Origin of the sequence: Actinoplanes sp. NPDC051470, from assembly GCF_040682035.1 — a bacterium.
Taxonomy (GTDB): Bacteria; Actinomycetota; Actinomycetes; order Mycobacteriales; family Micromonosporaceae; genus Actinoplanes.
In genome coordinates this window covers 114830-169156 of sequence record NZ_JBFBAA010000007.1, presented here as the reverse complement: position 1 = coordinate 169156, position 54327 = coordinate 114830, and the positions used below count along the sequence as shown (strand labels likewise).

At 70.9% G+C, this 54327-nt stretch carries 60 protein-coding genes, 1 tRNA gene and 1 other RNA gene (2 of these 62 only partly in view); 34 read left to right on the top strand and 28 right to left on the bottom strand.

Annotated elements, in window-relative coordinates:
- A protein-coding gene (locus tag AB0M54_RS15355; RefSeq protein ID WP_364320987.1) for a carbonic anhydrase crosses the window boundary here: on the top strand, positions 1-370 show its 3' portion. The gene continues 260 nt to the left of window position 1, outside the view; 370 of the gene's 630 nt are visible here — the last part of the coding sequence; the start codon falls outside the window, past its left edge; its stop codon occupies positions 368-370.
- Between the two features lie 92 nt (positions 371-462).
- Here the strand turns inward: AB0M54_RS15355 and AB0M54_RS15350 are convergent, their stop codons facing one another.
- Positions 463-789: a hypothetical protein gene (locus tag AB0M54_RS15350; RefSeq protein WP_364320989.1), complete on the bottom strand. Its 327-nt coding sequence runs from the start codon at positions 787-789 to the stop codon at positions 463-465.
- A gap of 241 nt (positions 790-1030) precedes the next feature.
- On the opposite strand from AB0M54_RS15350, the gene AB0M54_RS15345 reads away from it, so the two are divergent.
- Positions 1031-1522 (top strand): DUF3145 domain-containing protein, encoded by a 492-nt coding sequence (locus AB0M54_RS15345; RefSeq protein WP_364320992.1) that lies wholly within the window; start codon positions 1031-1033, stop codon positions 1520-1522.
- Between the two features lie 7 nt (positions 1523-1529).
- On the opposite strand, the gene AB0M54_RS15340 is transcribed toward AB0M54_RS15345, so the two are convergent.
- The 6 genes from AB0M54_RS15340 to AB0M54_RS15315 form a co-directional block, all read right to left on the bottom strand.
- Positions 1530-2939: a carboxyl transferase domain-containing protein gene (locus tag AB0M54_RS15340; RefSeq protein WP_364471576.1), complete on the bottom strand. Its 1410-nt coding sequence runs from the start codon at positions 2937-2939 to the stop codon at positions 1530-1532.
- 19 nt (positions 2940-2958) lie between these two features.
- A complete protein-coding gene (fabF, locus tag AB0M54_RS15335) occupies positions 2959-4185 on the bottom strand; it encodes a beta-ketoacyl-ACP synthase II (protein WP_364320998.1) in 1227 nt (408 codons plus the stop codon).
- Between the two features lies 1 nt (position 4186).
- On the bottom strand, positions 4187-4429 hold the full coding sequence (locus AB0M54_RS15330; RefSeq protein WP_023359558.1) for an acyl carrier protein: 243 nt from the start codon (positions 4427-4429) through the stop codon (positions 4187-4189).
- Between the two features lie 34 nt (positions 4430-4463).
- Entirely contained in the window at positions 4464-5414 is a 951-nt protein-coding gene (locus AB0M54_RS15325) for a beta-ketoacyl-ACP synthase III (RefSeq protein WP_364321002.1), read from the bottom strand.
- A 31-nt stretch (positions 5415-5445) separates the two neighbouring features.
- Entirely contained in the window at positions 5446-6606 is a 1161-nt protein-coding gene (locus tag AB0M54_RS15320) for an acyltransferase domain-containing protein (protein ID WP_364471573.1), read from the bottom strand.
- Between the two features lie 164 nt (positions 6607-6770).
- Entirely contained in the window at positions 6771-7943 is a 1173-nt protein-coding gene (locus AB0M54_RS15315; RefSeq protein ID WP_364321008.1) for a helix-turn-helix domain-containing protein, read from the bottom strand.
- A 62-nt stretch (positions 7944-8005) separates the two neighbouring features.
- On the opposite strand from AB0M54_RS15315, the gene AB0M54_RS15310 reads away from it, so the two are divergent.
- From AB0M54_RS15310 to AB0M54_RS15290, 5 genes are all read left to right on the top strand, one after another.
- A complete protein-coding gene (locus tag AB0M54_RS15310) occupies positions 8006-8770 on the top strand; it encodes a phosphatase PAP2 family protein (RefSeq protein ID WP_364321011.1) in 765 nt (254 codons plus the stop codon).
- 518 nt (positions 8771-9288) lie between these two features.
- Positions 9289-9525 carry a hypothetical protein gene (locus AB0M54_RS15305; RefSeq protein ID WP_364321014.1) on the top strand — a complete coding sequence of 79 codons (237 nt, stop codon included), beginning with the start codon at positions 9289-9291 and terminating at the stop codon, positions 9523-9525.
- Between the two features lie 90 nt (positions 9526-9615).
- Entirely contained in the window at positions 9616-10158 is a 543-nt protein-coding gene (locus AB0M54_RS15300; protein WP_364321017.1) for a TetR/AcrR family transcriptional regulator, read from the top strand.
- A gap of 74 nt (positions 10159-10232) precedes the next feature.
- Positions 10233-10715, top strand: coding sequence for a sigma factor-like helix-turn-helix DNA-binding protein (locus AB0M54_RS15295; protein ID WP_364321020.1), 483 nt, complete (start codon positions 10233-10235; stop codon positions 10713-10715).
- A 236-nt stretch (positions 10716-10951) separates the two neighbouring features.
- Entirely contained in the window at positions 10952-12103 is a 1152-nt protein-coding gene (locus tag AB0M54_RS15290; protein WP_364471570.1) for a hypothetical protein, read from the top strand.
- Here the strand turns inward: AB0M54_RS15290 and AB0M54_RS15285 are convergent.
- Entirely contained in the window at positions 12100-12744 is a 645-nt protein-coding gene (locus tag AB0M54_RS15285; RefSeq protein WP_364471567.1) for a hypothetical protein, read from the bottom strand. The genes AB0M54_RS15290 and AB0M54_RS15285 overlap by 4 nt on opposite strands.
- A gap of 278 nt (positions 12745-13022) precedes the next feature.
- Positions 13023-14429, bottom strand: a complete 1407-nt coding sequence (gltX, locus tag AB0M54_RS15280) for a glutamate--tRNA ligase (protein ID WP_364471564.1) — start codon at positions 14427-14429, stop codon at positions 13023-13025.
- A gap of 132 nt (positions 14430-14561) precedes the next feature.
- Here gltX and AB0M54_RS15275 point away from each other — a divergent pair, with 132 nt between their 5' ends.
- Complete coding sequence (locus AB0M54_RS15275) at positions 14562-15932, top strand: glycosyl hydrolase family 18 protein (RefSeq protein ID WP_364321031.1); 1371 nt, start codon at positions 14562-14564, stop codon at positions 15930-15932.
- Positions 15933-15962: 30 nt separating this feature from the next.
- Here AB0M54_RS15275 and AB0M54_RS15270 read toward each other — a convergent pair whose 3' ends face one another.
- Complete coding sequence (locus AB0M54_RS15270) at positions 15963-17192, bottom strand: MFS transporter (RefSeq protein ID WP_364471561.1); 1230 nt, start codon at positions 17190-17192, stop codon at positions 15963-15965.
- A gap of 148 nt (positions 17193-17340) precedes the next feature.
- Here AB0M54_RS15270 and AB0M54_RS15265 point away from each other — a divergent pair, with 148 nt between their 5' ends.
- Complete coding sequence (locus AB0M54_RS15265; protein WP_364471559.1) at positions 17341-17874, top strand: dihydrofolate reductase family protein; 534 nt, start codon at positions 17341-17343, stop codon at positions 17872-17874.
- An 11-nt stretch (positions 17875-17885) separates the two neighbouring features.
- Positions 17886-18242: a metalloregulator ArsR/SmtB family transcription factor gene (locus AB0M54_RS15260; protein ID WP_364471556.1), complete on the top strand. Its 357-nt coding sequence runs from the start codon at positions 17886-17888 to the stop codon at positions 18240-18242.
- Here AB0M54_RS15260 and AB0M54_RS15255 read toward each other — a convergent pair.
- From AB0M54_RS15255 to AB0M54_RS15230, 6 genes are all read right to left on the bottom strand, one after another.
- Positions 18210-20327 (bottom strand): methyl-accepting chemotaxis protein, encoded by a 2118-nt coding sequence (locus tag AB0M54_RS15255; protein WP_364471553.1) that lies wholly within the window; start codon positions 20325-20327, stop codon positions 18210-18212. The genes AB0M54_RS15260 and AB0M54_RS15255 overlap by 33 nt on opposite strands.
- Positions 20328-20406: 79 nt before the next feature.
- Positions 20407-23145 (bottom strand): pyruvate dehydrogenase (acetyl-transferring), homodimeric type, encoded by a 2739-nt coding sequence (aceE, locus tag AB0M54_RS15250; protein WP_364321045.1) that lies wholly within the window; start codon positions 23143-23145, stop codon positions 20407-20409.
- 118 nt (positions 23146-23263) lie between these two features.
- Positions 23264-23668, bottom strand: coding sequence for a YjbQ family protein (locus AB0M54_RS15245; RefSeq protein WP_364321048.1), 405 nt, complete (start codon positions 23666-23668; stop codon positions 23264-23266).
- A gap of 128 nt (positions 23669-23796) precedes the next feature.
- On the bottom strand, positions 23797-24576 hold the full coding sequence (locus tag AB0M54_RS15240) for an ABC transporter permease subunit (RefSeq protein ID WP_364321051.1): 780 nt from the start codon (positions 24574-24576) through the stop codon (positions 23797-23799).
- Positions 24563-25462, bottom strand: coding sequence for an ABC transporter ATP-binding protein (locus AB0M54_RS15235; RefSeq protein ID WP_364321054.1), 900 nt, complete (start codon positions 25460-25462; stop codon positions 24563-24565). Before AB0M54_RS15235 ends, AB0M54_RS15240 begins: the two co-directional genes overlap by 14 nt.
- Positions 25459-25911: a MarR family transcriptional regulator gene (locus AB0M54_RS15230; RefSeq protein ID WP_364471822.1), complete on the bottom strand. Its 453-nt coding sequence runs from the start codon at positions 25909-25911 to the stop codon at positions 25459-25461. Before AB0M54_RS15230 ends, AB0M54_RS15235 begins: the two co-directional genes overlap by 4 nt.
- A 166-nt stretch (positions 25912-26077) precedes the next feature.
- On the opposite strand from AB0M54_RS15230, the gene AB0M54_RS15225 reads away from it, so the two are divergent.
- From AB0M54_RS15225 to AB0M54_RS15205, 5 genes are all read left to right on the top strand, one after another.
- Positions 26078-28270: a thiamine pyrophosphate-dependent enzyme gene (locus AB0M54_RS15225; RefSeq protein WP_364321301.1), complete on the top strand. Its 2193-nt coding sequence runs from the start codon at positions 26078-26080 to the stop codon at positions 28268-28270.
- A 94-nt stretch (positions 28271-28364) separates the two neighbouring features.
- Positions 28365-28796 (top strand): DUF3052 domain-containing protein, encoded by a 432-nt coding sequence (locus tag AB0M54_RS15220; RefSeq protein WP_364321057.1) that lies wholly within the window; start codon positions 28365-28367, stop codon positions 28794-28796.
- The gene (locus tag AB0M54_RS15215) at positions 28797-29255 is read left to right on the top strand and encodes a peroxiredoxin (RefSeq protein ID WP_364321060.1); all 459 of its coding nucleotides are present in this window, start codon (positions 28797-28799) and stop codon (positions 29253-29255) included.
- Positions 29256-29315: 60 nt separating this feature from the next.
- A tRNA-Val gene (locus tag AB0M54_RS15210) sits at positions 29316-29387 on the top strand.
- 608 nt (positions 29388-29995) lie between these two features.
- The gene (locus tag AB0M54_RS15205; RefSeq protein ID WP_364321063.1) at positions 29996-30466 is read left to right on the top strand and encodes a hypothetical protein; all 471 of its coding nucleotides are present in this window, start codon (positions 29996-29998) and stop codon (positions 30464-30466) included.
- 45 nt (positions 30467-30511) lie between these two features.
- On the opposite strand, the gene AB0M54_RS15200 is transcribed toward AB0M54_RS15205, so the two are convergent.
- Genes AB0M54_RS15200 through AB0M54_RS15190 form a run of 3 tightly spaced genes read right to left on the bottom strand, consistent with a single transcriptional unit; the run spans position 30512 to position 32919 of the window.
- Positions 30512-30853, bottom strand: a complete 342-nt coding sequence (locus tag AB0M54_RS15200) for a hypothetical protein (RefSeq protein WP_364471550.1) — start codon at positions 30851-30853, stop codon at positions 30512-30514.
- 48 nt (positions 30854-30901) lie between these two features.
- Positions 30902-31696, bottom strand: a complete 795-nt coding sequence (locus AB0M54_RS15195) for a TIGR02569 family protein (protein WP_364471547.1) — start codon at positions 31694-31696, stop codon at positions 30902-30904.
- Positions 31693-32919 carry an MFS transporter gene (locus AB0M54_RS15190; protein ID WP_364471544.1) on the bottom strand — a complete coding sequence of 409 codons (1227 nt, stop codon included), beginning with the start codon at positions 32917-32919 and terminating at the stop codon, positions 31693-31695. The genes AB0M54_RS15195 and AB0M54_RS15190 overlap by 4 nt, the downstream gene beginning before the upstream one ends.
- A 112-nt stretch (positions 32920-33031) precedes the next feature.
- Here AB0M54_RS15190 and AB0M54_RS15185 point away from each other — a divergent pair, with 112 nt between their 5' ends.
- Positions 33032-33505: a hypothetical protein gene (locus AB0M54_RS15185; protein WP_364321074.1), complete on the top strand. Its 474-nt coding sequence runs from the start codon at positions 33032-33034 to the stop codon at positions 33503-33505.
- Between the two features lie 207 nt (positions 33506-33712).
- Here the strand turns inward: AB0M54_RS15185 and AB0M54_RS15180 are convergent, their stop codons facing one another.
- Positions 33713-34603: an NAD(P)/FAD-dependent oxidoreductase gene (locus AB0M54_RS15180; protein WP_364471541.1), complete on the bottom strand. Its 891-nt coding sequence runs from the start codon at positions 34601-34603 to the stop codon at positions 33713-33715.
- Between the two features lie 47 nt (positions 34604-34650).
- Here AB0M54_RS15180 and AB0M54_RS15175 point away from each other — a divergent pair, with 47 nt between their 5' ends.
- Positions 34651-35235 carry an XRE family transcriptional regulator gene (locus AB0M54_RS15175; protein ID WP_364321080.1) on the top strand — a complete coding sequence of 195 codons (585 nt, stop codon included), beginning with the start codon at positions 34651-34653 and terminating at the stop codon, positions 35233-35235.
- A 442-nt stretch (positions 35236-35677) separates the two neighbouring features.
- Here the strand turns inward: AB0M54_RS15175 and AB0M54_RS15170 are convergent, their stop codons facing one another.
- Positions 35678-36226, bottom strand: coding sequence for a DNA primase (locus AB0M54_RS15170; RefSeq protein ID WP_364321083.1), 549 nt, complete (start codon positions 36224-36226; stop codon positions 35678-35680).
- A gap of 244 nt (positions 36227-36470) precedes the next feature.
- On the opposite strand from AB0M54_RS15170, the gene AB0M54_RS15165 reads away from it, so the two are divergent.
- The 8 genes from AB0M54_RS15165 (at position 36471) to mctP (ending at position 44424) form a co-directional block, all read left to right on the top strand.
- Positions 36471-37709 (top strand): helix-turn-helix domain-containing protein, encoded by a 1239-nt coding sequence (locus AB0M54_RS15165; RefSeq protein WP_364471538.1) that lies wholly within the window; start codon positions 36471-36473, stop codon positions 37707-37709.
- 13 nt (positions 37710-37722) lie between these two features.
- Complete coding sequence (locus AB0M54_RS15160) at positions 37723-38289, top strand: flavoprotein (RefSeq protein ID WP_364321089.1); 567 nt, start codon at positions 37723-37725, stop codon at positions 38287-38289.
- A gap of 8 nt (positions 38290-38297) precedes the next feature.
- Positions 38298-39134 (top strand): Nif3-like dinuclear metal center hexameric protein, encoded by an 837-nt coding sequence (locus AB0M54_RS15155; RefSeq protein ID WP_364471536.1) that lies wholly within the window; start codon positions 38298-38300, stop codon positions 39132-39134.
- Positions 39131-39865 (top strand): C4-type zinc ribbon domain-containing protein, encoded by a 735-nt coding sequence (locus AB0M54_RS15150; RefSeq protein WP_364321095.1) that lies wholly within the window; start codon positions 39131-39133, stop codon positions 39863-39865. The genes AB0M54_RS15155 and AB0M54_RS15150 overlap by 4 nt, the downstream gene beginning before the upstream one ends.
- Positions 39866-39941: 76 nt before the next feature.
- Positions 39942-41078, top strand: coding sequence for a bifunctional RNase H/acid phosphatase (locus tag AB0M54_RS15145; RefSeq protein ID WP_364471820.1), 1137 nt, complete (start codon positions 39942-39944; stop codon positions 41076-41078).
- A gap of 74 nt (positions 41079-41152) precedes the next feature.
- Positions 41153-42427, top strand: a complete 1275-nt coding sequence (locus tag AB0M54_RS15140) for a glycoside hydrolase family 18 protein (RefSeq protein ID WP_364321098.1) — start codon at positions 41153-41155, stop codon at positions 42425-42427.
- 127 nt (positions 42428-42554) lie between these two features.
- Positions 42555-42770 carry a DUF3311 domain-containing protein gene (locus AB0M54_RS15135; RefSeq protein WP_364321101.1) on the top strand — a complete coding sequence of 72 codons (216 nt, stop codon included), beginning with the start codon at positions 42555-42557 and terminating at the stop codon, positions 42768-42770.
- 4 nt (positions 42771-42774) lie between these two features.
- Positions 42775-44424 (top strand): monocarboxylate uptake permease MctP, encoded by a 1650-nt coding sequence (mctP, locus tag AB0M54_RS15130; RefSeq protein WP_364471533.1) that lies wholly within the window; start codon positions 42775-42777, stop codon positions 44422-44424.
- 35 nt (positions 44425-44459) lie between these two features.
- Here mctP and AB0M54_RS15125 read toward each other — a convergent pair whose 3' ends face one another.
- On the bottom strand, positions 44460-44915 hold the full coding sequence (locus AB0M54_RS15125; protein ID WP_364321107.1) for a MarR family transcriptional regulator: 456 nt from the start codon (positions 44913-44915) through the stop codon (positions 44460-44462).
- A gap of 116 nt (positions 44916-45031) precedes the next feature.
- Here AB0M54_RS15125 and AB0M54_RS15120 point away from each other — a divergent pair, with 116 nt between their 5' ends.
- From AB0M54_RS15120 to AB0M54_RS15110, 3 genes are all read left to right on the top strand, one after another.
- Positions 45032-45409, top strand: coding sequence for a VOC family protein (locus tag AB0M54_RS15120; protein WP_364321111.1), 378 nt, complete (start codon positions 45032-45034; stop codon positions 45407-45409).
- A gap of 47 nt (positions 45410-45456) precedes the next feature.
- Complete coding sequence (locus AB0M54_RS15115) at positions 45457-45861, top strand: ester cyclase (protein ID WP_364321113.1); 405 nt, start codon at positions 45457-45459, stop codon at positions 45859-45861.
- 80 nt (positions 45862-45941) lie between these two features.
- Positions 45942-46517: a histidine phosphatase family protein gene (locus AB0M54_RS15110; protein WP_364321116.1), complete on the top strand. Its 576-nt coding sequence runs from the start codon at positions 45942-45944 to the stop codon at positions 46515-46517.
- On the opposite strand, the gene AB0M54_RS15105 is transcribed toward AB0M54_RS15110, so the two are convergent.
- The 3 genes from AB0M54_RS15105 to AB0M54_RS15095 all read right to left on the bottom strand — a co-directional run bounded on the left by AB0M54_RS15105 (position 46509) and on the right by AB0M54_RS15095 (position 49034).
- Entirely contained in the window at positions 46509-46985 is a 477-nt protein-coding gene (locus AB0M54_RS15105) for a hypothetical protein (RefSeq protein WP_364321119.1), read from the bottom strand. The genes AB0M54_RS15110 and AB0M54_RS15105 overlap by 9 nt on opposite strands.
- Positions 46982-48154: a hypothetical protein gene (locus AB0M54_RS15100; protein ID WP_364471530.1), complete on the bottom strand. Its 1173-nt coding sequence runs from the start codon at positions 48152-48154 to the stop codon at positions 46982-46984. Before AB0M54_RS15100 ends, AB0M54_RS15105 begins: the two co-directional genes overlap by 4 nt.
- A gap of 115 nt (positions 48155-48269) precedes the next feature.
- On the bottom strand, positions 48270-49034 hold the full coding sequence (locus AB0M54_RS15095) for a sulfite exporter TauE/SafE family protein (protein ID WP_364321125.1): 765 nt from the start codon (positions 49032-49034) through the stop codon (positions 48270-48272).
- A gap of 46 nt (positions 49035-49080) precedes the next feature.
- On the opposite strand from AB0M54_RS15095, the gene rnpB reads away from it, so the two are divergent.
- An RNA gene (gene rnpB / locus AB0M54_RS15090) (RNase P RNA component class A) lies at positions 49081-49494 on the top strand.
- Positions 49495-49660: 166 nt separating this feature from the next.
- The gene (locus AB0M54_RS15085) at positions 49661-50050 is read left to right on the top strand and encodes a hypothetical protein (RefSeq protein ID WP_364471527.1); all 390 of its coding nucleotides are present in this window, start codon (positions 49661-49663) and stop codon (positions 50048-50050) included.
- On the opposite strand, the gene AB0M54_RS15080 is transcribed toward AB0M54_RS15085, so the two are convergent.
- Together AB0M54_RS15080 and AB0M54_RS15075 are read right to left on the bottom strand one after the other, a co-directional pair.
- Entirely contained in the window at positions 50011-50694 is a 684-nt protein-coding gene (locus AB0M54_RS15080) for a nucleotidyltransferase domain-containing protein (RefSeq protein WP_364471524.1), read from the bottom strand. The genes AB0M54_RS15085 and AB0M54_RS15080 overlap by 40 nt on opposite strands.
- Positions 50687-50989, bottom strand: coding sequence for a DUF1905 domain-containing protein (locus AB0M54_RS15075; protein ID WP_364321313.1), 303 nt, complete (start codon positions 50987-50989; stop codon positions 50687-50689). Before AB0M54_RS15075 ends, AB0M54_RS15080 begins: the two co-directional genes overlap by 8 nt.
- A gap of 130 nt (positions 50990-51119) precedes the next feature.
- On the opposite strand from AB0M54_RS15075, the gene AB0M54_RS15070 reads away from it, so the two are divergent.
- The 3 genes from AB0M54_RS15070 to AB0M54_RS15060 all read left to right on the top strand — a co-directional run bounded on the left by AB0M54_RS15070 (position 51120) and on the right by AB0M54_RS15060 (position 53355).
- Positions 51120-51308 (top strand): hypothetical protein, encoded by a 189-nt coding sequence (locus tag AB0M54_RS15070; RefSeq protein ID WP_364321137.1) that lies wholly within the window; start codon positions 51120-51122, stop codon positions 51306-51308.
- A 70-nt stretch (positions 51309-51378) separates the two neighbouring features.
- Positions 51379-52422, top strand: a complete 1044-nt coding sequence (locus AB0M54_RS15065; protein ID WP_364471522.1) for an SGNH/GDSL hydrolase family protein — start codon at positions 51379-51381, stop codon at positions 52420-52422.
- 78 nt (positions 52423-52500) lie between these two features.
- Positions 52501-53355: a UbiA family prenyltransferase gene (locus tag AB0M54_RS15060; RefSeq protein WP_364321143.1), complete on the top strand. Its 855-nt coding sequence runs from the start codon at positions 52501-52503 to the stop codon at positions 53353-53355.
- Between the two features lie 6 nt (positions 53356-53361).
- On the opposite strand, the gene AB0M54_RS15055 is transcribed toward AB0M54_RS15060, so the two are convergent.
- A complete protein-coding gene (locus tag AB0M54_RS15055; RefSeq protein WP_364471519.1) occupies positions 53362-54168 on the bottom strand; it encodes a cyclase family protein in 807 nt (268 codons plus the stop codon).
- Between the two features lie 105 nt (positions 54169-54273).
- Here AB0M54_RS15055 and AB0M54_RS15050 point away from each other — a divergent pair, with 105 nt between their 5' ends.
- On the top strand, positions 54274-54327 hold the start of the coding sequence (locus tag AB0M54_RS15050; RefSeq protein ID WP_364471516.1) for a M14 family zinc carboxypeptidase. It continues 2424 nt past the right edge of the window; 54 of the gene's 2478 nt are visible here — the first part of the coding sequence; it begins with the start codon at positions 54274-54276; its stop codon lies off the right edge, out of view.

Below are 54327 nucleotides of genomic sequence, written 5' to 3'. Positions count from 1 at the left end.
CGGTCACGTGGTCGACCGGGCGGTGGCCGGCTCGGTGAGCTTCGCGGTGAGCGCCCTGGGCGTGCCCCTGATCGTGGTGCTCGGCCATGTGCGGTGCGGCGCGGTCACCGCGACGGTGGAGGCCCTGCGGGCGGGCGAGCGTCCCGGCGGCGACATCGGCTACCTGGTCGACGAGATCGCGCCGGCGGTCGAGGCGGTCGGCGCCGACGATCCCGACGCCCCCGACAAGGCGATGCGCGCCCACGTGACCCGCACCGCCCGCCGCATGCGCGACCTGTCGGGCGTCACCGAGGCGATCGCGGCCGGCCGTGTCGACGTCGTCGGCGCCATCTACGACCTCGACACGGGCTGGGTCGAGCTCCTCGACTGAGGCCGTTGGTCTTGATCTTCAGGAAATGCGAAAACGCCCATCCGTCCCGCCGGGGGAGGATGGGCGTTCGCGGTGGAGCGGCGGGGCCGGGATCAGCCCTCGAAGACGCCGGCGTCGACCAGGCGCTTCTCGGTGTCGGCCCAGCCGTGCGCCGGGTGGGCGGCGTCGAGGGCGCTGAGCTCGGTGCGGACCTTCGCGCCGTGACCGGCCGCGACCAGGCCGCGGATCTCTTCGACGAAGGCGTCGGAGTCGGTGCGGAGGTGGTTGGTGCGGCCGTTGGTCAGGTTACGCACGTAGGCGAAACGGCCTTCGGCCAGCGGGATCAGGTACTTGTACTCACCAAGAACGCTGAGCGCTCCGCCAGAACCCTGACCGGCGCGGACTGAGGCGCGGGCGGTCTTTGAGGTGTTGCTCGCCACGGCGGTACTCCTAAGGGAAAAGCATGTGCAGAAAAAGGCCGCAGTAATCGTACACGAGGGCGGTCATGCCGTGCCGTCGGAGCAGGTCCGGGCGTTAGGCCGGGTGTGCCCCTGTGGCCGGTCCCATAGTCGATATTGCGGTTTCTCTGGCGCACCATCCGTGGCAACCGGCATCATGGGACACGATCAACCGCGGTCGAGGTCGTAGGGGAAGACGCATCTCGGTCCTCGGGAGGTCACCGTGCAAACGTGTGGCGTCGTATACGTCCACTCGACCCCACTCGCCGTGTGCCAGCACGTCGAGTGGGCGATCGCGCGCGTCCTCACCGCGCCGGTCACCCTGCACTGGACGGCGCAGCCGGTTGATCCCGCCATGCGCCGGGCGCAGTGTTCCTGGTCGGGACGACAGGGGACTGGCGCCGAGCTGGCTGCTGCCCTCAGGCAGTGGCCCATGATCCGTTTCGAGGTCACCGAGGAGCCCAGCCCGGGCGTCGACGGTGAGCGCTTCATGCACGTGCCCGGCCGTGGCCTGTTCCACGGCACGATGGGCGCGTCCGGCGACATCCAGATCGGCGAAGATCGGCTGCGCTCGATCATGGCGTCGGCCCCCGCGCCCGAGGCCCTCTCGCACGCGCTGGAGAAGGCGCTGGGCACGGCCTGGGACGCCGAGCTGGAGCCCTATCGCTACGCGGGCGACGGTGCCCCGGTGACGTTGCTCACCCGGGTCGGCTGATCGTCGCTCAGAGCGGGATGTTGCCGTGCGCCCCGCGTGCGGCCGGGGCCGCGGCCAGGGCCTCGGCGATGCGGCGGCGGGTGTCCTCGGGCTTGATCGTGTCGTCCACGACGCCGATCTCCAGGGCCCGGCCGACCCCACCGGCGACCCGGATCTGCTCGGCGACCAGTTCCTCGCGCAGCGCCTCACGCCGCTCGTGCGGGACGGCCGCCAGCTTCCGGCGGTGCAGGATGTTCACCGCGGCGCTCGCGCCCATCACCGCGATCTCGGCGTCCGGCCAGGCGAAGACGGCGGTCGCGCCGAGCGCGCGGGAGTTCATGGCGATGTACGCGCCCCCGTACGCCTTCCGGGTGACGAGGGTGACCCGCGGGACGACCGCCTCGGCGAAGGCGTGCAGCAACTTGGCGCCGCGGCGCACCACGCCGTCCCACTCCTGGCTGAGGCCGGGCAGGTAGCCGGGCACGTCCACCAGCACGATCAGCGGCACGCCGAGCGCGTCGCACATCCGCACGAAGCGCGCGGCCTTCTCGGCGCTGGTGGCGTCCAGGCAGCCGCCGAGCCGCAGCGGGTTGTTGGCGATGACGCCGACCGTGCGCCCGGCGAACCGTCCCAGCGTGGTCACGACGTTCGGGGCCCACTTGGCGTGCAGTTCCACCCCGGGCTCGTCGAGCAGGGCCCGGACCAGGGGCTTCACGTCGTACGCCCGGTTGGTCTGCGCCGGGAGAAGCGCACCCAGGTCGTGGTCCGTGGCGTCCACCGGGGTGAGCCGGCCCTGGTGACCGAGCAGGGTGGTGAGCCGGCGGGCCTCGGCCAGCGCGGTCGCGTCGTCCTTGGTGGTGATGTGCACGACGCCGGACCGCCGGCCGTGCGGCTCGGGGCCGCCCAGCCGCTCCATGTCGACCTGCTCGCCGGTGACGCTGCGGACCACCTCGGGGCCGGTCACGAAGATCCGGCCGGCCTTGCTCATGATCACGATGTCGGTGAGCGCCGGACCGTACGCCGCGCCGCCGGCCGCCGGGCCGAGGACCACCGAGATCTGCGGCACCCGGCCGGACGCCCGCACCATCGCCGCGAAGATCTGGCCCACGGCGTCCAGCGCGACCACGCCCTCCGCGAGGCGGGCGCCCCCGGAGTGCCAGAGGCCGATCACCGGTACGCGCTCCCGTACGGCCAGATCGATCGCGTCGACCACGTGCTGGCACCCCACGACGCCGAGGGCGCCGCCCATCCGGGTGCCGTCCGACGCGAACGCGATGGCCGGCGTGCCCTCCACCAGGCCGCGGGCGTACAGCACACCGCTGTCGTCCCGCGGCGCGAGCAGCCGCAACGTCCCCTGATCGAAGAACCCCCGCAGCCTCAGCTCCGGGTCGCGCTCATCGGCGGTGGTAGATCCGGTCTCCGAGGAAAGGGTCGTCACGGCTGCTCCCAGCTGACGGTCAGACGCGGGTGAAGACGAGCGCCACGTTGTGGCCACCGAAGCCGAACGAGTTGTTGATCGCGGCCGGGATGTCCATCGGGCGGGCCTTGTGGGCCGCCACGTCGAGGGTCAGCTCGTCGTCCGGGTCGTCCAGGTTGATCGTGGGCGGGACGACACCCTCGCGGATGGCCAGCACCGTGGCGATCGACTCGAGCGCCCCGGCCGCGCCCAGCAGGTGGCCGGACATGCTCTTGGTCGAGGTGAGCACCGGGTGGTCGCCGATCGCGGTCCGGATGCCGTGGATCTCGGCCATGTCGCCGACCGGGGTCGACGTGGCGTGGGCGTTGATGTGCACGATGTCGGCCTTGGTCAGGCCGGCGTCCTGGATGGCCTTGGTCATCGCGCGGATGCCGCCCTCACCCTGCGGGTGCGGCTGCACGATGTCGTACCCGTCCGAGGTGATGCCGGCCCCGGCGAGCCGGGCGTAGATCCGGGCGCCGCGCGCTTCGGCGTGGTCGGCCCGCTCGATGACCAGGGAACAGGCGCCCTCGCCGAGCACGAAACCGTCCCGGCCCTTGTCCCACGGACGGGACGCGCGCTGGGGATCGTCGTTGCGCGTCGACATGGCGCGCATCGCGGCGAAGCCGGCCATCGGCAGCGGGTGCACGACGGCCTCGGTGCCGCCGGTCACCACCACGTCGGCCCGGCCCGACCGGATGATGTCGAGACCCAGGGCCATCGCCTCGGCGCCGGTGGCGCAGGCGCTGGCCATCGAATGCACGCCGGCCTTGGCGCCCAGTTCGAGGCCGACGTACGCGGCCGGGCCGTTCGGCATCAGCATCGGCACCGTGTGCGGGCTGACCTTGCGCGGCCCGGAGGCCTCCAGGATGTCGTCCTGGATGAGCAGGGTCTGCGCGCCGCCTATTCCGCTGCCGAAGCTGACCGCCAGCCGCTCGCCGTCCAGCCCCGAATCGGCCAGCCCGGAGTCGGCCCAGGCCTGGTGCGCGGCGATCAGCGCGATCGCCTCGGACCGGTCCAGCCGGCGGAGCTTGACCCGCTCGAGAACCTCGGACGGCTCGACCGCGAGCTGCGCGGCGATGCGTACCGTCAGTTGCTCGGCCCACTCCTGGGTGAGAGCACTCACCCCGGAGCGGCCGGCGAGCATGGCGTCCCAGGTCGACGCGACGTCCCCGCCCAACGGGGTGGTCGCGCCGAGCCCGGTGACGACGACGTCTGGCCTGCTCATGTCAGTGGTTCGCCTCGATGAACGAAACGGCGTCGCCGACGGTCTTCAGGTTCTGGACCTCGTTGTCGGGGATCTTCACACCGAACTTCTCCTCGGCGGCGACCACGACCTCCACCATGGAGAGCGAGTCGACGTCCAGGTCATCGGTGAAGGACTTCTCCTCGGCGACGTCGTCCGGGTTCACGCCGGCGACCTCCTCGAGGATCTCGGCGAGGCCGGAGGTGATCTCAGCGCGGGTTGCCATCGTCAGTTGTTTCCTTCCATCGGTGGGGATATCGCTACGGACAGCGGATGACCTGTCCGGCGTAGGTGAGGCCGCCGCCGAAGCCGAACAGCAGCACCGGGGCGCCGGACGGCACCTCACGGCGCTCGACCAGCTTGGACAGGGCCAGCGGCACGCTCGCCGCGGAGGTGTTGCCGGACTCGACCAGGTCCTTCGCGACCACGACCTCAGGGCCGAGCCCCAGCCGCTTCACGATGCCGTCGATGATGCGGGTGTTCGCCTGGTGGGGGACGAAGGCGGCCAGGTCGCTGGGCTTGACGCCGGCCCGCTCGCAGGCCTCCATCGCGAACGGCGCGAGCGCGGTGGTGGCCCAGCGGAAGACGATCTGGCCCTCCTGCTCGATGTACGGCCGCCAGCCCTCGATCCGCAGCACGTCGCCCTTGTCCGGCGCCGAGCCCCAGAGCACCGGGCCGATGCCCGGCTCCTCGCCCTCGGGCACCGCGGTCACCACGGCCGCCCCGGCGGCGTCGCCGAAGAGCACCGCGGTCGAGCGGTCGGTCCAGTCGGTGACGTCGGAGAGCTTCTCGGCGCCGATCACGATCGCGTTGCGCGCGGCGCCGGCCCGGATCGCGTGGTCGGCGGTGCCGAGCGCGTAGGAGAAGCCGGAACAGGCGGTGTTCAGGTCGAAGGCGGCCGGCGCCGGGATGCCCAGCCGGGACGCGACCCGGGTGGCGACGTTCGGGCAGCGGTCGACCGAGGTGCAGGTGGCCACCGCGACCATGTCGATGTCGGCCGCGGTCAGGCCGGAGCCGGCCAGCGCCTTCTCGGCCGCGAAGGTGGCCATGTCGGCGACCGTCTCGTTGACCGCGAGGCGGCGCTCGGCGATGCCGACCCGGTCGCGGATCCACGCGTCGTTGGTGTCGACGATCTTGGCCAGGTCGTGGTTGGTGACGACGCGGGACGGTTGGTAATGGCCCATCGCGACGATGCGGGAACCAGCGTTCATCGGGCAGCTCCTTCGTTCGCGGGACGGGCCGTCACTGCGGCCCGCCGATGCGCGCCAGCGGCTGGCCGGGCGCGACCGGGTCGTCGTCGTGAGCCAGCCACTCGGTGAGGACGCCGGGTGCGTGTGCGGCCACGTCGACGCCGCCCTGGCGGGTGATGACCTGACCGATGACCTGGCCGGTGGACACCGGCTGGCCTTCGGTCAGGTCGTCGGCGGGGTGGAACAGGCCGGCGCCGGCCGCGACCACGACCCGGAACAGCGGGGTCGGCTCGAGGCTGGGCGCCATGCCGTGCCGGGCGATCAGATCGCGGGCGGCGGGCAGGTCGTCGGGGGTGTTCAGGGTCAGGATCTCGGGGGCGTCGTCGCCCTTGAGCTCCCGCTTGACCAGACCGGCCAGGGTGCCGGCCGGTGGCAGCTCGATGATCGCGGTCACGCCCAGGTCGCGCAGCGTCCGCATGCACAGGTCCCAGCGGACCGGCGCGGTGACCTGGCGGACCAGGCGCTGGAGCATCTCGCGGCCGTGGGCGACCGCGGTGCCGTCGAAGTTGGAGAGCAGGATCCGGGCCGGGGCGGAGGTGGTGATCCCGCCGGCGATCGCGGCCAGCGCCTCCTCGGCCGGACGCATGTACGGCGTGTGGAACGCGCCCGCCACCGGCAGGGCGCGGACCCGGGCGCCGTCCACGGTCAGGGTGGCCAGCGCGTCGAGGGCGCCGGCGGCGACGATCTGGCCGGCGCCGTTGCGGTTGGCCGGGTAGAGCTTGGCCTCCTCGATGGCGGCCACCACCGCGTCGGCGTCGCCGCCGAGCACCGCGCTCATGCCGGTCGGCTCGAGCGCGCAGGCGGCGGCCATCTCGCGGCCCCGGACGCCGGCCAGCGTGATCGCGGTCTCCGGCGGGATCACCTCGGCCAGCGCGGCGGCGCCGAGCTCACCGACGCTGTGCCCGGCGACCAGGCCGACGTCGTACATCGGAAGGTGCTCGGCGGCCAGCAACGCGGCCGCGATCAGCAGGGGCTGCGTACGCGCGGTGTCCTTGATCTCGTCGGCGCCGGCCTCGGTGCCCAGCTGGATCAGGTCGACCCCGGCCAGCGCGGACCACCAGCGGAGGCGGGCCTCAGCGCCGGGGAGCGCGAGCCAAGGAGCGAGGAAGCCAGGCTTCTGGGAGCCTTGACCGGGGGAGAGGACGGCGAGCACGATCTGACTCTCCCGGATCTCGGTGCGTTGCGCGGCTGCTGCAATGCACGAAACCCTACGACCGGCGTTGGAGGAATCCTACAAAGGCTGGGTGGACTCGCCGGTGAAAAGGTGATTTGTCGCCTGAACGTTTCCTCAACGTGGGCAGTGATTCGCGTCGCCTTTTACGCTCCGGGATCCAACCGGCCCAGGCTCAGCGCCATCCGCAGCGCGAACGCCTCCCGGGCGTCCAGCGGGGACAGTCCGGTCAGCTCGGCCACCCGCTTCAGCCGGTAGCGGACGGTGTTCGGGTGCACGTACAGCTCCCGGGCCGTGCTCTCCAGCACCCCGCCGGCGGCGAAGAACGCGTCCAGCGTATCGAGCAGGCCGCCACCGGCCTTGACCAGCACACCAAAGGCGTCGTGCCGCAGCATCCGCCGCGCTTCGAGGTCACCGGCCAGGGCCCGCTCGGGCAGCAGGTCGTCGGCCGCCACCGGGGTCGGCGCCCCCGGCCAGGCCGGCGCCGCCCGGTAGCCCGCCAGCGCCGCCCTCGCCGACTCGGACGCCTGGTCCAGCGACGGCACGGCCGGGCCGACCACGATCGGACCGTCGCCGAAGGAGGCCCGCAACTGGCTCGCGGTCAGCTTCGGGTCGTCCGTACCCCCCACGACGACGACCAGCCGCTCACCGTGCACGCCGCAGATGACCTCGACCCGCGCCCGCCTCGCGGCCCGGTAGACGCCGTGCATCACCGCGGTGATGTCGCCACCCGGGGACTTGCCGACCACCACCGACACCGGCGGCTTGTCGGTCCAGCCGAGCGCCGACGCCCGGCTGGCCACCGAGTCGGGCGTGTCGCCCCGCAGGAGCGCGTCCATCAGCAGGGCCTGCAGCCGCGCGTCCCAGGCGCCCCGCGACTCGGCCGCCCGCGCGTAGACCCGCGCCGCCGAGAACGCGATCTCCCGCGAGAACTTGAGGATGGCCGAGTTGAGCGCCTCCTCCTCACCGGCCGCGGCCAGCGCGTTCACCTCGGCCTCGGCCACGTCGATGGTGACCTTGATCAGCGCCACGGTCTGTGTGAGCGTGATCGACCGGGCCAGCGCCCGGGGCGCCGCCGCGAACACCTCGTCGGAGATCTCCTGCGAGTCGCCACCGATCGTCCCGCCCGACCGCAACCACTCCACCAGCGACCGCACGCCGGCCTGGGCCACGAGCATGACCCACGCCCGCTGGTCGGCCGGCAGCGCCCGGAACCACGGCAGCGTCTCGTCCATCTTCGCCACCGCCGCGCTGGCCAGCTTCCCCGCATGCCGCTCGATCCGGCGCAGGGTGGCCGCGAGCGGCGGCTTGGCGTTCATGCGTTCAGCGTCGCACGCGCCGGCGCCCAGCCCTCCGTCGCCCGCATGTCACGATCATCGGGATGATCCCCCGCGTGCGCCCCTCGGTGCCGGCCACCGCCGCGATCCTCTACGTCCTGCTGACGGTCGCCGTGCTGGCCGGCTGGCTCCGTGCCGTCGACCGCGCGGGGGCCGACGCGTTCCGGGCCTTCGGCGCCGCCCATCCCGCCCTGATCGACACGGTCACCATCCTGACGGACGCGGCCGAGACGATTCCCTTCCTGGTGGCGGGCCTCACCCTCGGTGCAATCCTCCGGGTACGCCGAAAGCACGCCGCCGGCCACCTGGTGTGGTCGGTGACGGCGTTGATCCCGATCCTGTGGTCCCTGTTCCACCTGCTGCTGCCGCACGCTCGCCCGCCGGACGGCTTCGTGCAGGTCGCCTCGTACGGCTTCCCCAGCGGCCACACCGCGAACGCCGCGGCGGCCGCCCTCGTCGCCATCCTGCTGCTGGCCCCGCCCGGCTTCTCGCCTGCCGCCCTGCCCGGCGCCCTGCCGGGCGTCTCGCCTGGCGTCTCGCCGTTTTTGTCTGGCGGCTCGTCGGTTTCGCCCGGCCACCGTCCTTCGGTGACCGGCCACCACGCCCATCGCTCCCGCCGCGCTGTCGTCTGGACGCTCGCGATCGCCTTCGCCCTGGTGATCGGGCTGACCAGAGTCGTTCTCCTGGCCCACTACCCCTCCCAGGTTCTGGGCGGTTTCCTGCTGGCGGCCGCGGTGGTCCCGGCCCTTGCCAACCTGGTCGCCCGCCTCCACGCCCGGGCGGCTCGGAGGGCCGCGGCCGTCGGCTAGTGGACGCGCCGTTCTGCGGCGTTTCGCGCGATGTGCGCTTTCGTACTTCGCCTTGAAGATCCGCTCTCTGCGATCTCCATGACCATATGGCTACTTTCCGTGATAGTGACCGTGCCAGGTTGTGGGATGGCACCCTCTCGCGTCAGGTGCCCGACACCGACCGGGGCATAGCGGTTGAGCTGGTCGGTGCGGGGCGATTCAGACGTTCGAGGGTTGCCAGCGGGTAGTGGACCGAGGCAGCATGCATCTCCACGTCTCCGGCGGCTCCGCATCTTTGCTTACGGAGAGTAGTTGTATTTGGTGACCATGGAGTGAGCGAGCAAGGATGGTCGGCGGTTGCGCGAGACGGCTGAGCCCTAAGGGAACTTTTGCACTATTTGACCGTTATTGCAGTGAGTCTGTGCCGTGGCTGCGGTCGGTGAGCTGGCACAGTGTCGTCCTGAATCACAGGCCGGCGGCTTCATGACCACCACGAACGTGCCGATGGAACCGGGCAACCGGCGAGGAGAGGAGGCCACATGAGCGACCGCGAAGACGGCCCGCTGTGCGTCGAACCTGAGCCCGCCGAGGCCGGGGAAGCCGAGCTCGCGCCGCAGCCGGCCGCTGTGCCCGCGGCCGGCGACGAGAAGGACACCCCCGGTCGCGATGGCTGCCGCACCCGCCTGCGCGGCTGGGCCGGTGCTCACCTGCACGGCGCGGTGCGTCCCCGCCGTCGCGCGGCCGGCCGTGGCCGCCCGCCCGGCCGCTGGTGCTGAGCTGACCCCGGGTCGCCCGGTCGGGTGGACACGCGGCCGTGTGCGGCGCGTCCGATTCGCGCGGGAGGGCGGGGCGACAACCGTTACGGCGTGGATGACAAGCGGCGGCTGATTCTCGACCAGGCGCTCGCGCTCGTGGACGAGCAGGGACTGGGCGCCATGTCGATGCGCGCGGTGGCTCAGCGGGTCGGGCTCACGTCGATGGCGCTCTACCCGTACGTCGGGGGTAAGGACGCCCTTCTCGACGGCCTGGTCGACCTTCTCCACCTCGAGCTCGGCGCGGTCTGCGCCGGACCCGGCGACGCCGACTGGCGGCAGCGGCTCCGCGCCCTGGGGCGGGCGGTCCGCGCGCTCGCCCACGCGCATCCCGGCGCGTTCCCCCTGCTGCTGAACCGGTCCGCGGCCGGGGCCTCCGCCTCCTGGCTGACCGCCGCGCTGCGCGGGGTGCTGCACGACGCCGGCGCCGGCCCCGACGACGAGCCGCGCCTGGCCCGGATGATCTGCGCGTTCCTGCTGGGCTACGCGACCGGCGAGGTCACCGGCGGGCTGCCCGGCCGGCCCGGCGAGGGTGAGTACGACGCCGACCTCGACGACCTGGTGCGGCTGGTGGAGGTCGCCGTTCGGGGGCGGTGAGCACGGTTCTGCGTTGATCTTGCCTGCGGCGGCCTATAAATGGGTGCAAAAGGTACGCGACGCGGGGGCGTGAGATGGCAGGCGACAACGACGAGGGGCTGCACGACTTCGTGGCCGACCGCTACCGGGACCTGCGCAGGTCCGCCTTCCTGATGTGCGGGGACTGGGGCCTGGCCGAGGAGGTCACCCAGGCGGCGCTGGCCCGGTTCGTGAGCGACAGCGCCCGGAGCGCGGTGGAAGACCCCGACGCGTACGTGTACGCCGACGTGATGGCCGCCTTTCAGCGCAAGGCCCCGCGCCGCGAACACCTGTTCGTCGCCAGCCCCGACGCCACGACCGGCGACACCGACCCGATCCGGGCCGTCCTCGTCCTGGCCGCCCTGCACAAGCTGTCACCCCGGTGCCGAGCCGTGATCGTCCTGCGCCAGTGGGACAGCTTCACCGTCGACGAGACCGCCGACATCCTCGACCTGCCCGACGAGCGCGTCGAAGCCTACGAGGCGGCCGGCCTGGCCGCCCTGCAAGACCTGCTCAACCCCGAGGCGGTCCCGGCATGACCACAGCTCCCGGCCACGACGACGCCAAGCGCGGGTCAACCACCGAGATCGACCTAGGAAGCCCGGAGGCCGCCGCGGCCGAATCCTCCCGCGCTAGGTCGACGGCCGCCCGCGACGTCGAGGCCGCCATGACCGCCGCCCCCAAGAGGGCGGCGCCCAAACGCGCGACGACCCCCGCGTCGGCGGCACCTTCCGCACCGGCCGCGTCGCCCGCGTCGGTCGCACCTTCCTCTGGCTTGGCCGGCGACGCCACCCAGAACGGCAAGGCGGCTACGCCCGCCCAGAACGGGGTGCGCCTGGATGATCTCGCGCACGTTGCGGAGGGAGCCGCCTTGAGGAACGCCTCCGCAGTGGGGGACCAGAAAGGGACGCACGACGGGATCGCTGAGCGCGCGACCGATGACCTCCGCGAGCAGGCCGCTGAAGCCGCCGTGGGGACTGCTGGCCGCGATGAGGCAGATGACGCCGGTTCTGAGGTCGACGCGGCGGGAGCCGGCGGTGGGTCGTTGCGGGCCCCGGACGGCGAGGCGGGTGAAGCCGGTGTCGAGGTCGCGGCGGCTGAGGGTGCGGGCCGTGGTGGGGCGGTAGAGGGCGCGGGGCGTGGGGAGGCCGGGGAAGCCGGCGGCGGGGTGGATGCGGGACGGGGCGGGCTGCTGGCCGGGGTTCTGGTGGGGGAGCCGCCGGTTGGGGACGGGGTCGCGGCGGTCTATCGGCGGGCCGAGAAGATGCGGCGGCGGCGGGTTCGGAAGATTGTCGCGGCGGGGATGGTTTCGGCGGCGGTGGTGGCCGGCTTCGGGTATGCGCTGGCCACGGCGGCCATTCCGACGCCCTATCAGATGCGTCGGCAGGCCACGCCGGTGGTGGGGCCGGCGCCGGTGGTGGATCCGCTGCTGGTCGCGCTTCAGCCGGTTCTTCGGGACAACGGGCTCAAGGCGGTGCCTCGGGAGCCGGGGGCGGGGCCGGGCTGGCGGCAGTACGCGGTGGCCCACGCCACCACGGGGCGGCCTCGCGGGCTGGTCGAGGTGGCCGTCTACGCGGCGCCGGACGGGCTCTGTTTTCCGCTCCGGAACGATCGGCAGGCCTGCGCCCGGCCGATGGGTGACGGTGGCATGGAGTACGCCCGCTACAGCGACGACCGGGATGTGGACTGGCAGGTGCACGAGGCGATCGCCCGGCGGGTGTCGGACGGGCGGGTGATCGCGGTGATGGCCACCGGCGAACGCGGCACGGGCCGGCGGGCCGACGGGCGTCCGCCGCTCAGCGCCGCGCAGGTGGCCGGCGTCGCGGTGGACGTACGCGTCATGTCGGCTTTTGACCCGAACGAGGACTGCACCGGACCGGACGCCGCCTGCCCGGTGCTGAAAGTTCCGGTTCCTAAAGCCCGCTAGACCTTGCGGCGGATGAGGAACGCGATGCCGGCCAGGCCGAAGAGGATCACGATCAGGACCGCGCCGTTGAGCAGGAACAGCTGGCGCAGCTGGGTGAGCGCGTCGTTGACCGTGTCGACCGGGTTGACCTCTTCGGCCGTCGACCGCTCGGTGAACCCGCCGCCGATGCCGCCGTTCATGACGTCGCTGCGCTTCTCGAGCGGGACGCCGGCGTAGCGGAGGGATTCCGACATGGTCAGCCGGCCGTAGAACCAGCCGTCGACGGTCTTGCCGCTGGGCTGCTTGGCGGCGCGGTGGGCGCGGGGGCCGCCGACGGCCAGCGGGTAGAGGTCGTAGATCTGCTGCTGCTTGCCGGCCGCCGCGACGACGACGACGTACTTGACGCCGAGGTTCTTGGCCGTGGGGGCGGTGGTCTGCGGCGTCGCCGTGGACATCCAGCTGACCTCGCTGAGCAGGAGCTGGAAGAGCTCGCTCTGTTTGGCGCTGTAGATGGTGATCTTCTCGATCTTCGGACCGGTGATGATCACCGCGTTGGGCTTCGGCGCCTTGGGGGCCGCCTGAGCGGTGCCCGGCGCCAACCCGACGATCATCGCGAAAGCGACGGCGAGCGCGCAGGCCGCCGACACGAATCGGGTGATCACCCCTCGAACCATCCCGGCCTCCCCGCCGACCCGTGCCACGCCCCGTCGTAGACAGACTTCCCGGAAACTCGGCTCGCCGCATCTGACGAAGGGACGATTTGGAGCTATCTGGGATCCGCCGACCGGCCGATGCCTGCCGATGATCGGCAGGCGAATGGTATACGTAACCGGCAACCCGATGGGGGGCCGGTCACCCGGCCAGCGGACGGCCACATCTCTATGACGTCACCCGCCGGCCGGAGGTTGCCCCAGCTCGGATAACGGTTCGGACAACGGGATCAGAGACGGCCGCGGGCGGCGGCGATCCGGGCGAGCGTACGGTCGCGGCCGAGCACCTCGAGCGACTCGAAGAGCGGCAGCCCGACGGACCGCCCGGTGATCGCCACCCGGACCGGCGCCTGCGTTTTGCCCAGCTTGAGCCCGCGTGCGACGCCGACCGCCTCGAGCGCTTCCTTGAGCGGCTCCGCCGACCACTCCGGAAGTTCCGAGAACGCGGCGGCCGTAGCGTCCAAAATGTCCGCTGCGCCGTCTTTCATGGCCTTGGCCCAGGAAGCCTCGTCGATCGTGGGCTCGTCGAGGAAGAAGAAATCCACATACTCCACGATTTCCGACAAAACGGCAATGCGGGTCTGGGCCAGCGGCGCCACCGCCATGAAGACCGAGATGTCGAACGAGGCCGGCGCCCAGGGCGGGGCCGGGATCGTGTCGGTGCCGTTGAGCCAGGGCGCGCAGACCGACGCGAACTCCGAGGCGGTCAGCGCCCGGATGTAGTCGCCGTTGAACGCGCGCAGCTTCTTGACGTCGAAGAACGCCGGCGCGTGGCTGATCTCGTCGATGCGGTACTCCGCCTCGATCTCGGACCACGGCACGATCTCGCGGTCGCCGGACGGGGCCCAGCCGAGCAGCATCAGGTAGTTGCGCATGGTCGCGGCGAGGTAGCCCTCGTCGCGGTACGCCTCCAGCGCCACCTTGTCGCGCCGCTTGGAGAGCTTCTGGCGCTTCTCGTTGACGATCACCGGCACATGTCCCCAGACCGGGGGCTTGACGCCGAGCGCGTCCCAGAGCAGCTGCTGCTTGGGCGTGTTGGGCAGGTGTTCCTCGCCGCGGATCACGTGGGTGATGCCCATGGTGATGTCGTCGACCACATTGGCCAGCAGGAACACCGCGCTGCCGTCGCTGCGGGCGATGACGAAGTCTTCGAGCAGCTCGTTCTTGAACGTCGGCTCGCCCCGGACCAGGTCGTTGATCACGGTCTCGCCCTGGTCCGGCGTACGGAAGCGAAGGGCTGTCTTCTCGCCCGGGGCGAGCCCGCGGTCGCGGCAGAAACCGTCGTAGCCGGGCGTCTTGCCGGTGGCGCGCAGGGCGACGGCCTCACGGGTGCAGTCGCAGTAGTACGCGCGGCCCTCGCCGTAGAGCCGGGTGGCCGCGGCGGTGTGCTCGGCCGCGTAGGACGACTGGTAGTGCGGCCCCTCGTAGGCGCCGCGCTCGATGCCGATCCAGTCCATCGCCGCGAGGATGCCCTCGGTCCATTCCGGACGGTTCCGGCTGGCGTCGGTGTCCTCGACACGCAGCACGAACACGCCGTTGTGCTGCTTGGCGAAGATCCAGTTCTGCAGCGCCGAGCGGGCGCCGCCGACGTGGAACATTCCGGTCGGAGAAGGGGCGAAGCGTACGCGCACAGTCACCCGACAAGCCTACGGCGCTCGTCGACCCGGTTGTCACCGGGCTTCCATCACGTCATGTATTGACGAATATTAGTAAACCTTCTTAATATTCAGGCCCCGAACATTCACCTCCGTCAGTGAAGGGCCATCCCCATGAAGCGCAGACTTCGAGCCCTGGCCGCCTCCGCCGCGGTCCTCGTGGCCGGAACCACCGCCGCCTTCACCCTCCAGAGCCCGTCCCAGGCCGCCGTCCTCCCCAACGGCTTCAAGAGCGTCGGCTACATGCCGTCCTGGGCCGGCAGCGTCACCGCCATCCAGTACGCCAAGCTGACCCACATCAACTACGCGTTCGCGCTGCCCAACGCCAACGGGTCGCTCCAGCCGATCGAGAACACCGGCAAGCTCCAGCAACTGGTCACGCTCGGACACCAGAACAACACCAAGGTCTCGCTGGCGATCGGTGGCTGGAACGACGGCAACGACAACAACTTCGAGGCGCTCGCGGCCGGCTCCGGCACCCGTACGACGTTCGTGAACGCCGTGATGAGCGCGGTGCGCACCTACGGCCTCGACGGCATCGACATCGACTGGGAATACCCCGACTCCAGCGCCGAGAGCACCAACTACACCGCCCTGATGACCCAGCTCGGCAACGCCCTGCACGCCGAGGGCAAGCTGCTCACCGCGGCCGTGGTCAGCGAGGGCGGCACCGCCAACTTCGTCCAGCCGGCCGTGTTCGGCGTCGTGGACTGGCTGAACATCATGGCGTACGACGGCGGCAGCCCGCACGCCAACTACGACTGGTCGATCGCGGCGGCGAACTTCTGGAAGGGCCGCGGCCTGCCCAAGGCCAAGACCGTGCTCGGCGTGCCGTTCTACAGCCGGGGCGGCAGCGTCGACTACGTCGCGTACAGCGCCCTGGTCGCGCGGGACCCGGCGAACGCCAACCGGGACTGCACCTCGGCCGGCGAGTGCTACAACGGCCTGCCGACCATCCGCCGCAAGACCACCTGGGCCATGGCCAACGCCGGCGGCATCATGAACTGGGAGCTGTCGCAGGACACCACCGGCTCGACGTCGCTGGTCAGCGCGATCTACGAGACCGCGACGGGCGGGGGCACGACGCCGCCGCCGAGCGGGCGTACGGGTCAGATCACCGGCATCGCCGGCAAGTGCGTGGACATCAACGCGGCGAGCAGCGCCAACGGCACCGCGGTGCAGCTCTACGACTGCAACTCCTCGAACGCCCAGCAGTGGACCATCGGCGCCGACGGCACCATCCGCGGGCTGGGCAAGTGCCTGGACGTCAACGCCGCGGGCACGGCCAACGGCAGCCTGGTCCAGATCTACGACTGCAACGGCACCGGCGCGCAGAGCTGGTCGGCGCAGTCGAACGGGACGCTGGTCAACGCCGGCAGCGGCAAGTGCCTGGACGCCAGTGGCAACGCCTCGGCCAACGGCACCCGCCTGCAGATCTGGGACTGCTTCGCCGGCGCCAACCAGCGCTGGACCCTGCCGGCCTGACGCCTGCCCCGAGCAAGGCCGGGGCCGGCCTCACGGCACCGATCTGATCCGCGTGACCAGGACGCTGCCCAGCAGCATCACGGCCGCGGTGACCCCGAACAGCGTCGGGTATCCGCCCAGGTGGGTGACCAGGGGGGCGGAGATCGCCGGCCCCAGCACCTGCGGGGCGGACGACGCGATGTTGATCACGCCCAGGTCCTTCGCGCGGTCGTTGGCCGCGGGGAGGACCTGGGTGATCAGCGCGGTGTCCACCGCCAGGTAGATGCCGAAGCCCAGGCCCAGCACCAGCGCCGCGACGATGGCGGCGGGCCAGGTCGGCCGGAGCGCCAGGATCAGCGCCGCCACCGCCATCACCACGCCGGACCAGATCACGAAGATCTTGCGCCGGCCGGTGCGGTCGGACATCCGGCCGAAGAACACCGCCGTGAGCACCATCCCGACCGTGTAGAGCATGATCAGGATCAGCAGCCCGGTCTCCGGGTCGGCCAGCTTGACCCGGTCGGTCAGGAAATAGAGCAGGTAGAGCGTGCCGAGCGCGTTGCCGAGCAGCACCAGGAACCGGGTGCCCCAGGCCCACGCGAAGTCTGGGTGCTCACGCAGGCTGATCCGCCAGGTGGCCCGCACGACCTGGGTCCGCTCGATCGGATCGTCCGGTGTGGCCAGCGCGAACGGCACCCCGAGCGCGACCAGCACGACCGCGAGAACGGTATATCCGGTGGGTACGCCGGCGAAGACCGCGGTGACGAGTACGGCGCCGATCACCAGCCCGAGCGCCTGCGGCATGCCGACCCACCCGGACACGAACCCGCGCTGGGCCACCGGCACCCGGTCGGGCACCGCGGCGCTCAGCGAGGCCTGCATCGCGTTCAGCCCGACCTGGGCCACGCACCAGCCGACCGCGACGGTGACCAGGTCGGGCGCCTGGCCGAGCCAGGCCAGCGCCAGCGCCGCGGTCAGGCAGCCGCCCAGCGTCCACACGTGTCGCCGGCCGAAGGTCCGGCCGAACAGCCTCGGGCGGGTGCGGTCGGAGAGCATGCCGGCCAGCGGCGAGGCGAGGATGCTGCACACCGCGGCCAGGCCGGTGACCAGGCCCAGCGCCGCCTCCTTGCCGCTGATGCCGAGCGCGGCGATCTGGAGCGGCAGGAGGATCTGCACCGGGGTGAAGCTGGCCGTGAAGAGGCCGAGGTTGGCCGCGAAGAGCAGCCCGACCCAGGTCCGCCGGACCGGCACGACCGGCTCGGCGAGCGCCGCGACCGCCATCTGCACCCCTTGGGAAAGCTGAAAGTTTCTCGGAGATTAGACGTCCGGACAAACCCCGTCCAGTGTCGCTTGACGCCGCGCGGTCCGGATGCGTAATTTACCATCCAGCTAATTAACCAAGAGGTGAAGCACGAGGGGTGAGCTGAGGATGGGCAAGATCTACGCGGTGGAGTACGTGACTCTCGACGGCGTCTTCGAAGAGCCGTCCTGGAGCGGGCCCTACTTCAACGACGAGCTGCAGGACTGGCAGTTCCAGAACACCATGACCGCCGACATCCAGCTGCTCGGCCGGGTCACCTACGAGGGCTTCAAGGAGGCCTGGCCGGGGATGGAGGCCGAGACCGGCGAGTTCGGCCGCAAGTTCAACGCCATGCCCAAGCAGGTCGCCACCACCACGCTCACCGAGCCCGAGTGGAACGCGGCGTTCATCGAGGGTGACGTCGCCGAGGCGGTGCGCGGCCTCAAGGAACAGCACGACAACATCATCGTCAACGGCAGCGGCAACCTGCTCAACCACCTGACCAAGCACAACCTGGTCGACGAATACCGGATCATGGTCTTCCCGGTCGTGGTCGGCGCCGGCCGCAAGCTGTGGGACGACGGCACCAAGGTCGCCCTGTCGCTGGCGAACTCCTGGACCACCAAGACCGGTGTGGCCGTCCTGACCTACGTTCCGGCCTAGCGAACACCGGCGTGGCGACGGATCCTCTGAGCGTGGTCTTCGCCGCGCTCGCCGACCCGACCCGCCGGGCGATCCTGGCCCGCCTCGCCCACGGCCAGGTCACGGTCAACGAGCTGGCCGAGCCGTTCGAGCTGTCGCTGCCGGCCGTCTCCAAGCACCTCAAGGTGCTCGAGCGGGCCGGCCTGATCTCCCGCGGGCGCGAGGCGCAGTGGCGGCCGTGCCGGCTCGAGGCGGCGTCGCTGCGCCCGGCCGCCGACTGGGTCGACGACTACCGCCAGTTCTGGGACATCAGCCTCGACCGGCTCGACGCCCACCTGGACCGGGTCCGGGACCGGTCAGACGGTGAACCGGGCGACCAGGCCGGATAGCCGCCGGGCGGTGTCGTCGAGCTCGGTCGCGGCCTGGTGCGACACCGCGACGACGGTTCGGGTGCTCTCCACGGCCGAGCTCACCTCGCCGATGCCGGTGGCGATCTCCATGCTGCCGCCGGCCACCTCGTTGATGTTGCGGGTCATCTCGGCGGTGGTCGCGGCCTGCTCCTCGACCGCCGCCGCGATCGCCGTCTGGAAATCGTTGACCTGCCCGATCGCGGCGGTGATGCGGTCGATCGCGGTCACCACCCGGGCGGTGTCGCCCTCGATCGCGGTGACCCGGGTGGTCACGTCCTCGGTGGCCTTGGCGGTCTCCTGGGCGAGATCCTTGACCTCACCGGCGACGACCGCGAAGCCCTTGCCCAGGTCCCCGGCCCGGGCCGCCTCGATGGTCGCGTTCAGCGCCAGCAGGTTGGTCTGCTCGGCGATGCTGGCGATCAGCCGCACCACGTCCGCGATCTTGGTGGTCGAGCCGCGCAGCTCCTCGATCACCCCGGACGCGGTGGCGGTGAGCTCGACGCCGTCCCGGCCCGCCTTCGCCGCCTCCTGGGCGTTGCTGGAGATCTCGCCGATCGACGCGCCCATCTCCTCGGCGCCCGAGGCCACCGTCTGCACCGCGTGCGACACGCTCTCGGCCGACCCGGCCACCCGGCCCGCGCGCCCCGAGGCGGTCTCGGCCGAGGTGGTCAGGTCGGCGCCGGTGGACTTGACCTCGCCGGCCGCCCGGGAGACGTCCGCGGACGCGCCGTTCACCTCGACCATCACCTCGCGCAGCTCGGTCACCGCGCTGTTCAGCGCCGCGCCGGCCCGCCCGATCTCGTCGGTTGCGCCACCGGCCAGGGTGACGGTCAGGTCGCGGCGGGCCAGCCGGTCCAGGGCGCCGGTGAGGTCCCGGAGCCGCCCGGCGATCCGGCTGGACTGCACGGCGGCCACCGCTCCGCCCACCACGGCCAGCAGCAGCGCCGCGACCAGGAAGACGAGCAGCATGGTCCGGCGGCCGTCGCGCACCGCGTCCACCGCGCCCGTGGTGTCGGCGTCGTAACCGCCGACCGTGATCGCCCACGAGTATGGCGCGTAGAACGCGACCGTGGTCGTGGTGTCACCGGCCGGCGCCCCGGCCGCGCCGGGCAGCTCGAACGTGGCCTGCCAGGTGGCTCCGGCGGCCAGCTTCGGCGCCTCGGCGACGATCCGCTCGACGTAGCGTGTGCCGGCCGCGTCGACCGCGTCCAGGCCGGTCCGTCCGGCGGTGTCGTCCAGGCTGGAGGCGATCAGCCGGCCGGCGTCGGCCTTGCCCGTGCTGTAGACGCTGACCCAGCCGTTCTCCCGGATCTCGCTGGCGCTGATCGCCGCGGTCAGGTTCTTCAGCGCCTCGGCCTGTGGCACGCCGAAGTACAGCGCGCCGATCACCCGGCCGGAGGCGTCCTTGAGCGGGTCGTAAGCGGTGATGTACCAGGTGTCCACGACCATGGCCACGCCGCGGTACGACTTGCCCGCCTTGATCGCCGCCGCCACCGCGTTCGGGGCGCCGTCCGCCCCGGTGGTCGGGATGTAGGTGCCGATCGCCCGCGCCCCGCTCTTGGCCCGCACGTTGGTGCCCACCCGCAGCAGGTCGCCGGCGTCGTTCATCCGCTGGAAGACGGTCACCGTCCCGCCCACCAGCGAGGTCACGTCGTCCACGAACGGGGTCTTCCGTCGCAGGCTGGTGTTCTGGCCCAGCCACTGGCCGCCGATCGTCATCCGGGGCAGCCGGACCGTGCTTTTGGCCTGGCTGACCTGGTTGGTGGCGGTCCAGGTGACGGTCTCGCCGCCGAGCGTGGCGCCGCCGCGTTCGGCGAGCAGCTTCGTCACCGTACCCATCTGCCGTTGAACCCGGTTCTGGATCTCGTCACCGACCGTGGCGACCAGGCGCGACGATTCCTCGGTGCTGCGGGTCAGGTCCTCCGAGGTGAGCCGGCCGACCTGGGCCTCGGTGTCGTCCGCGAACGTGTCGCTCTGCCAGGCGCCCACCGCGAACAGCACCCCGGCGGTGCCGAGCACCCCGCCGAGCCCGAGAGCGAGGATCTTGTGTCGGATCTGGGCCATATCCGGCTATTCGGCGCACCCGAAAAACAACTGAGCGCGGGCTCCCGGAATTCGGGAACCCGCGCTCAGCGGAGTGGAACTAGCTGTCGCCGCCGGTCTCGCCGACCGGCGCCGCGGTCACGTCGTCGATCGCGTACTTCTGGGCCGCCTCGGCCGGGACGTGCGACGGGACCTTGCCGCGCATCGCGAGCTGGCGCAGCGTGGCCACGGTGACCGACTCGGCGTCGACGTGGAAGTGCCGGCGCAGCGCGTGCCGGGTGTCGCTCATGCCGAAGCCGTCGGTGCCCAGCGAGGTGTAGTCGCCCGGCACCCAGCGGCTGATCAGGTCGGGCACCGCCCGCATGAAGTCGCTGACCGCCACCACCGGGCCCTCGGAACTCTCCAGCTTCTGCTGGATGTACGGCTTCCGCGGCTGGTCGCCCGGGTGCATGAGGTTGTGTTCCTCGACCTCGATCGCGTCCCGTCGCAGCTCGGTCCAGGAGGTCACCGACCAGACGTCGGCCGCGACGCCCCAGTCCTGGGCGAGCAGGTGCTGGGCCTTGAGGGCCCAGCCCATGGCGCTGCCGGAGGCCAGGATGTTGGCCCGGGCGCCGGTCGCGTCGGAGGCCGGGGAGTACTTGTAGATGCCCCGGAGGATGCCGTCCGCGTCCACATCGGCGGGCTCGGCCGGCTGCACGATCGGCTCGTTGTAGATGGTGAGGTAGTAGAAGATGTTCTCCTGCTTCTCGCCGTACATCCGGTGCAGGCCGTTCTCGACGATGTGCGCGATCTCGAACGCGTACGCCGGGTCGTAGGCCACCACGGCCGGGTTGGTCGCCGCGATCAGCAGCGAGTGCCCGTCCTCGTGCTGGAGGCCCTCGCCGTTCAGCGTGGTCCGCCCGGCGGTCGCGCCCAGCAGGAAGCCGCGGGTCATCTGGTCGGCCGCCGCCCACAGCTCGTCCGCGGTCCGCTGGAAGCCGAACATCGAGTAGAAGATGTACAGCGGGATCATCGGGACGCCGTGCGTGGCGTAGGCCGTGCCGGCGGCGATGAAGCTGGCCGTGGAGCCGGCCTCGTTGATGCCCTCGTGCAGGATCTGGCCGTTCGTGGCCTCCTTGTAGGACAGGAACAGCTCCCGGTCCACCGAGGTGTAGGTCTGGCCGTGCGGCGAGTAGATCTTGCGGGTCGGGAACAACGAGTCCATGCCGAACGTACGGGCCTCGTCCGGGATGATCGGCACCCAGCGGGCGCCGAACTCCTTGTCCTTCATGATGTCCTTGAGCAGGCGGACGAAGGCCATCGTGGTGGCCACCTTCTGCTTGCCCGAGCCGCGCTTGACGTCGCCGAACCGGTCCGACGACGGGATGTTCAGCGGGATCGTGGTGGTGCGGCGCGACGGCAGGAACCCGCCCAGCTCCTTGCGGCGCTGCTGCAGGTATTGCATCTCGTCGGAGTTCTCACCCGGGTGGAAGTACGGCGGGAGGTACGGGTTCTCCTCCAGCTTCGAGTCGGGGATGTCGAGGTAGAGCCGGTCCCGGAACTGCTTGAGGTCGTCCAGGGTCAGCTTCTTCATCTGGTGCGTGGCGTTGCGGGCCTCGAAGTGGGAGCCCAGCGTCCAGCCCTTGATGGTCTTGGCCAGGATCACGGTCGGCTGGCCGGTGTGCTCGGTGGCCGCCTTGTACGCCGCGTACAGCTTCTTGTAGTCGTGGCCGCCCCGCTTGAGCTGCCAGATCTGGTCGTCGTTGAGTCCCTCGACCAGCTTCAGCGTGCGCGGGTCACGGCCGAAGAAGTTCTCCCGCACGTACGCGCCGGACTCGCCCTTGTAGGTCTGGTAGTCGCCGTCCGGCGTCACGTTCATCAGGTTGACCAGCGCGCCGTCGGTGTCCGCGGCGAGCAGCGGGTCCCACTCCCGGCCCCAGACGACCTTGATCACGTTCCAGCCGGCGCCGCGGAAGAACGACTCGAGCTCCTGGATCACCTTGCCGTTGCCGCGGACCGGGCCGTCCAGCCGCTGCAGGTTGCAGTTGATCACGAAGGTGAGGTTGTCGAGCTCTTCGCGGGCGGCCAGGCCGATCGCGCCGAGCGACTCGACCTCGTCCATCTCGCCGTCGCCGAGGAACGCCCAGACATGCTGCTGGCTGGTGTCCTTGATGCCGCGGTTCTGCAGGTAGCGGTTGAACCGGGCCTGGTAGATCGCGTTCAGCGGGCCGAGGCCCATGCTGACCGTCGGGAACTCCCAGAAGTTCGGCATCAGCCGGGGGTGCGGGTACGACGGCAGGCCGCCACCCGAGTGCGACAGCTCCTGCCGGAAGCCGTCGAGCTGGTTCTCGCTCAGCCGGCCCTCGAGGAACGCCCGCGCGTACATGCCGGGGGAGGCGTGGCCCTGGAAGAAGATGTGGTCGCCGCCGCCCGGGTGGTCCTTGCCCCGGAAGAAGTGGTTCATGCCCACCTCGTAGAGCGAGGCCGACGAGGCGTACGTCGAGATGTGACCGCCGACACCGATCTCGGGACGCTGCGCGCGGTGGACCAGCATCGCCGCGTTCCACCGGATGAACGCCCGGATGCGCCGCTCGACGAACTCGTCACCCGGGAACCAGGGTTCCTGCTCGGGCGGGATCGTGTTGATGTAGTCGGTCGAGGTCAGCGGCGGCACGCCGACCTGCCGCTCGCGCGCCCGTTCGAGCAGGCGCAGCATCACGTAACGGGCTCGTTTGGCGCCACGTTCGTCGATGACCCCGTCCAGCGACTCGACCCACTCGTTCGTTTCCTCGGGGTCGATGTCCGGAAGCTGGCTCGGCAGGCCGTCGCTGATCACCGGGCGCTTGCGCTCCGTAGCCACAGGCAGTCCTCTTGTCGTGTGTCGGCCGCGCGCCGCATTGTGTGCGCCACGCGGTGTTGTCTCCATCCTGCCCCTTGGCGGTCCCAAGCGTCACGCCGACCGTCGTACCCGCGGGTAACTAACCGTTCAGGAAACTGAAACGTACCTGGCGGGTCTGATTGTCCCCGTTGGGGTCGACCAGGCACAGCGACTGCCACGTGCCGAACGCGATCTGCCCGCCGAGCACCGGCAGCGTCGCGTACGGCGGGATCCAGGCCGGCAGCACATGGTCGCGCCCGTGCCCCCGCGACCCGTGCCGGTGCCGCCACTTGTCCTCGGCCGGCAGCAGGTCGTCGATGGCCGTGAGCAGGTCGTCGTCCGACCCGGCGCCGGTCTCGATGATCGCCAGCCCGGCCGTGGCGTGTGGCACGAAGACGTGGAGCAGCCCGTCACCGAGCGAACGCACGAAGTCGGCGGCCTCGCTCGTGATGTCGCGGACCACCGGCCGGTCGCCGGTGCGGATGGTGATCACCTCGGAACGCATCACCTAGAAGTACAGGTCGATCACGAGGAAGGCCACACCGGACATCGAGAGGCACAGCACGCTCAGCGAGAACGTACGCAGGATCACACGACGAGTGCAGCATCACACCCGGAGGCGTCGCAGCCGAATCAGCCGATGTCACGCCGGGTGAAGACGAAGCTCCCGGCGAGCACCAGCAGCACCGCGGTCGCGGCCAGCGCCGCCGCGCCCGGCTGGAGACCGTCCAGCATCGGCGACCCGCCGAGATACCAGTGGAAGATCGACCCGTTCCGGGTCCAGGACAGGCCGTCGACCATCGGCATGACGCTGTTGGCCAGGTATCCGACCACCGCCACGACCGCGCCGGCGCCGAGGGCGACCGCGCGGCTGCCGGTCGCCGCCCCGGCCGCGAACGCCACCGCGCCCAGGCACGCGCCGAGGAGCACCAGCTGCAGGTTCATCGCCACCAGCCCACCGACCGGCACGTCGCCGAGCTGGGCCGCGCCGCGCACCGCCAGCATCGCCGCGAGCAGCGCCGCGCCGACCACGACCAGGCCGGCCAGCAGCGCGGCGAACCGCTGCAGGGCCAGGGTGAGCCGGCCCACCGGATGGGCCAGGATCAGGTCGAGCGTGCCCTCGCCCTCGTCACCGGCCACCGCGCGGGCGCCCCACGTGATCGCGAACACCGCGATCAGCAGCGGCGCCATCAGCCCGTAGACCGTGCTGCCCAGGTAGCCCGCCGCCGACGTCAGGTCGCTCATGTTGAACGCGGCCAGCATGTCCTGCGGGTAGGCGGCCAGGGCCTTGGACATCTCCGGCGTACGCATGGAAGGCCAGAAAGCGGCGTACATCAGACCGACGCCGGCGATGGCCACCGTCCAACCCGGCAGCGATCGTCGGTTCTCCCAGAGCGCTCTAAGCAGCAACATGCTGATCCCCGTAGAAGTGGAAGAAGATCTCGTCCAGGTCGGGCTCCTCGCAGAGGAGATCGACCACGGTGTGCCGGGCCGCCGCCTTGACCAGCTCGTCGGTGTGCCCGGCGAGCCGGCCGCGCACGGTCGCGCCGGTCACCGTGACGTCGGTGAAGCCGGGCAGCCCCTGGAACTCGTCCGCCGGCGCCGGGCCGGCCAGCGTGAGCGTGACGCTGCGCACAGCGTGTTCCCGCAGCGAGTGGACACTCTCCACGGTGATCAGCCGGCCGTCCCGGATGATGCCGACCCGGTCGGCGGTCTGTTGCACCTCGCTCATCACGTGCGACGACATGAAGACCGTCGCGCCGCGCGCCGTCGCCTCCCGGACCAGGTGGACGAACTCCTGCTGGAGGAACGGGTCGAGCCCGCTGGTCGGCTCGTCCAGCACCAGCAGCTCGGGCTCGTGCATGAAGGCCTGGACCAGCCCGACCTTCTGCCGGTTGCCCTTGGACAGGCCGCGGATCGGCCGATCCAGATCGAGGTCGAGACGGTGGGCCAGCTGGGCGAACCGGTCGCGGCCCCGGCCGCCACGCAGACCGCTGAGGTACGCCAGGAGCTGGCGTCCCGTCTGTCGTCCGGCCACGACGAAGTCCCCGGCCAGGTAACCGATCCGCCGGCGCAGCTCGACGCCGTCCCGCCGCGGGTCGAGGCCCAGCACGCTGACCTCGCCGCCGGTCGGCCGGATCAGGTCGAGCAGGATCCGGATCGTGGTCGACTTGCCGGCGCCGTTGGGGCCCAGGTAGCCGTACACCTCACCGCTCTCGACCTGGAGATCGAGCCCGGCGAGGCCGCGGCGACCGCGGCCGTAGGTCTTCACCAGACCGCGCGTGCTGATGGCCGTCATGTCTCTCCCCGTTCCCGGTGGTAGCGCTCGATCAGCTTGGGCAGCTCGACCTCGATGAACGCGTAGAAGTCGCGGGTCTCGCGCAGCCGTTCCGCCCCCGGCGCGTCGCGGCCGCCGACCACGTCGAGCCCGCGGTCCATCAGCTCACGGAACTGCGTGAACTTCTCCGACCCGGCGGCCCGCATGAGCGCGTCCGGCGCCATCCGGAAGAAGGTCCCCCGGCGGCCCGGCATCGCGACCCGGTGCACCAGCCCGGCCGTCTCGAGCATGCGAAGGCCGCCGCTCACCGAACCCTTGGACAGCCCGAGCGCCGCGGTGATCTCGGCGCCGCTCTGTGCCGCCGGTTCGCAGATCAGGAGCCAGCCCATCAGCTTCCCGTACGCCTGGGGCATGCCCATGCTGGTCAGGACGAGCCCGGCATCTTCGGCGTACCGACGTTCGGGGGCCAGTTCGGTCACGTAAGTTCCTCAAGGTTCAGAATGTTCTAAACCTTGAAGCTACTCCGGGTGTCGGTGACTGTCCACAGCGTTGGCGCGTCTCGCATGGGTCGGCAACGATGGACCCGTGACCACCCCGCAGAACCTCGACGAGCGATTCCGGGACGCGGTGTCCGCGTTGGAGCCGCCCGCCGAGCGACGCTCGCCCGACGAACCCGTCCGGGACGGCTCCGCGCTCACCGGAGCCCAGGCTCAACTGCTCTTCGACGCCCAGCTCACCAGCCGCCACCTCGACCTCGCGGCCCGCTGGCTGCGCAGCTTCAACGAGGGCTTCTACACGATCGGCTCCTCCGGACACGAGGGCAACGCGGCGCTGGCCGCCGCCCTGCGCCCGTCCGACCCGGCCTTGCTCCACTACCGCTCGGCCGGCTTCTTCCTGGCCCGGGCCGGCGCCGCCTCATCGTCGGCCGACGCCCTGATCACGGCCGCCCGCGATGTGCTGCGCGGCGTCGTCGCCTCCTCGCTCGAACCCATCGCCGGCGGGCGCCACAAGGTGTTCGGGCGCGCCGACCTGAACATCATCCCGACCACCTCGACGATCGCCTCCCACCTGCCCCGGGCCGTCGGCCTGGCCCGTGTCACCGCCGACGACGGCCTGGTCGTCGCCTCCTTCGGCGACGCCTCGGTCAACCACGCCTCGGCCGTGGCGGCGCTGAACACGGCCGGATACTTCGGGCACACGTCCGTGCCGCTGCCGCTGCTGTTCGTGTGCGAGGACAACGGCTGGGGCATCAGCGTGCCGTCGCCGTCCGGCTGGGTCGGCTCCGTGCTGTCCACCCGGCCCGGGATCCGCTACTTCACGGCCGACGGGTGCGATCTGGCCGCCGTCTTCGATGCGACCTCCTCCGCCGCCGAGTTCGTGCGCTCCACGCGTACCCCCGCCGTTCTTCATCTCTCGATGGTGCGGCTGATGGGTCACGCCGGGGCGGACGCCGAGGTGGCCTACCGCTCGGCCGACGAGATCGCCGCCGACCTGAGCCGCGACCCGCTGGTCCGCACGGCCGAACTGCTCGTCGAGGCCGGCCAGAGCAAACCCGACGACCTGATCTCCCGGTACGACGAGATCGGCTGGCAGGTCCGCAAGGTCGCCGAAGACGTCATCGGCGAACCCAAGCTGTCCGGCGCCGCCGACGTGATCGCCCCGCTCGCCCCGCGCCGGCCGCTGCGCGCCGCACGCCACATCGCCGACGCCGCGGTCCGGGCCACCGGCATCGCCGCCAAGGAACGCTCCCGGGTCTTCGGCGGCAAACCGCCCGAGCAGAACGGCCCGCTCACCCTGGCGCAGACCATCAACGCCGCGCTCACCGACACCATGCTCGGCCAGCCGGGCGCCGAGATCTTCGGCGAGGACGTCGCCCGGAAGGGTGGCGTCTACGGGGTCACCAAGAACCTGCGCGACCGGTTCGGCTCCGACCGGGTCTTCGACACGCTGCTCGACGAGACCAGCATCCTCGGGCTGGCGCTCGGCGGCGGGCTGCGCGGGCCCGGGCTGGGCGAGCGGCTGCCGATCCCCGAGATCCAATACCTGGCCTACCTGCACAACGCCGAGGACCAGCTGCGCGGCGAGGCGGCCACGCTGTCGTACTTCTCACAGGGCGCCTACCGGAACCCGATGGTGGTCCGGGTGGCCGGGCTCGCCTACCAGCCCGGCTTCGGCGGCCACTTCCACAACGACAACGCGGTCGCCGTGCTGCGTGACGTGCCCGGCCTGGTGGTGGCCGTGCCGGCCCGGCCCGGCGACGCGGCGGCCATGCTGCGCTCCTGCGTGGCGTCCGCCGCGGTCGACGGCAGCGTGTGCGTCATGCTCGAGCCGATCGCCCTCTACCACACCCGTGACCTGTACGAACCGGGCGACAACGAGTGGCTGGCGCCGTACACCGAGCCCGGCCGATGGAACGACGAGCACGTCCCGGTCGGCCGCGCCCGCACCTACCCGGTCGGGTCGGCCGACGCCCTGACCATCGTCACCTACGGCAACGGCCTGCGGATGTCGCTGCGGGTGGCGGCCAAGCTGGCCGACGAGGGGTACGGCTCCCGCGTGGTCGACCTGCGCTGGCTGTCCCCGCTGCCCACGGCCGACCTCCGGCGCGAGGCGGCGGCCACCGGACGCGTCCTGATCGTCGACGAGACCCGGCGCACCGGCGGCGTCGGCGAAGGCATTCTGGCCGCCCTGGTGGACGGCGGATTCGTCGGATCGGCCAGGCTCATCGCTTCGGCCGATTCCCTGATCCCGCTCGGTCCGGCAGCCTCGTACGTCCTGGTCGGTGAAGATGCCATCACACAGGGTGCCCACGCCCTGCTGGCACGGTAAATTGCCACACACTCGGTGCGCCACTTGCGCGCGGGCCTGCAAGTGTGTGGACTGACCCCCAGTCAAGACAGAACCGTATAGGAGGAATTAGACAGTGAGCGCGACCGCTGGTCAGGCCGACGGCGTACGCAGCCTGGCGGACCGGTTCGGCCTCGAGCCGGACATGGTGGTCATGGAGATGGGATACGACGACGATGTCGACGAATCCCTACGTGACGCCCTGACCGAACGCGTTGGTGATTTGGTCGATGAGGACACCGACGAGGTCGTCGACGCGGTGCTGCTGTGGTACCGCGACGGTGATGGTGATCTGTTCGAGCTGCTCACCGACGCCCTGAACCCCCTCGCCGACGGTGGCGTGGTCTGGTTGCTGACCCCGAAGGCGGGTCGCGACGGGCACGTCGAGCCGAGCGACGTGACCGAATCCGCCCCGGCTGCCGGACTTCAGCAGACGTCCACGCTGAACGCGGGCAAGGACTGGACCGGGGCCCGACTGGTCGCACCGCGAGCCGCGAAGAAGAAGTAGATGCCGCTGGCGGTGGGTGAACAGGCGCCGGACTTCACCCTCAAGGACCAGAACAACCAGGAGATCAGCCTGCACGACTTCGCCGGACGCAAGGCGGTGCTGCTGATCTTCTACCCGTTCACGTTCACCGGCACCTGCCAGGGCGAACTCACCGAGGTCGCGGAACACCTGGACGAATACCAGAACGACCACGTCCAAGTGCTGGCCGTCAGCGTCGACTCCACCTACGCCCACAAGGTGTGGGCCACGGAGAAGGGCTTCGACTTCCCGATCCTGGCCGACTACTGGCCACACGGGGGCGTGGCCCAGGCGTACCAGGTCTTCCACACCGCCGGCGGCTTCGCCAACCGTGGCACCTTCATCATCGACCGCGGCGGAACCATCGTCCTCGCCGAGGAACTGGGTCCCGGCGAACGCCGCGACCAGGCAGCCTGGCGAGCAGCCCTGGCGGCGCTGTAGACGGTTTCCCAGCTCCGATAGAATGACCATCCCGGCGGCGCGCTCCTGGCGCGTCGACCCGGGCGCGTAGCTCAGTGGGAGAGCACTCGCCTTACAAGCGAGGGGTCGTAGGTTCGAAACCTACCGCGCCCACGTTCCGGGGAGGAGTCTGTTCGCGGAACGCGCTCACCGGGTCCTCACGTCATGCTGGCTCCGGGGGCCGAGCCCCCGGACGCCCCCACGGTGTCGCTTGCCGCCGGCTTTGCGGTGGGCTGGCCGCCACGTCTTCGACGGGCCGCCACCCTTTGGGCTTAGACCTTGAGGTCAGCTTCATGACATCGAGACGACGATATGACGCATGTCATGCACTCGGATGGTGGGGAGGCCGGCTGCTGACCGAAGGTTTGGCGAAGTGCCGGTTCAGGTTGCGCAGCACAGGCATTTGTTACGGACGTCCTCCAGGACGGCGGAGTTAGAGCGCGTACCAGAGCCGAGTTGTCGCGTTCATCGGCCAAAAGACCACATCGACATTCGAGCCGAGACAGATCACAGATTTCGGTTCTGCGAATCGTTGTGTAAATCCGGCCGGCCCGGCATTGCGATTGGCCGGGCCTGGTGAAGTTTGAACTCCGCGCCTTGCTCGGTCAGGGCGATCGGTGCTGCCTGGCGGTCTTGCGGTGTGGTGCGTCCTGTCAGCGGATCGAGAAGCTCGGACTCTCGCGGCTTGACCCTCGATCTGGTCGAGGGGTCAGGCTCTCTGCATGGCTGATGAGGTTATGGCGGCGGTGGGGGCTGCGGTTGAGCTTGGGCGGGCGGGGGAACGAGGGGCGGCCCGGGACGCGCTTGCGGGGCTGTGGGAACGGGTGGGGGAGGGTGGGGATGCGCTGCATCGGTGCAGCGTGGCGCACTATTTGGCTGATCTTCAGGATGACCTGACGGATGAGCTCGTCTGGGATCTGCGGGCGTTGGCGGCGGTCTCGGATCTGGATGATCAGCGGGCTCGCCGGTATGACGGGGCGTGGCAGGTTCGGGCGTTTCTGCCGTCGCTGCATCTCAATTTGGCCGATGTGTATCGGCGGCTCGGGAGGCTGGCCGAGTCGCGGGAGCATCTGGCGGTGGCGGTCACGCATGTTGATGCGCTTCCGGATGATGAGTACGGGGCGATGATTCGCGGTGGAGTTGACCGGGTGGGGACGGCGCTGGCGTCTGGTTCGCGGGGAGCGCTGGAGTGAGTGGGCAGCTCAGCCCGGCGGACGCGGCACGGGCCGGACTGTCGCTCAGGTCGCGGAGGGGGCGGGGCCGTCGTGTGCGCGTACCTCAGCTTGATCTTGATCTTCGTAGCGCCGCAGGCCTGAGTGGGTGGGTATCAGGGTCAGCAGGTAGCCGAAGCGGTGGCCGTCGGCGCTGGAGAGGACCTGGCCGGCGAAGCTGTCCCACTCGGCGGCCTGGCGGCGCCAGCGGAGGTCGGACTCGTACTGGGTGCGGCGGACCGCCTCCAGGTGGATCTTGGCGGCCGCCATGGCCTCGAGGTGTCGTCGATAGAGGAAGAAACCTGCCCAAACCGAGGCGACGGCGACCGCGCAGCCACCGACCACCGCGCCCAGCCAGAATGCGGCCATTCCCGCACCGTAACCCCTGCGTCGGCCCTGCGTAATGGGCCTGTCGGGTCATTGACCGGCGTAGCTCAGGACCCGGCCGACGGTGGGGCGGTAGGCGTCGTCGGGCGGCTGCTCCCAGCGGGCGGCGGACCAGGTGGCGATGCGGTAGATCAGGGCGCGGACCAGCATCTGGGGCCACTCGGCGAAGTGCCGCTCCCAGCGGGTGATCACACCTGGGCCGGCCCGGTGCCAGACCAGGGCGTCGGCCACCGCCACGGCGGCCGACCAGGCGGTGGGGCGGTGGTAGGCCGGCCAGTCGATGATCGCCGGCGGCAGGCCCTCGGCGAACAGGACGTTGCCGAGCAGGTCGCCGTGGACGACCTGACTGTCCGCCTCCACGGGGCGGCGGGCGGCCAGGAGCGGCTCGAGCAGGCGGCTGGGTGCGGTCGCGCCGGGCGGAACCGGCTCGCCGAAGGCCAGGCGGTCGCCCCAGCTCCACGGGTCGTCCCGGTCGTCCAGGAACGACGGGCGGGGCAGGCCCGGCAGCGCGGCGTGGAAGGCCTCGCCGGCCCGGATGACGTCGTCGACGCGACCGGGGTCGGGCTCGCCGGGCAGCCAGGTCGTCGCCTCCCAGCCGTCGACGACCACCTCGCCGGTGGCGGTGCGCAGCGGCTGCGCGACGCGGAACTCGGCTGACGGTGGCAGGGCGGCCAGCACCGAGGCGCGCCAGACGGTCTCGGGCTCGCCCTCGGCCGGCTTCAGGACGGCGGGGCCGCAGCGCCACGTGCCGCCCTTGCCCCCGCTGAGCGGCCGGGCCGGGCCGGTCAGGCCGAACGCGCGGAGCACCGGCGACGGGACGGTCACCCGGCCAACTCTTCCACCGGTCCCATGACCCGGATGCCCCGGCTGACCGTGGCGGCGACCGCCGAGACGGCCACCGCCGTGGCGAAGAACAGGATCGCCACAGCGCTGCCCCAGGCGGTGATCAGCGTGCCGGCCAGCAGCGGCGCCGACGAGGCGACCGAGGTGGCGACCGTGATCACCACGCTGACGACGCGGCCCTGGAGGCGGTCGGGGGTGATCGCGGCCTGGTGGGCGAAGAGCGCGGCGTTGGAGGCGGGGCCGAGGAAGACGGCGGCGGCGATCGGCACGGCCGCGGCCACGCTCTCGGCGAACAGGGCGCTGCAGGCCAGGAAGGCGGCGGCGGTCCAGCAGATGCCGCGGATCAGGACCGGCAGGCGGACCCGGGACTGCAGCGTCGGCGCCACCAGGGCGCCGAGCAGGCCGCCGACCGCGACGATGGTCTCCACTGTGCCGATCACCGAGGGCGGGGTGTGGTGCCGCTGCAACGTGACGATGAGCGTGAAGATGATGCCCTGGATGGCGAAGTTCAGCGGGGCCGCGATCAGCAGGACGGCCCGCAGGAACGGGTTGCCGAAGACGAACCGCAGACCCTCGGCGAGCGCGCTCGCGTGGCCGGCCGGCTGCTCGGCGCGCGGCTGCTGGAGCGGGCGGCGGATCAGCGCCACGCCGATCAGGGACAGCAGGAAGGTCGCCGCGTTGCCGACGAACGGCAGCGACCGGGCCAGTTGGAAGAGCAGACCGCCGATCGGGGGCCCGGCCAGCGAGGTGGCGTACGAGCGGGCCTCGTTGCGGGCCACCGCGGCCGGCAACTGGGCCACCGGCACGATGGTGCGCAGCGCGGAGTGCTCGGCCGTGCCGAAGCAGGCCTGGGCCGACGCCGCGATCACCGTGACCAGGACCACCACGGCGAGCGTGGCCGCGCCCCGCATCGCCAGCACGCCCAGGGCGCCGAAGGCCAGCAGGCGCACCACGTCGCAGGCCAGCATCACCCGGCGGCGGTCGACCCGGTCGGCCAGCACCCCGGCCGGCAGCCGGCCCAGGACGATCACGGCCAGGCCGACGGTGCCGACCAGGCCGGCCTGCGCCGGCGAGCAGCCGGAGCCGAGCAGGAGCAGGGGCACGGCCAGCGCGGCGATCGCGCTGCCCAGGTCGGACAGGGCCTGGCTGAGCCATAGGAGGGTGAACTCGCGGTTGCGCCACAGGCTTCCCGGCGCCGCCGTCATCCATCGACTGTCGCCGTGCCGTCATGCGTGGTCAAGGTGCCGGCGAACGGGGGCGGAGCGGGCGGGTTCGCGTCGGGGAAAACTGTCAGGGGGTGGCTCTAGATTTTCGGGCATGGATGACAACCGGTACCCGCCGCCGGAGGCGCCGCCTCCCGAGCTGTCCCTCGAACGTCAGATCACCGTCGGCCACACCCAGTTCCTGATCACCGCGACCGGCGCTCCCGACACCCGCATCGACCTGGCCGTGGTCGGCTGCGACCGCGACGGGCGCGTGCTGAGCGAGATCAGCGGAGGGATCTCGCGCGGTGAGCTCCCCGCCATGGCCGAGGTCCTCACCTCCACCCTGGCCGGGCTCGTCGCCCTGCACACCCAACACCACCGCGTGACGGCGCGCCGCCGCCGCGCGGCCAACCACGGCGCCCGCTGGAGTCCCGGCGACGACGAGCGGCTGCTCGCCCGCCACCGCGAGGGCGCCTCGCGGCGCGAACTGTCCGACGAATTCGGCCGCAGCCCGGCCGGCATCCGGGCCCGGCTCGAGCATCTGGGCGAGGTCGACCGCCCGGAACGCCCGACCACCCCGAGGTGATCCCGGCCGGCCGGTCCGAGCCGGGCGGACCGGCCGGTGGCCGGGTTGAGCGGAGGTCCGACATCCATGACAAACACCCGGTCCGCAACCGGGGGCGGCTCAAGTGGGCCCGGCGAGCGCCGATCTCGTCTGGTACCTGCGGGGAGTACCCGCAGGCGGGCGGGCCGCTCGTACCCCCTCGGCGATGCGGCCCGCCCGGAAACCCGATCACGCCACGTCGGCCATGATCAGGTCGACGTTGACGGCGGCGCCCGCGGCCAGGCCGGCGGCGGCCGAGCCGATCACCTGGGCCATCGGGTCGGCCACATTCCCGGCCGCCCACACCCCCGGCACCGCGGTGCGGCCGCTCGGGTCCTCGACGGCCAGGTGGGTGCCCATCCCCGTCGCGTGCTCGACCGGCTTCAGACCCAGCGGCGCCAGGAAGTCCACCCGTGCTTCGATCCGGGTGGCGACGACCAGGTGATCGCGGGGAATCACGGCGCCGCCGGCCAGGCGTACGCCCGCGTCGGTGACCTCCTCGACCTTCCCGGCGACGGTCTGCACGCCACGCCGGGCCAGCTGCCGGGCCTGGTCGGCGTCCGGGGTGAACGTGTCGTTGAGGAACAGCAGCAGGTCGCCGGTCCACTGGCTCCAGAGCAGCCCCTTCATCGCCGACATCGGCGAGGCCGAGGTCACGATCACCCCGATCGCCGTGTCCTGTGCCTCCCAGCCGTGGCAGTACGGGCAGTGCAACACCGTGTGGCCCCACCGCTCGGCCAGGCCCGGAATGTCCGGCAGGATGTCCCGCGCGCCGGAGGCGACGATGATCCGCCGCGCGCTCACCTCGCCGACGCGGAAGTCGCCCGCCACCCCGGTCACCTCGCCGACCTGCCCCGAGCGGAACTCCACGCGGTAGTGCGCCGCCTCCTCACGCCCGGCCGCGACCAGCGCCGCCGGCGACATCCCGTCCCGGGTGAGGTAGTTGTGCACGCCCGCGGCCGGTGCGTTGCGGGGCTCGCCACCGTCGATCACGAGCACGCTCCGCCGCGCGCGGCCCAGGGCGACCGCCCCGCTCAGTCCGGCGGCCCCGCCGCCGATGATCACCACGTCATAAGTCATGGGTCCGACGGTCCACCAGCCGTCGCTGCGTGGCAAACTTGCTTGCCATGATGGCAAAAGACGACGTCATCGCGGCCGTCGGTCCGAGGCTGCGGGCGCTGCGCAAGGAACAGGGCACCACGCTGACCGCGCTGTCCGAGTCGACCGGCATCTCGGTCAGCACCCTGTCCCGCCTCGAGTCCGGCCGGCGTCGCGCCACCCTCGAGCTGCTGCTGCCCCTGGCCCAGGCCTATCGCGTCCCGCTCGACGACCTGGTGGGCGCCCCGCCGACCGGCGACCCCCGCGTCTACGCCCGCCCGGTCCAGGCCTTCGGCCAGACCATCGTCCCGCTGACCAGGCAACCCGGTGGTGTCCAGGCCTTCAAACACCTGATTCCGGCCGGCAAGCGCACCGAGCCGACACCGAAGTCCCACGAGGGCTACGAGTGGCTCTACGTCCTGACCGGCCGCCTCCGCCTCGTCCTCGGCGACCACGACCTGGTCCTCCCGCCGGGCGAGGCGGCCGAGTTCGACACCCGCGTGCCCCATTGGTTCGGCAGCGCCACCGGCGAGGCCGTCGAGTTCCTCTCGATCTTCGGCCCCCAGGGCGAGCGCATGCACGTCCGCGCCCGCTCGACCGGCTCCAAGGCCTGAAGATCAACATCAGGCTGAGGTACGGGCACAGCACCTGCTCGCCGCCTCCGCGACCTTCATCGGCGGTCGCGCCCGTGCCGCGACCGCCGGGCGTTGCTGCCCGCTCACCCGAGGGTGACCGGCGCCGGAACGACCGGGCGGTCAGCCGAAGTTCGGGCTGAGGGCTCGGAGGGGCCGGTGGGTGCCGGCCGGGCGGCTGCCCGTGGGTCTGGAACCCGTGGGCCGGGAACCGGACGGACGGGTGCCCGCGTGCCGGAAAATCGCATTCACCCCTTCGGGTGACTCGACCTGCGCAAACCGTCCCACTACGTTGTCTCTCGACATGTGTGCCCCCGCCCATGCCCGTCAACCGACCGCTACCAGCGTCAACGATCCGGCGGTCGGGTGGGCAGCGGCGTGTCCGATTGTCCACATGACGCAACGCCCCGGCCGCGATGCGTGGTCAGGCGGCTCGGCGAGACGTCGAGGTCTGGCGCGGGACGGCGAGCCGGGGTATGGGCCGTGCGCCGGTCAGGTGGCGGGCGAGCATGCGTTGCACGGCGGCCGAGGCGGGCAGGCGCCAGCCCACCCGTTCCGGGGCGACCACCCAGCGGATCGGTCCCTCGTCGGTGCGCCCGGGGGCGGCCGGCACCCAGGAGCCGCGGCCGTGGCGGACGATGCCGAGCACACCCTCCAGGTCGGACCGCAGCGGCGCGCCCGGGCCGACCAGGAACAGCCAGGAACCGGCCGGCGTGCCCAGCACCGGGCCGCGCAGGTCGGGCAGGTCCAGCTCGGCGTGCAGCCGGGTGGCGCCGAGGACGCGCAGGCCGATCGTGTCCGGCACGGCCAGGGCGTCGAAGCGCAGGCCGGTCGCCAGCCTGATCTGTCCCTGTTCGACATCGTCGTCGAGCACCCGCCAGCCGTGCGTCTCGTAGCGACGGATGAACCGCCACCGGCGAAGCCGATCGAGGAAGGCGGCTCGGCCGAACGGCCGTCGGCGATTCCTCTGCATGGTTGGAAAACCCCCGGTCAAGGATCGGTACGGCCATATCAGCCGCGACTGCCGTGTCCAAGCACGACACGCGTCGTTGGTCCGCTCAGATCCACTTTTTGCAACTTGCATGTAAAAATACGAGTCTCGCCATGCCGGCGATCACACAGCTTGTGCGACCAGAGGTGGCACGTGTGGTCGACACTGCAGGCGACACAAGGGAAGCTCACCGGTGGGGGTCGCCGGATGAGTTGGGGAGGCACCCGTGGACGAGCTGCCGATCGGGCGTCGCGTCGCCTACTGGCGCGGCCGCCGCAAGATGTCCCAGCAGGTCTTCGCCGACCGGCTGGGCAAGTCGAAGAGCTGGGTCGACAAGGTGGAGCGAGGTGTCCGCCGGCTCGACAAGTTCTCCGTCGTCTACGAGATCGCCGATGTCCTGCAGGTGGATGTCCAGCTGTTGCTGGGCAAGGACGTCGAGCGCCGCCCGGAGACGCCGAACTGCATCGACCAGGTCGAGGTCGAGGAGATCCGCGCCGCTCTGGAGCGATATGACCAGATGAGCGCGTTCTTCCAGCCCGCGCCGCAGTGTCCGCCGCTGGACGAGATGCAGAAGGCGGTCAGCCACGCCTGGCTGACCTATCAGCACGCCAAGTACGGCGTTCTGGCGCGCACGCTGCCGAAACTGCTTCGGGACGCCCAGGCGTCGGACTCCGCGCACGCCAACAGCGAACAGAAGGAGCGGGCCGCGCACCTGCTGGGACAGGTCTACCAGATCGCCTCCTCGGCACTGCGCAAGGTGGGGGAGCACGAGCTGTCCTGGCTGGCGGCCGACCGGTCGATCGCCGTCTCCCAGCGGGCCGGCGACCAGTTGCTGGCCGGCATCGCCAGCTACCGGGTCGGCAGCGCGCTGCTCGCGCTCGGGCGGGCCCGTCCGTCGCTCGAGGTGAACGTCAACATCGCCAACCGGTTGGCCCCGGGCTACGACTCCGGCTCCGACCGCACCCGCGACGAGCGGCTGTCGGTCTACGGGATGTTGCTGCTCAACGGGGCGATGGCGGCCGCGCGGATCGGGGACAGCGCGACCGTACGCGACCTGATCAGCGGCGCCGAGCAGGCGGCCATCCAGCTCGGCGGCGACCAGAACCACTACTGGACCAGCTTCGGCCCGACCAACGTGCAGCTGCACCGGGCCGCGGCCGCGGTCGAGCTCGGCGACGGCCGGACTGCGGTGGAGATGTACGAACGCATCGACCACGAGGGTTTCCAGGCGATGCTCCCGGAGCGCCGGGCGCACTACTACCTGGACATCGCCCGCGGGTACGCCCAGATCGGCGACGTCGAGAAGGCCAGCGAGATGCTGCTCGAGGGCGACCGGCTCGCCCCGTCCGAGATCCGCTGCCGCCCGCTCGCCCACGAGGTCCTCTCCGACGTGCTGCGACGCACGCGGGGGACGCCGCCCGCGCCGATCGCGGAGCTGGCCGAACAGATGGGAGTCGGCGTATGAGGTGGGTCCGCACGTGACGATCAACCCCCCACGCGTGCTGTACATCCTGGTGTGCGGCTCGCCGATGGCCCGTGACGTGGGCAAGCTCGTCACGCTGGCGCAGAACGAGGGCTGGGAGGTGTGCGTGATCACGACTCCCGACGGCCGCAACTTCGTCGACGTCAACGCCCTCCAGCGCCAGACCGGTCATCCGGTCCGGAGCTGGTACAAGAAACCGGGCGAACCCGACCAGTTGCCCCAGGCCAACGCCATGATCGTGGCCCCCGCGACGGTCAACACGGTGAACAAGTGGGCGGCCGGCATCACCGACACCCTGGTGCTGGGCCTGCTCATCGAGGCCTACGGTTTCGAGATCCCGACCGCCGTGGTCCCGTACACGAACAACATCATGGCCCGGCACCCCGCGCTGCACGAGAGCCTGGCCAAGCTCACCGCGTGGGGTGTGCACGTGCTCTACGACGACCGCCGGCTCGGCAAGCCCGGGCACACCGACCATTTCCGGTCGCGATTTCCCTGGCGGCGCGCCCTGCAGGTGGTGAGCGAGAAGGTGACGGTGGAGCCCGGCGCGCTCTCCCAGTAGCTATAGAGTTGGCGGCCGTGACCACCACCGCCGTGACCGATGTCGTCGCCGCCCTCGACGAGCGTTACCCGCGCGAGCACGCCGAGGACTGGGACCGGGTCGGCCCGGTGCTGGGCGAGTTCGACGCCCCGGTCAACCGGATCCTCTGCGTGGTCGACTGCGTCCCCGAAACGGTGGACGAGGCGATCAGCGCCGGCGCCCAGCTGATCGTGGCGCACCATCCGCTCCTGCTCAAGGGCGTCTCCTCGGTCGCGCCGGACACGTACAAGGGCCGGATCATCCACCGCCTGATCCGCGCCGGCATCGCGCTCTACGTGGCGCACACCAACGCCGACATCGCGTCGCCGGGCGTCTCGGACGCCCTGGCCGACCGGCTCGGCCTGGCCGGCACCCGTCCGCTCGTGCCCTACCAGGGCAGCGACACGCTGGGCCTGGGCCGGGTGGGGACGATGAGCCCGATGACCCTGGCCGATCTCACCGCGTTCGTCGCGAGCCGGCTCCCGGCCACCGCGGCCGGGGTGCGCGCGGCGGGCGACCCGAAACGGATGATCGGTACGCTCGCCGTGTGCGGCGGCGCCGGCGACTCCTTCCTGGGCGTCGCCACGCGAGCCGGCGTGGACGCGTACCTCTGCGCCGATCTTCGTCATCATCCGGCCGGCGAACACCTCGCGAGCGGCGGCCCGGCCCTGATCGACGTCGCGCACTGGGCGAGCGAGCGGCCGTGGCTGGACGAACTGGCCGGCTGGTTGCGTGACCGTTTCCCGGTCGACGTGGTGGTGTCCGATGTGGACACGGACCCGTGGACTGTGCATGCTGATAGCCCGAAGAAGGAGTCCCGATCGTGAAGGCCGCACCGCAAGCCCAGCGGCGCCTGCTCGACCTGCAGGCCGTCGACACCGCCCTGGCCCAGCTGGCGCACCGCCGCCGCAGCCTGCCCGAGCTGGCCGAGATCGAGGCGGTCGCGCGGGAGATCTCCGCGCTCGAGGACGAACGCGTCCGCGCCCAGGTGGCGGTCGACGACCTGGACCGCGACATCACCCGGTTCGAGAAGGACATCGAGCAGGTACGCGCCCGCAAGGACCGCGACCAGAAGCGGCTCGACGCCGGCGCCGCCATGCGGGAGATCGAGGGCCTCCAGCACGAGCTGGCCACGCTCAACCGCCGGCAGTCCGAGCTGGAGGACGCCGAGCTCGAGCTGATGGAGCAGAAGGAGACCGCCGAGGCGGCGCTGGCCGACGTGAAGGCCCGGCTGGGCGAGGCGGTCGCCCGGCGGTCCGCGACCGAGCAGCGACGGGACGAGACGCTGGCCGAGATCACCAAGGAGGAGGAGTTCAAGACCGCCTCCCGGGGTCCGCTCGCCGCCGATCTGCCGGCCGACCTGGTCACCCTCTACGACAAGATCCGCACCGACTCCGGGCTGGGCGCCGCGCTGTTCCGGGCCGGGCGCTGCGGCGGCTGCCGGATCGAGCTGTACGGCGCCGACCTGAACCGGGTGAAGTCCGCCCCGGCCGACGAGGTCGTCCGCTGCGAGGAGTGCCGGCGGATCATGGTTCGTACCGCGGAATCCGGCCTGTGAGCGCGGGAGTCACGACGCTACGGTCCGGATCATCGCGGTGAACGAGCGCCGAACCGCCGAGCGCCGGCCGGCTCAGATCCACGTCGTCGTCGAGGCCGACGGCGGGTCGCGGGGCAACCCGGGCCCGGCCGGGTACGGCGCGGTGGTGCGCGAGGCGGCCACCGGCGAGGTGCTGCTGGAGCGGTACGCGTCGCTGGGCGTCACCACCAACAACGTGGCCGAGTACTCCGGCCTGATCGCCGCGCTCCAGGCGGCCGCCGAGCTGAACGCCACCCGGGTCGACGTGCGGATGGACTCCAAGCTGGTCATCGAGCAGATGGCCGGCCGCTGGCAGATCAAGAACCCGGGGCTGCGCCCGCTGGCCGCCGAGGCCGCGCAGCTCGTCGGGCGGTTCGCCGAGGTCACCTACGAGTGGATCCCGCGCGAGCAGAACCGGGCGGCGGACGCGCTGGCCAACCGCGCGATGGACGAGGCCGCCGGTAAGAAGGTCCCGGATGTGCCGCCCTCGCCCTCGCCCTCGACCTCGCCGGAGAAGGCGGAGAAGCGGGAGAGCCGGGCGACGCCGCGGTCCTGGGCGCCGCCGGCCTCGACCGAGGAGGCCACCCGGCTGATCCTGGTCCGGCACGGCGAGACCGCCTACACCAAGCAGGGCCGCTACTCGGGCCGCGGCGACATCCCGCTCTCCGACGAGGGTGAGGCGCAGGCGATGGCCGCGGCCGGGCGGGTGGCCGGGCTGGCCCGCGAGGTCGGCGCGGTGGTGACCTCGCCCTTGACCCGATGTGTACGCACGGCCGAGCTGATCGCGGCCGAGGTCGGCGGCGTCGAGGTGACCGTGCTGGACGATCTGATCGAGTGCGACTTCGGCGACTGGGAGGGTCTGACCTTCGCCGAGGTGAAGGAGCGCTGGCCGGGCGAGATGGACGCGTGGCTCGACTCGACGGCCGTGGCGCCGCCCGGTGGCGAATCGTTCGGCACGGTGGCGGCGCGGGCGCGGCGGGCTCTGGGGGCCGTGCTCACGGCGTACCCGGGAATGACCGTGGTTCTGGTTTCGCATGTCTCGCCGCTGAAGCTGATTCTGCGCGACGCGTTGGACGCGGGTGACGGGTTCCTGCATCGGCTGTTCCTGGACGCGGCCGGCGTGTCCATGATGGATGTCTGGCCGGATGGGAACATCGCGGTCAGATCGGTCAACGAGACGGCCCACCTGCGCTGACGTCTTGACCCGGGTCGATGCCCGCCGCTAGCTTCCATCACCAACAGGAAACTTTCTTCACTGTTGGAGTGCTCATGCGAAGTCCGCTCCGCCGTCTTCTCGCCGTGGGCGCCGCCATGCTGGTGTCGCTCACCGTCGCCGCCGCCCCGGCGCAGGCGCACAGCCGTCCGTACGTCAAGGTCGGATATTTCACCCAGTGGGGCATCTACGGTCGTCAGTTCCCGGTCGCGAACCTGCAGACCTCGGGCGCGGCGAGCAAGCTGACCCACATCAACTACGCGTTCGGCAACGTCACCGAGGACGGCCTCTGCGCCTCGGCCGACCCGTGGGCCGACTGGCAGGTGCCGTTCCCGGCCGAGACCAGCGTGGACGGCGTCGCCGACGTGGCCGGGCAGCCGATCGCCGGCAACCTCAACCAGCTCGCCGAGCTCAAGGCGGCCAACCCGCGGCTGCGGGTGCTGATCTCGCTGGGCGGCTGGACGCTGTCCAAGTGGTTCTCCGACGCCGCCGCCACCGGGCAGTCCCGCCGGCGCCTGGTCGACTCGTGCGTGGACCTGTGGCTGCGGGGCAACCTGCCCGGCGCCGCGCCGGGCGCCGCGGCCGGCATCTTCGACGGCATCGACCTCGACTGGGAATGGCCCGGCTCGGAGGGCAACGCCGGCAACGTGATCCGGCCCGAGGACAAGCACAACTTCACCCGGCTGCTGGCCACCTTCCGCGACTCGCTGGACCGCCTCGGGCGCGCCCGGCACCACAAGTACGAGCTGACCGCGTTCCTGCCGGCCGCCCCGGCCAAGATCGACGCCGGCTTCGAGGCCGACAAGATCTTCAACTACCTCGACTTCGGTACGGTGCAGGGCTACGACTTCCACGGATCGTGGGAGCAGCGGGCCAACCAGCAGTCGGCGCTGCGCGTGCCGGCCGGGGCGCCCGACAACCCCGACTTCTCGATCACCACCACGATCGACACCTGGCTCGACCGGGGCGCCCCGCGCGGCCGGCTGGTGCTCGGCGTTCCCTACTACGGCCAGGGCTGGACCGGGGTGACCGACGGGCTCTTCGGCGCGGCCACCGGCCCGGCGCCCGGCCTCTTCGCGGCGGGCACCGAGGACTACAAGACGCTGAAGAACCTGCCGGCCGAGGGGTACACGGTGTACCGCGACAAGCGCGCCGGACACACCTATCTCTACAACGGCACCACCTTCTGGACGTTCGACGACCCGGAGCAGCTGCTCCAGAAGACGAACTACATCAAGAACAAGGGCCTCGGCGGCGCCATGGTGTGGTCGCTGGACGGCGACGACGCGAATGCCACGCTGACCAGGACGATCGCGCGCGGATTGCGGTAGGAGCGGCTTTCCGGTGGTGCCGTTCGGCGCACCACCGGAGCCGTTCGGCGCAGGAAGATCGGTTAAGAACCGGTGTCGTCGTTAACCTCACGATTACCCTGTCGCTGCTCACGGGACGGTCCCGCCCATGTCCGAACCAACGCCTCAGCCGCGGAGTGACCGCAGCCCGTGGAACTGGTTGCTCGTCATCCCCATCGTGGTGCCGTTGATCACCCCGCTCTTCAACTTCGACTCACCGCGGCTGTGGGGATTCCCGGCCTTCTACTGGATCCAGTTCTCGTTCATCCTCCTCGGCGTGATCACCACGACCGTGGTCTACAAGATGACCACGAAGAGGCGGTGACCCAATGGGCGAGCACATCACCCAGATCATCGTCTTCGCGCTGTTGTTCCTGCTGGTCAGCGCGATGGGCTTCGTCGCCGCGCGGTGGCGGGCGCCGAAGGACATGGCCCACCTCGACGAGTGGGGGCTGGGCGGGCGCAGCTTCGGCGGCTGGATCACCTGGTTCCTGGTCGGTGGCGACCTCTACACCGCGTACACCTTCGTGGCGGTCCCCGCGCTGATCTTCGGCGCCGGCGCGACCGGGTTCTTCGCCGTGCCGTACACCATCGTGATCTACCCGATGTTCTTCCTGATCCTGATCCGGCTCTGGTCGGTGTCGCACCGCCACGGCTTCGTCACCCCGGCCGACTTCGTGCGCAACCGGTTCGGTTCGCCCACGCTGGCGCTGTTGATCGCGATCACCGGCATCGTGGCCACCATGCCGTACATCGCGCTGCAGTTGATCGGCATCGAAGCGGTCCTCAAGACGATGGGCATGACCGGGGACAGCGTGATCGCCCGGCACGCGCCGATCATCATCGCGTTCGCGATCCTGGCCGCGTACACCTATCAGTCGGGTCTGCGCGCCCCCGCGCTGATCGCCTTCGTCAAGGACACGCTGATCTACATCGTGATCCTGGTCGCGGTGATCTACCTGCCCTACAAGCTGGGCGGCTGGGGCAGCATCTTCGACGACGCGCAGGCCAAGTTCAACGCCTCACCGGCGCCCGGCGACGGCATCACGCTCAACGCCAACAACCAGCTGCAGTACTTCACCCTGGCCATCGGGTCGGCGCTCGCGCTGTTCCTCTACCCGCACTCCATCACCGGCGTGCTGGCCAGCAAGAACCGCAGCGTGATCAAGCGGAACATGTCGGCGCTGCCCGCCTACAGCTTCCTGCTCGGGCTGCTGGCGCTGCTCGGTTACGCGGCCATCTCGGCCGGCGTCAAGCCGCTGCCCGGCGCCCGGGAGGGCACGGTCGACAGCAACACTGTCGTCCCGCTGCTGTTCGACACGCAGTTCCCGTCCTGGTTCGCCGGGATCGCATTCGCCGCCATCGGCATCGGCGCGCTGGTCCCCGCCGCGATCATGTCGATCGCCGCGGCCAACCTGTTCACCCGCAACATCTACAAGGAGTACTTCCGCAAGGACGCCACCCACGCGCAGGAGGCGTCGGTCGCCAAGATCACGTCGCTGCTGGTCAAGGTCGGCGCGGTCGGCTTCATCATCTTCCTCGATCCGCAGTTCTCCATCGACCTGCAGCTGATCGGCGGCGTCATCATCCTGCAGACCGCCCCCGCGGTGGCGCTCGGCCTGTTCACCCGGTGGTTCCACCGCGGCGGGCTGATCGCCGGCTGGGTGGCCGGCATGGGCCTGGGCTTCTGGATGCTGTGGCAGATCCCGAACCTGGCGACGAAGCGGGCGCACTTCGGCGGCTCGGCCTTCCCGCTGTCCGACTTCGGGTTCGACACCAAGAAGACGATCTACGTCGGCTTCGTGACCGTCCTGGTCAACCTGCTGGTCGCGGTCGTGGTGACGCTGATCCTGCGGGCGGCCAAGACACCGGACGGCGTGGACTCGACCACGGCGGACGACTACTTCGCCGACGAGGGCGACCCGCGGCTGGAGTCCTCGCGGGCCAAGCCCGACGACGAACTGGCTTCCTCCACCTGATCCGCTCCCGGTAACACGGCGCCGCGTCCCTCGCCTCAGGGGCGCGGCGCCCTCATGTATTCCTCCAGCGACCCGTTGAACCTGGTCAGCGTCGTGGCCAGGGCGGCGCGCTCGTCCGGGGTCCAGCTCCGCAGCACCCGGTCGTAGACGGCGCGGCGGGCCACCCGGACCGCCTCCATCTGCTCCAGGCCGCGGTCGGTGGCCGCGATCACCGTGCCCCGGCCGTCGTTCGGGTCGCGGCGGCGCTCCACCAGGGCGGCGTTCTCCAGGGCGGTGACCTGCCGGGTGACGGTCGAGCCGTCCAGGTTGAGGCGGTCGGCGAGGGCGGACACGTTCAACGGGCCGGCCGACTCCAGATGCCGGAGAATCACGTACGCCGACCGGTCGAGCGCGCGATGCGGCTTCAGATCGGTAGCGCGGCGGGTCGCCTCACCAAGCCGCATCAACATCGCGACCTGCGTTTCGATGGTGCCCAATACGTCGTCAGCCACGAAAGCTTCCTACTACAGCGGTAAGACCAGGATCAAACCAGTCCTGCGTTTTCCGACGCCTTCCTTCACCAAGATCGCCCGTTCGGGGCTTTTCGGTCCTGGGGTAGCGTCGCGGGATGCATCGGAGCCGGTTGTCCACGCTGTTGATCGATGTTCCTGGCGGCGAAGCGGCGGCGGCCGCGGCGTTCTGGGGGGCCGCGCTGGGGGTGCCGGCCACGCCGGTGGCGGGGGAGGAGCAGTACACCTCGCTGGCCGGGGCGTTGCCGCATGTCAGTGTGGCGGTGCAGGCGCTGGAGGACGGCGACGCCCGCTATCACCTGGACATCGAGACCGACGACGTGGACGCCGAGACGGCACGGCTGGTGGGGCTCGGCGCCGTCGAGGTGGGCAGCTGGCAGGGGTGCCGGACGCTGCGCGTACCCGGCGGGCTTCTGATCTGTGTCATTCCGGTGCACAGCACGGATTTTGCGGAGTATGCCCGTACCTGGGCGTAGCGCGTGTCTTCTGGCATGGATGCCGCTCGATCCGGCAAGGTGAGGCCATGCAGCCGAAGGAGATCGCCCGGGCCTGGTTCGAGATGTGCGCACGCGGCGACCGGGAGGCCTTCGCCGAGCTGGCCACCGACGACTACCTGCCGCACGGGCCGGGCGGCACGGGCACCCGCGACGACTTCATCGACTGGCTGCAGTGGTATTCGACGGCCTTCGCCGACCAGGAACCGGTCATGGAGGACGCCATCGAGTCGGGTGACCGGCTGGTGATCCGCTACACCGTCCGCTCCACCTACCGCGGCGGCTACCTGGACCTGCCCGCGGCCGACCAGAAGGTGCACGAGACCGGCATCATCATCTTCCGCCTCACCGGCGGCAAGGTGGCCGAGACCTGGTTCGAAGGCAACGATCTGGAGGTCGCCCAGCAACTCGGCGGCCGGGTGCAGGCGGCCTGAGAGGGCCATACCCGGTGGCATCCGGACAAGATTCATGGGGGTCTGTTGGTTACTCGTGGTGACTTCGCCATACTGACGCGGTGATCGGCAACTGGGAGCGGGTGTTGCTGGCCCGCCACGGCCAGACGGAATGGAACGTGGTCGGGCGCCGGCAGGGGCAGCTCGACGCGCCGCTCACCGCGGTCGGCATCGAGCAGGCCCGCCGGCACGCGGTCACCGCGACCGGCGCCGACCGGGTCTTCACCAGCCCCCAGGGCCGGGCGACGTCCACCGCGCGGCTGATCGCCGAAGCCCTCGACCTGTCCGTGGTGGTGGTCGACGAGCTGGCCGAGATCCACCATGGAACCTTCGCCGGCCTGACCGACACCGAGATCGAGGCCCGCTACCCGGCCGAGTGGTGGGACCGGGCCGAGGACAAGTACGAGTGGCGCTTCCCCGGCGGCGAGAGCTACGCCGACGCCGACCCGCGGGCGTTACGCGCGCTCCAGAAGATCGCGGCCGACCCGGCCCGGCGCCCGCTGATCGTCACCCACGAGATGGTCAGCCGGCTGCTGCTGCGCCACCTGCTCGGCCTGACCCCGCAGGAGGCGCTGCTCCGCCGCCAGCCCCACGAGGTGATCTTCGCGATCGGGCCGGACGGCCTCTCGTCACTGTGAGCCGGTTGATTCCGTGCTGATCCGGGCGGCGTCGCCGACCTTCTCGGTGACCGCCGGAGCGATGTCGGCGACACCGGCGCCGGCCAGCTCGCCGAGCAGCGCCGTCAGCGCCTCGAGCACCTGGCCGAACATGCCGGCCGGCTCCTTCACCTCGACCGTCACCCGGCCGTCCCGGGCGAAGATGACGACCAGGCCGAAGATCACGTCCTTGCTGCGGTAGACCGGCCTGGGCGTACCCGGGCGAAGGTCGATGATCTGGCCGCCGCGGTGCCGGTCCACCAGCGACGTCACCAGCCCGACCGCCGCCGCGGCGCCGAACAGCAGCAGGGTGGTCGTCAGCACCGGCTCGAGACCGCGCATCTCGACCCGCTGCAGCGCCACGTCGTGCTCGGCCGCGGTGCGCCGGGCGAAGTCGACGTCGTCGTTGTCGACGATCAGCATCCGCCGGGTGTCGCGGTCGGGTGTCACGTCGCCTCCTGAGCGGCCGGGGTGGTCAGGGCGAAAGTCCACATCGGTGCGAGGCGTACGCCGTGCCGGCGCGCACGCACGACGGCCGGCCGCGCCCGCTCCCACAGGGTGTCCAGCACCGCCGCGTACGCCCGGCCCAGCCCCAGCGGGTGCCCCGACTCGTCCCCGCCGACCAGGCGTACGGCCGAGTCGCGCAGCGTCGCCCGGCGGTCGAAGCTCGGCGGGTGACTGCCCAGCCGCCGGGCCGACTCGTCGCCGAACTGCAGCAGGCTCGCGGCGCGGTCCATGATGTCCAGCGCGCTGAAGAAGATCTCGAAACCACAGAAGGCGTAGTCGGCGTCGACCTCGATCTTCTCGCGCATGGCCAGGACGCCGAGGTGGACCCCGATGTAGTCCGCCTCGTACTCCTGTTGCCACGCGTAGTCGACCTGCTCGACCGGCACCACTCCGGCCGACCGCAGCCGGGCCGAACCGAGATGACCGCCGATGATGTGGCCGTACTCGTGACCCACGACGAACAACTCGACGGCGTCGCGGAGCAGCGACGTCACAATCTGCTGGCGCCAGCTGCCGAGGAGATACTGCGGGGCGGCGGCCGGGCGGCCGTCGACGAGATAGGCCAGGAGCGTCTCGGTGAACCGGACCACGGCGGTGTCGTCCTCGTCGAGATGCGCCGGCGCCTCGGTCGAGAACCCGAACCAGCCGTCCTCGGCCTCCGTCGCCGGGCAGGCCAGCACGATGGCCTTGCAGATCAGGTTGGCGAAGGTCAGCAACTCGTTCTCGAGCAGCACCAGATGGCCGCCGCCGGGAACGGCGACGGTCATGGCGTTGACCTGGCCGGTCGCCAGGGTCCCGAAGCGCGGCCGGCTGGGCAGGCCGATGTCGTGGTCGGCCAGCACCTTCTCGATGTGCCGGGTCAGAGTGCGCATCATCGCGTACGCGAAAGGGTGTTCGAATTTCGTTGGTCGCATGGCGTAATCGGCGGTGGGGAAGGCCTCGGCCTCGCGGACCTCGGCCGGGGTGAGCGGGCGCCCGAGAGACTGCTCCCATACGGTCACGGCCATTCCGGGCGGAGCGGAAAGGCTCTCGAAGTCGGGCGTGATTCCCAGGCGGGCGTACGTTTCGGCCTGCAGTTGTTCGAGAAACTGATCGGCGAATTCCTCGGACACCCGGCCAGCGTGGCACGGCCCGCCAACCGGGTGACCCTCGTTCGGGTCAGGCGGTGGCCTTTTTTCGGGTCAGGCGAAGGCCCGCACCCCCTTTTTTTGGATCAGGCTTTTTGGATCAGGCGAAGGCCCGCACCAGCAGGATCAGGCCGATTGTCGTGCCGAAGGTGACGATCAGCGCCTTCAGAACCCGGGCCGGGAGGCGGCGGGCGAGGCGTGCTCCGGCGTACCCGCCGACGATTGTCGCCGGAGCGAGAATCAGCACGGCCAGCCAATTGACCGGGCCGAAGATCGCGAACACGACAACGGTGACGGCGCCCACGGTGGCGGACAGGACATTCTTCAGGGCATTGATGCGATTGAGCGTCTCGTCGAGGACCAGGGCGAGCGCCGCGACATACATGACGCCCAGCGCGGCCCCGAAATAACCGCCGTAGACGGCGCCGATGAGGACGACCACCTGCAGGGTGATCGCCCGGCGGCGCGGGCTCAGCGCACGCGGATGCCCGACCAGGCCACGCAGCCGATCCTGGAAGAACAGCGTCGCGGCCGCCCCCAGCACCAGGAACGGAACGATCAACTCGAACGCCCGAGCGGGTGTGAGCAGCAACAACGCACAACCGGCGGCGGAACCCACGACACACGCCGGCAGCACCGCCGGGATGCGCCGGCGTTGCCCGGCCAGATCGTGCCGGCTCCCGAACACGCTCGAGACGTAGCCCGGGAACACCGAGACGGAGTTCGTGACGTTCGCCTCGACCGTCGGCAGACCCGTCACGATCAGACTCGGGAAAGTGATCAGCGACCCGCCGCCGGCGAGCGCGTTCACCCCGCCGGCGAGCAGGCCGGCGAGGAGCAGCAGAAGTACGTGTCCAAGGTCCATGGCAAGGTTGAATCTACGGGCACCGTAGACTGGGCGTCGCGACGGACGAGTCGGCTGGGCGGTCGCGTCGGCATCCTTGACGGATGCCGCCGAGGAACGTCCGGACTCCGCAGAGCAGGGTGGTTGTTAACGGCAACCCGGGGCGACCCGCGGGAAAGTGCCACAGAAAGCAAACCGCCGACGGGGGTTCGCCCCCGCCGGTAAGGGTGAAACGGTGAGGTAAGAGCTCACCAGCATCCCGGGCGACCGGGATGGCTCGGTAAACCCCACCCGGAGCAAGGCCAAGCAAGGCTGCTCACGGCCCACGGGCCGGGGGTGGCCGGCGCAGGCGTTCGAGGGCTGCTCGCCCGAGCCTGCGGGTAGGCCGCAAGAGCCTGTCGGCAACGGCAGGCCGAGATGGATGACCGCCGCGGTGCTCCGGCACCGGTCACAGAATCCGGCGTACAGGCCGACTCGTCCGTCGCCCTCCTGATGGTGGCCCAGCTCATGGTCGTTGAGCTGGGCTTTCGAACGTCAGGACTGGGCTTGCGCCGCAGGCATGCGGGTCGGAACTCAGGGGAAACCCCGGCTGGATCGTCGACACTGAGCGGATTCGTGGGGGCGCCGGGGTTTCTAGCGTCGGCGGTATGAATTTTCGGCTTGCAGTGGTGTTGGGGTTGTTCGGGTTGGTTCGGCCGGTGCTCAGTGTTGTCGGCGCCTTTGACGGTGGGGTATTGGGGAAGCCGGTCGGGCCGATTGTGGTCACCGTGGTCATCTGTGTGGTTCAGGTGGTGGCTGTTGTGGTGGCGCGGGTGGGGAATCCGGTTCTTACGCTGGGCGTGGCCGGGTTTGCTTATGGAGTGTTCGCGATTCTCTTGAACCTGTCTCTGCAGCCGGTTCTTGCCTCGGCCGAAGCTATTCCGTTGCCGGGATACGTGGCTATTCCGGTGTTCAACGCGTTGCTGGGTCTTGTGCTCGGGGTGGTCGCGTTGGGGGTTCAGCGGGTGGTGCGGCGGCTGGGGTCGAAGGAGCGGTGAATCAAGGACAGGTCGTCGCCCCAGGAGTCGAGTAGGTCGGCGTGGCCTTGCGTTCGGGCCAGGCGTTCCACGTCGGGGAAGAGGGACGCCGGGTGGGTTGAAGCTCGTTCGGGCAGGGCGTTCCATGGGTCGCCGAGCGGGAACTTCTCTAGCTCCCAGGACAGATACTTGTTGTACGGCCGCAGCCGGCCGTGCAGCGCGAAGACCGTGGTCAGCAGCCACGGGATGCTTTCCGCCAGGTCGAGGGCGGCCGCGGTGGGGTGGCCGTCGCGTTGGGACTTCGCGGCGCGGTAGAGGAAGTTGACGTAACCGTCGAGGTTGTCGCGGGCCCAGGTTCGCGCCTCGGCGGGGGTGGGCGTGGCCTGCTGGTCGACCAAGGGCTGGACGCCGCCTCGGTCGAGGAGGACACGCGCGCCGCGGAAGGTGTAGCGCTGGTAGGTGTCGCTGGTGTCGGCCAACTGCCGGGGGGTGCGGGAGAACTCGTCGATCACCTTTTCGCGGCGGCGCTCACGGGGGGCGTGGGTGACGACGCACAGGTCGATGTCTGATCGGTCGGTGGCGGTGCCCCGGGCGTGGGAGCCGGTCAGGACGATGCCCACGACCTGGGGGTCGGCGCCGATCTCGGCCACCAGGTGGTCAAACATCGACGGTCTCGACGGTGATCAGGGTGGTGTCGCCGGGGTTGAGCTTCTCGGCCCGGCGGATCGCCTTCTTCACCGGCAGCACGTAGCACCGGCGGGCGGCGTCGGGGAAGATCGACGTACGCCAGTTGCTGCCGCCGATGGCCGCGCGGACCCGCACCGAGCCGAAGCCGCGGGCCAGGCCGCCGACCAGCTCGCGGAGTTCCTCGGACTCGTCCACGGGCAGGCTCACGAAGGTCCAGCTGTCGTCGCGCCGGGCCGCCCAGACCCACAGCTCGGACTCGAACTCCACGATCACGGGCGCCAGCATGCCACGACGGTACGACACTTCGCCGAGCCACCAGCGCCCGCACAGCCGGTGCGACGGAAGCGGGGCAAAGCTCACGTACGGTCCGGGCTTCCCTCGATCCTCGACGTCAGGAGCCGCAGTGTCCGACGAGCCGGTCCGCTTCGACCTGCACCTCAAGCCCGGAGCCCTGGACGCCTATTCGAGGGAGCAGGTGCTCGCCTCGCCGGTCCGGTGGAGTCTGGGCGGCGACGTCCTGATGACCGGCATGGTCCAGGACTTCTGGCTCGAGGACGACGGGAAGATCACGCTGATCGTCGAGGGGCTGTAGGCCGCGGGGCTCCTGAACCGCACCGGGAGTGTGCTCAATCCGCTCCCGCTCGCGTTCGATAACGAAGGGCATGAACACGTTGCGTCTGGCCCTGGCGTCCGTCGTCGCTCTGTCCGTGGTCGGCGGCGCCGGCGCGTGTGCCGTGGCCCTGCCCGGTGCGACGCCGGCGGTCGCGGCGACCGTGGCGGAGGCCGGCCCGGAGACGGTGCCGGCGGCGGAGAGCGGCCTGGAGACGCAGCCGGTGGCGGAGGACGGCTCGGGGCCGGTGCGGATCATGCCGCTCGGTGACTCGATCACGTACGGGATCGGGTCGGTGCGGATGGGGTCGTACCGCGTCGCACTGCAGCAGCGGCTCCGTGCCGCCGGCGTGGACGTCGACTTCGTGGGGTCGCAGTCGTCCGGCGCCGAGGCCGGCGTCGACCGGGACAACGAAGGGCACTCGGGCTGGCGGATCCGGCAGATCGCCGCGGAGGCCGACGGGTGGATGGCGACCTATCGGCCCGACATCGTGCTGCTGCACATCGGGACGAATGACATGCGCAGCGCCGCGGAGGCGGTCGGCGCGGCGGATCGGCTGAGCCTGCTCATCGGCCAGCTGCTGGCCGCGTCGCCGGACGTGCGGGTGCTGGTGGCGAAGGTCGTCGGGTCGAACGACGAGACCGCCCGCCGGATGTACTCGAAGCAGATCGACGCCTACAACGCGCGGATCCCGGCCGTGGTCGCGAGCAAGGGGGAGCGGGTGGGCCTGGTCGACCAGACCGGCGTCGACGGGACCGACCTGCTGGACCGGCTGCACCCGAACGAGTTCGGCTACCAGAAGATGGCCTGGACCTGGTACCGCGCGCTGCAGCCGCTGCTGAACGTCGGCGGCGCGCCGTGGCCGATGACGGATGACCCGTTCCGGGCGACAACGAAGTACATCCGCCTGTTCGGCCCGGCCGGCACCGAAGGGCGCTGGTGGTACCTGCGCCCGGTCACGGTCGAGCGCGGCGGCCGGAAGGCGGAGTCGAAGCAGTGGCAGACGCGGCGCACGGTGACCGAGAAGTACCGGGTCAAGATCAACGGCAAGGTCGCTCTGCGTACGCGCACCGTGATCCGCTGGTCGGCCACGTAGCGGGCTCCCTCGCCAGGGGGAGGCGGTTCGCGCTCGCGCGGGATCACGCGGCCGCCGGAAATTCCTAGCGTTCAGGGCATGGTGGCACTGGCTCGGACGGCAGCGAGAATCCGGACGGCAGCGATGATCCGGCTGGCCCGGCCGTGGTTCTGGCCGCTGGGCTGGGGCGGGGCCTTTCTCGGGTCGGTGCTGGCCGGTGGGCAGCTCCTGCCGCCGGGCCGGGCCGTGCTGCTGGCCGTGCTGCTGGGTCCGCTGGTGTGGACGACCGTGCTGGCCCAGAACGACCTGTACGACCTGCCCAGCGACCGGGTCAATCCGCGCAAGGCCACAGCGCCGCTGGTCACCGGGCAGCTCAGCCCGGACCTGCTGCGGCGCTGGCACCGGGGGAGTGCCGCCGCCACGCTGGTCGTGGCGGCGGCACTGGGGCCGGTCTTCCTGGCCGGTGCGGTCGTGGTGCTCGGGCTGGGGTGGGCCTACAGCGCGCCGCCGCTGCGGCTCAAGGCGCGGCCGGGCTTCGACGTGGCCGTGAACGCGCTGGTCGTCGGGGTGCTGGCGCCGGCCGCGGGATGGGCGCTGCATCGGCCCGTCACGGCGTACCCGATGATCTGGGTGATCTTGGGGTTGTTGCTCGCGGCGGCGCTCTATCTGCCGACCACGGTGCTCGACGAGGGCGCCGATCGCGCGGCGGGGCTGATCACGTCGGCGGTGCGGTGGGGCGCGGAGCGGTGCTATCGGGCGGGGCTGGTGATGTGGGTGGTGGCCACCGCGCTGTGGCTGAGCTACCACCCGGTGGCGTTCCAGTGGGGGATGGCGCCGGTCGTGGTGGTGGCCTACGCGATTCTCGCGCGCACGCCGACGATCCCGCGCATGGCCGGCGTGGTGGCCGTCTTCGCCCTGCCGGCGGCCGAGTTCCTCCTGAGTGTCACCGCGTAGAAGGGCTCACCAGGTCGCGAAGATGCGGGCCTGGCCGCCGGAGCCCTGCTCGTAGGGGATCAGGCCGACCACGATGGTCGCGCCGGCCGGCGGCATGCGGTCGAGGTGGGCGAGGTTCTCCAGGCCGTAGCGGTCGGCGCCGAGGAGCGCGAGGTGTACGTCGAACGTCTCCGACGGCGCCGGATCGATGCTCAGCGTGTCCACGCCCAGCGACCGGATCCGGCGCCGGCGCAGCAGCCACTCGCACGCCTCCACCGAGAAGCCGGGGAAGTGCGAGCGGTACGCCGAGGCGTCGCCGGCCTTGGCGGCCCAGCCGGAGTACATCAGCACCGCCGCGCCGTCGGGGATGCGGCCGTGGCGCCGCTCGTACCGCTGAAGGTCGTCGACGGTGACCATCGTGTCGGGCTCACGCGCCGCACGGGCCGCGATGTCCACCACGACCGCGGGGGTGATCAGCTCGGCCAGGCGCAGCTCGGTCGAGAGGCGCCCGCCGGGAATGAAGTGCCCGGGCGCGTCGACGTGCGTGCCGGTGTGCTCGATGATCCGCCACTCCTGCATGTAGTAGCCGTCGTCCTCGATCGTCGCGTACGTCTCCCGCCGCGGCGCCTCGTCCGGCTCGAACGCGGGGAAGGAGGTGGTGTACGGGTGCGTGAGGTCCTGGAGGTGACGGCCGAGCACCGGGTGACCGGTGGAGGCGGACGCGGGGCCGGCGGAGGCGCCGAGCGCGGCGGTGGTCACGGCCGCGGCCGCCCCGATCACGGCGGCACGGCGCGTGAGCTGCGAACGCTTCTCGGTGCACATGGCACCGAGCATCCCATTAGGGTGCCGTGCGGCTCAAGAACCTCCGGGGTCCGCCGATGAGGCTGCGAGCGGCGACAACCACTTAAATTCATGATGGTGATTGCGTAGGGTCACCTCGTGGATCTCAAGCGCACCTTCACCGGCTTCGCTGCCGCACTGCTGATGACGGGC

What these genes read in the sequence shown, in the direction of transcription:
- AB0M54_RS15245 (WP_364321048.1), bottom strand. Translation starts at nt 23,668, where the DNA reads ATGCGTTCCGAGGTGATCACCATCCGCACCGGCGACCGGCCGGTGGTC.
- fabF (WP_364320998.1), bottom strand. Translation starts at nt 4,185, where the DNA reads ATGAGCAGGCCAGACGTCGTCGTCACCGGGCTCGGCGCGACCACCCCG.
- AB0M54_RS15325 (WP_364321002.1), bottom strand. Translation starts at nt 5,414, where the DNA reads ATGAACGCTGGTTCCCGCATCGTCGCGATGGGCCATTACCAACCGTCC.
- AB0M54_RS15085 (WP_364471527.1), top strand. Translation starts at nt 49,661, where the DNA reads ATGAATTTTCGGCTTGCAGTGGTGTTGGGGTTGTTCGGGTTGGTTCGG.
- AB0M54_RS15055 (WP_364471519.1), bottom strand. Translation starts at nt 54,168, where the DNA reads ATGCTCGGTGCCATGTGCACCGAGAAGCGTTCGCAGCTCACGCGCCGT.
- AB0M54_RS15240 (WP_364321051.1), bottom strand. Translation starts at nt 24,576, where the DNA reads ATGTTGCTGCTTAGAGCGCTCTGGGAGAACCGACGATCGCTGCCGGGT.
- AB0M54_RS15205 (WP_364321063.1), top strand. Translation starts at nt 29,996, where the DNA reads ATGGCTGATGAGGTTATGGCGGCGGTGGGGGCTGCGGTTGAGCTTGGG.
- AB0M54_RS15215 (WP_364321060.1), top strand. Translation starts at nt 28,797, where the DNA reads ATGCCGCTGGCGGTGGGTGAACAGGCGCCGGACTTCACCCTCAAGGAC.
- AB0M54_RS15185 (WP_364321074.1), top strand. Translation starts at nt 33,032, where the DNA reads ATGGATGACAACCGGTACCCGCCGCCGGAGGCGCCGCCTCCCGAGCTG.
- AB0M54_RS15120 (WP_364321111.1), top strand. Translation starts at nt 45,032, where the DNA reads ATGCATCGGAGCCGGTTGTCCACGCTGTTGATCGATGTTCCTGGCGGC.
- AB0M54_RS15330 (WP_023359558.1), bottom strand. Translation starts at nt 4,429, where the DNA reads ATGGCAACCCGCGCTGAGATCACCTCCGGCCTCGCCGAGATCCTCGAG.
- AB0M54_RS15180 (WP_364471541.1), bottom strand. Translation starts at nt 34,603, where the DNA reads ATGACTTATGACGTGGTGATCATCGGCGGCGGGGCCGCCGGACTGAGC.
- AB0M54_RS15200 (WP_364471550.1), bottom strand. Translation starts at nt 30,853, where the DNA reads ATGGCCGCATTCTGGCTGGGCGCGGTGGTCGGTGGCTGCGCGGTCGCC.
- AB0M54_RS15190 (WP_364471544.1), bottom strand. Translation starts at nt 32,919, where the DNA reads ATGACGGCGGCGCCGGGAAGCCTGTGGCGCAACCGCGAGTTCACCCTC.
- AB0M54_RS15270 (WP_364471561.1), bottom strand. Translation starts at nt 17,192, where the DNA reads ATGGCGGTCGCGGCGCTCGCCGAGCCGGTCGTGCCGGTCCGGCGGACC.
- AB0M54_RS15235 (WP_364321054.1), bottom strand. Translation starts at nt 25,462, where the DNA reads ATGACGGCCATCAGCACGCGCGGTCTGGTGAAGACCTACGGCCGCGGT.
- AB0M54_RS15295 (WP_364321020.1), top strand. Translation starts at nt 10,233, where the DNA reads ATGGCAGGCGACAACGACGAGGGGCTGCACGACTTCGTGGCCGACCGC.
- AB0M54_RS15135 (WP_364321101.1), top strand. Translation starts at nt 42,555, where the DNA reads ATGTCCGAACCAACGCCTCAGCCGCGGAGTGACCGCAGCCCGTGGAAC.
- AB0M54_RS15305 (WP_364321014.1), top strand. Translation starts at nt 9,289, where the DNA reads ATGAGCGACCGCGAAGACGGCCCGCTGTGCGTCGAACCTGAGCCCGCC.
- mctP (WP_364471533.1), top strand. Translation starts at nt 42,775, where the DNA reads ATGGGCGAGCACATCACCCAGATCATCGTCTTCGCGCTGTTGTTCCTG.
- AB0M54_RS15095 (WP_364321125.1), bottom strand. Translation starts at nt 49,034, where the DNA reads ATGGACCTTGGACACGTACTTCTGCTGCTCCTCGCCGGCCTGCTCGCC.
- AB0M54_RS15115 (WP_364321113.1), top strand. Translation starts at nt 45,457, where the DNA reads ATGCAGCCGAAGGAGATCGCCCGGGCCTGGTTCGAGATGTGCGCACGC.
- AB0M54_RS15065 (WP_364471522.1), top strand. Translation starts at nt 51,379, where the DNA reads ATGAACACGTTGCGTCTGGCCCTGGCGTCCGTCGTCGCTCTGTCCGTG.
- AB0M54_RS15275 (WP_364321031.1), top strand. Translation starts at nt 14,562, where the DNA reads ATGAAGCGCAGACTTCGAGCCCTGGCCGCCTCCGCCGCGGTCCTCGTG.
- AB0M54_RS15255 (WP_364471553.1), bottom strand. Translation starts at nt 20,327, where the DNA reads ATGGCCCAGATCCGACACAAGATCCTCGCTCTCGGGCTCGGCGGGGTG.
- AB0M54_RS15315 (WP_364321008.1), bottom strand. Translation starts at nt 7,943, where the DNA reads ATGAACGCCAAGCCGCCGCTCGCGGCCACCCTGCGCCGGATCGAGCGG.
- AB0M54_RS15170 (WP_364321083.1), bottom strand. Translation starts at nt 36,226, where the DNA reads ATGCAGAGGAATCGCCGACGGCCGTTCGGCCGAGCCGCCTTCCTCGAT.
- AB0M54_RS15060 (WP_364321143.1), top strand. Translation starts at nt 52,501, where the DNA reads ATGGTGGCACTGGCTCGGACGGCAGCGAGAATCCGGACGGCAGCGATG.
- AB0M54_RS15080 (WP_364471524.1), bottom strand. Translation starts at nt 50,694, where the DNA reads ATGTTTGACCACCTGGTGGCCGAGATCGGCGCCGACCCCCAGGTCGTG.
- AB0M54_RS15265 (WP_364471559.1), top strand. Translation starts at nt 17,341, where the DNA reads ATGGGCAAGATCTACGCGGTGGAGTACGTGACTCTCGACGGCGTCTTC.
- AB0M54_RS15310 (WP_364321011.1), top strand. Translation starts at nt 8,006, where the DNA reads ATGATCCCCCGCGTGCGCCCCTCGGTGCCGGCCACCGCCGCGATCCTC.
- AB0M54_RS15140 (WP_364321098.1), top strand. Translation starts at nt 41,153, where the DNA reads ATGCGAAGTCCGCTCCGCCGTCTTCTCGCCGTGGGCGCCGCCATGCTG.
- AB0M54_RS15175 (WP_364321080.1), top strand. Translation starts at nt 34,651, where the DNA reads ATGATGGCAAAAGACGACGTCATCGCGGCCGTCGGTCCGAGGCTGCGG.